Below are 53,991 nucleotides of genomic sequence, written 5' to 3'. Positions count from 1 at the left end.
TGTGGAGGCGCGACCCGGAGTCGAACCGAGGTCGACGGATTTGCAATCCGCAGCATAGCCATTCTGCCATCGCGCCGCAATTCATTTAATGAATTGGAGCGACATATCGGGTTCGAACCGATGACCTATACCTTGGCAAGGTATCGCTCTACCAACTGAGCTAATGTCGCTTTACAGAATCAATAACAAGGTGTTGTCGTTGACTTCGAGATGCATTTTTACTGTTTTAAGCAATTCTGTCAATGAAGTTTTATAGTTTTTTCGTTGTTTTTAGTGCGTTTGTCGCATAAATAAACGCATCGAATAAATATTAACTGAACTTGGTTAAAAGCTATTCAGTATGAAAAATCTTAATTTGAAAAGACTGGGCTATTTCAGCTGAGAATATTCAAAAACTGCAATGTGATAATGGTTTGCTAATAAAAAAGCACTTCAAAGAAGTGCTTTTAATAGGTGAATTGCGCTTAGGCATTAATTAGGTTCTGTTTATGCGCTCGGTAAAGACAAAGTCGTAATACCCAGCATTTTTTGCATAACGCCCACTACCTGACAGCTATAACCAAATTCATTGTCATACCAAACATACAAAATTGCACGTTTACCTTCTGCAATTGTTGCTTGAGAGTCAACAACGCCTGCATAACGCGAGCCCACTAAATCACTAGAAACAATCTCAGTAGATTCAGTAAAATCAATTTGATTACGCAGCTCTGAAGTTAATGCCACATCTTTGAGGTATTCATTTAATTCGTCACGGTTTGTTTCACCGTTTAAATTAACACTAATGATAGCCATTGACACATTAGGTGTAGGTACACGTATCGCATTGCCTGTAAGCTTACCTTCTAGCACAGGTAACGCTTTAGATACGGCTTTAGCAGCACCAGTTTCAGTAATAACCATGTTTAATGGCGCACTACGGCCACGGCGATCAGCACTGTGATAGTTATCAATCAAGTTTTGATCGTTCGTATAAGAGTGAATAGTTTCTACATGGCCATTTTCAATACCGTACTTATCATTAACAGCTTTTAGAACCGGTGTAATAGCATTAGTAGTACAACTAGCAGCAGAAACAATGATGTCTTCTGGTAAAATGTCATTTTCATTGACACCATAAACAACATTTTTAATGGCGCCTTTAGCTGGTGCCGTTAACAGAACCTTACTGGCACCTTTACTCTTAAGGTGCAAACCAAGGCCTGCTTCATCTTTCCAAATACCGGTATTATCAACAACCAATGCATCATTTATACCGTATTGGGTATAATCAACTTCATCAGGTGAATTAGCATAGATTATTTGAATGTAAGTACCATTGGCGATTAATGCGTTGTTCTCTTCATCAACTTCAACTGAGCCATTGAAAGAACCATGCACCGAATCACGACGTAATAAGCTGGCGCGTTTTTCCAAATCGCCTTTCTTGCCACCACGAAGTACAATAGCACGAAGACATAATTTGTTGCTTTGACCGGTTTTTTCGATCATCAGGCGTGCTAATAACCGCCCTATTCGACCAAAACCGTATAACACGACATCTTTAGCGGCAACATCATCTCCAAAATTTATGCCCGCTTCTAAAGCGTGAGTCATATAAGATTGAATTTGTGATGCATCAGAGTGTTCACGCCAGTAATTAATGGCAAGCTTGCCAATATCGACTTTACAATGCTTAACTGACAACTTACTTAACGCTTCTACAAATGGGAAACTTTCGCGTAAACGTAACTTATCGCCAATGTGACGACGAACTAAGCGATGCGCTTTAATAATTTCTATTGTTGATGCGTTTAAAAGTGGTTTACCAAAAATTAAGACTTCAACGCCTTGATTACGGTATAATTTCCCAAGTAAAGGCTGCATAGCCTCAGCCATTTCGAAACGTTCTTGCCAACTTTGTAGGTGTTTATCAGCGCTCATTAAAAAGATCCTTTATCTCATATTTCGGCTTTGTCGCAGAAAGAATTGAGTAACAGAAAGAAAAGACCAATAATCAGATTATTGTAGGGTTATCCCTTATTAGTCGCCGTCATTGTAATGAAATTTGACGCATTTCACCAGTAAGAAATTTTTACTAAACCTGTAATTTTATTAGAAAAAATCACCATGCGGAGCCAGCTTTGAACAAAAGTTTAGTAATAATTACATCATTTTCTTTATTCGCTGCATTATTCGGCCTTTTCGGTTGTGATGTTGGTCGAAATAGTGCCGCCATATGTAAAAAAAATCCTGAACTTTGTGCCGATTTACACCAAGATAGTTGGTGTTTAGTAGAAAAAGGCGACTTAATTCGCAGTCGTTACCAATTAAAGCAGATAGAAACCCCTTCAGGAAAGTTACTCTATGAGCAACTCATCAAGCTTGAGTCTTATAGTAAATGCATCGAACTTGCTGCCGGGGTTAAACATGTTATTAATACTCACCGTACTGAAGATCGAGAACGTGCTTATGCTATTAGTACCCAAAACTTAGCCCAATTAAGAGAATCTACTCAAGATAACCCAGATCTTTATTTGGCTTACTACCGCTGGACCACTTTTAATGATGGTGATTCACGAGATGCTGTCATCGCCGCAGAACAATCTGGTGAAGTTAATGAAGTTTTCATGTTGTCCCACATTGCCAGTTATTATTTAAAAATAAATACCAGCCAATCAAAAGCACTGTATTTATCACTTTTAGCTAACTCAAACGCAGAAACTTTGGATCCAGACTGGCTTTTAGGTTTAGCGAGCATTTATCGACGTGAACAAAATTCACAAAATGAATACTTGTTTACCAAAGCCAATTTGTTGATGAGTGATTATGTGGCTTCTGAGCAGAGGCTTTTAGCCTTAATTGGCAATAATAAAACCTTGGCAGCCCAATTAGACCTCGATGCGCAAATGTTAGTTAATCAACTTTCCTTAGGTCAATTCGATATCAGCCAATTTAAAACGCGAATTGATTAAAAAACTAGCGCGTTATTAACTACAATGAACACATTATATTTTTCACTTATTTGTTGACGACTTACAAAAAAACACAAAAAGTGTGTGATATATTGAATTCTGTAAATAAAATACAGACATTTGACGCTTAAATTGCCATTTTTCGGCTTTTTTACTTGACGAAAATCGTTAATTTGGTAATTTTACTACCACATGATTTACGAAACAGATTTTATAATCACTTGAGGGATATGCAATGACTATCCGTGTAGCAATTAACGGCTATGGCCGTATCGGTAGAAATGTTTTACGTGCGCTTTATGAAAGCGAAAAGGATTACCCAATTGAAATCGTTGCACTCAACGATTTAGGTGATGCTTCAATTAATGCTCACCTTACCAAGTATGATTCAGTTCATGGTCGTTTTAATGCTAAAGTTGATCATGATGATGAAGCTATCTACGTTAATGGCGATAAAATCCTAACTTTCCAAGAACGTGACCCTTCTAAATTGCCTTGGGCAGAGTTGAATGTTGATGTTGTGTATGAATGTACTGGTATTTTCACTTCTAAAGAAGCGGTACAGCCACATTTAACAGCGGGCGCGAAGAAAGTTATTATTTCAGCACCAGGTAAAAATGTTGACGCTACAGTTGTTTATGGCGTAAACAATGACGTACTAACTGCTGACATGACTGTGATTTCAAATGCTTCATGTACAACCAACTGTTTAGCGCCTTTTGCGAAACCGTTGAATGACTCTGTTGGTATTGAATCAGGTTTAATGACTACTATTCATGCTTACACCAATGATCAACGCTTATCAGATGTTTACCACACTGATTTACGTCGTGCTCGTGCAGCAGCAATGTCTATGATCCCAACTCAAACTGGGGCAGCTGCTGCTGTAGGTTTAGTGGTTCCTGAGCTTCAAGGTAAGTTTGACGGTTTAGCTGTACGTGTACCGACAGTCAACGTATCTCTTGTAGATCTCACTTTCCAAGCGTCTCGTGACACCACAGTTGAAGAAATTAACCAGATAGTGGCAGATGCAGCAAAAACTTCACCATTGAATGAAGCGCTTGCTATTAATGTTGAACCTTTAGTCTCTATCGACTTCAACCATAATGCATTTTCTTCTAACTTTGACGCGACTCAAACACGTGTTAATGGTCGACTTGTCAAAGTAATGGCTTGGTATGATAACGAATGGGGTTTCAGTAACCGCATGTTAGATAATACTGTTGCATTAATGACAGCTAAATAATTCATAGCAGTCATTTGACTAATATGAAAAAGCCCTGCAATTGCAGGGCTTTTTATTGTCTGTCATTTAGCTTAGTAATACTAAGCTAAATCTTACAAACTTAATTAGGCGTTGCCTTTTACTTTCATATTAAGGGTTTGAGCAAAATTTAGCATTCTATTAAGTGGCACTAACGCATCATCACGTAAAGCGTCATCAACAAACACTTCATGGGTTGTTTTATCGACACTACTGAGCGATGCTTCAATCGCTTGAAGACCATTCATAGCCATCCAAGGACAATGGGCACAGCTTTTACAAGTGGCGCCATTACCGCCTGTTGGCGCTTCAATAAGTGTCTTACCCGGTGCAGCTTGTTGCATTTTATAAAAAATGCCGCGATCGGTTGCTACAATGAATTGCTGATTGTCCATAGTTTGTGCAGCTTTAATTAACTGACTAGTTGAACCTACAGCATCAGCTAACGCTACCACATTTGCTGGTGATTCTGGGTGAACTAGCACAGCAGCATCTGGATATTGTATTTTTAATTCACGTAAGGCTTTTGCTTTAAATTCGTCATGAACAATACAATCACCTTGCCACATCAGCATATCGGCGCCAGTTTCTTTAGCGATATAACTGCCTAAATGTCTATCTGGGCCCCAGATGATTTTCTTGCCTTCACTATCTAAGTGTTCAACGATTTCAAGGGCGATACTTGATGTAACAACCCAATCTGCACGCGCTTTAACAGCGGCAGAGGTGTTAGCGTAGACCACAACGGTATGATCTGGATGAGCATCGCAAAATGCCGAAAACTGCTCAATAGGACAACCAATATCAAGTGAACAGGTGGCATCTAAAGTAGGCATTAGAATGGTTTTTTCAGGGCTAAGAATTTTAGCCGTTTCGCCCATAAATTTAACGCCAGCAACAATTAACGTTTTAGCAGGATGATCACGACCAAAGCGTGCCATTTCTAAAGAATCAGATACGCATCCACCTGTCTCTTCTGCTAAGGCTTGAATTTCAGGATCAGTATAGTAATGTGCAACAAGAACCGCATTTTGTGCTTTTAAAAGCTGTTTAATTTTTTGTTTATAATCAGCCTTTTCGGCTTCATTTAATACAGCGGGTTTTGCGGGAAAAGGATATTCGATTGAAGCGATATTCGGTGCCGAAGTGATCATTTTGATTCCGAGAAGTTACAACGTTTGAGTATTATACAAAATCGGCCCATAAAATTAAAGGACGCTTTCGCGTCCTTTCGTGTAACTGGGTAACCTATTTTGAAGGTGAAGGAATTAGCGCATGGCTAATAACATCTCTTGAGGTTGTTCCAGATAGAGCTTCCATAAATTACAAAAACGGGCAATGGTGCCACCATCAATTATGCGATGATCGCCAGACCAACTAACTTGCATTATTTTACGCGCTTCAACTTCACCGTTTTCATTAAAGCGCGGTAGAGTTTGCAGTTTACCTAACGCTACAATGGCTACTTCAGGTTTATTGATGATTGGCGTTGCCACTGTGCCACCGAGTGCACCAATATTAGAAATAGAAATCGTGCCACCTTTAAGATCTGCAGGTGAAACGCGGCCACTACGAGCAGCAGTGGTTAAACGAGTAATTTCAGCAGCAACTTCTAGAATAGATTTGTTTTGCACGTCTTTTACATTAGGTACTAACAAACCAACTTTTGAATCAACAGCCATACCTATGTTATGAGAAGCTTTATACGTCAGCTCAGTACACTCGGAATTGACCTGGCTATTCAGCACAGGGAATTCATTGATGGCTAACGACATTGCTTTCATGAAAAATGGCATCATTGTTAGCTTAACTTCATCAGTAGAGTAGCGTTGCTTCATTTCGGCGCGCAAGGCAACTAGATCTGTTAAGTCAAACTCTTCACAATAGGTAAAATGCGGAATGGTCGAAACAGACTCCACCATCATTTTCGCCATAACCGCTTTAACACCTTTGATAGGTGCGACTTTATCAGTAGCGCTTGACACGGTCGTCGCTGGCGTAACTGCTGGGGCTTGGTTATTGACCACAGGAGTAGAAACTGTCGTAGATTTAGGCGTCGCTGCAGTTAAGTGGCTTTCAATATCTTCTTTATAGACACGGCCACTTTTGCCTGTTCCTTTCACATCAGCAATATTGATATCTAAGCTGCGGGCTAAACGTCGCACTGCAGGACTGGCTAATGCTTTGCCTTGTATAACAGGCTCAGGTGAAACATCTAAAGCCACTTGGGTTGCTGGAGCATCATCTACAAGGGTATTTGCTACTGAGGTAGATTCAACTTCGATGGCAAATAAAGGTTCATGTACTTTTGCAAGCTGGCCTTTTCGATAATGAAGTTTAACAATAGTGCCATTTTTTATTGCTGGAATTTGAACCAAAGCTTTGTCTGTCATCACATCAGCAATAGGTTGATCTTCAACCACGCTATCGCCTTCTTCGACTAACCACTCAACCAGTTCACACTCTACAATACCTTCACCAATATCTGGCAATAAAAACTCTTCAATCGCTTTACCTGTAACAGGGGCTTGTGGCGTATTTTGAATCGAGGCATTGCTAGGTGTATGGCTTGAATCATTTTTTACTTCCGCCGCTGTCGAAATGACAAAAGGTTCGGCAGCAGTTGCATCCATATCTACGGCATAAAGTGGTGCATGTACTTTAGCAATATCGCCTTTGGCATAATACAGCTTAGTAATTACGCCACCATGTGGTGCAGGAATTTGCACTAAAGCTTTATCGGTCATGACATCAGCGATGGGTTGATCTTCAACGACTAAGTCGCCTTCTTTAACCATCCAATCGACAAGCTCACATTCAACAACACCTTCACCAATATCCGGCAAAATAAAATCTTTAATCATATCTTGCTCCTAGAAATTAACTGATGCTTTAATGGCTTCGAATGTTTTAAGCTCATCTGGCATGTATTCTTTTTCAAGAATAAGCGGGTATGGTGTATCTAAACCACATACTCGGCTAATGGGTGATTCAAGGCTTAAGAAACATTCCTGCTGAATTGTTGCTGCAATTTCACCAGCAAAGCCACCTGTTAACGGCGCTTCATGGTTTATTAATAACCGACCCGTTTTCTTAACTGAAGCAGCAACGGTTTCTATGTCCCATGGTGCCAGAGTGCGCAAATCGATAATTTCAGATGAAATACCCTCTTTTTCAGCCATAAGCGCTGCTTTTTCAAGGATCTCCATTTGCGCGCCCCAACCTAGTAATGTGATATCAGTTCCTGATTTAACCACTTCTGCTTTACCTAGCTCGATTTCATAATCGCCAGCGGGCACTTCGCCAACTGAAGCACGATAAAGACGCTTAGGCTCAAAGAAAATAATTGGATTAGGGTCACGTATAGAAGCAAGTAACAGCCCTTTTGCTTGCTCTGGGTTACGTGGAATGACAACTTTTAAACCAGGCGTTTGGGTAAAGTACGCTTCTGGAGATTGCGAGTGATAATGGCCGCCTGCAATACCGCCACCATAAGGGGTTCTAAAAGTCAGTCCGCCAACATCAAATTGATTACCACTGCGATATCTGAATTTTGCTGATTCATTAACGATTTGGTCAAATGCAGGGAAGATATAATCAGCGAATTGGATCTCTGCCACAGCAGTCATGCCATTTGAGGCTAAGCCATTAGCAAAGCCAGCAATACCCTGCTCGGTTAACGGTGTATTGAAACAACGATCACGGCCGAATTTTTCTTGTAGTCCAGATGTCGCTCGAAAAACACCACCAAAGTGTCCAACATCTTCACCAAATACCACCATTCTTTCATCCGCGGTCATCGCAATTGATAACGCATCATTAATGGCGTGTAACATGTTCATTTCAGCCACGATTAAATTCTCCCTGCACTTTTAGGATACGACTTAGGATATTTTTTAATATGTTGTTTTAAATCAGCTAATTGTTTCTCTAAAGCAGGTGTTGGTTTATCTAATACATCTGTGATTAACAAGTCGATATGCGGTAAAGCCACTTTTTCTGCCACTTTAACGGCATTAAGTACTTCTTCTCGGTATTGTTCATAAGCTGCAGCATCATCTTTTTCATTTAACCAATCTTTATTGATCATCCAAAGTTTAAAGCGCTTAACAGGATCATGTTGCTCCCACTTAGCTTCTTCTTCTTTTGAACGATAACCCGATGGGTCATCTGAAGATGAATGTGCACCTAAACGGTACGTCATCGCTTCGATGAGTACTGGCGCATTATGTTCTAACGCATGAGCTCGAGCTTGTTGAGTTGCTGCGAGTACCGCAAGCATATCGTTACCATCAACACGAATAGTGTGCATACCATAACCAACACCACGACTGGCAATGCCATTACCTGCAAATTGCTCTTCAGTTGGCGTTGAAATCGCGTAACCATTGTTACGACAGAAAAAGATCGTTGGTGACTTTAAAACTGCAGCCATATTTAGGCCTGCGTGAAAGTCACCTTCTGATGCTGCACCTTCGCCAAAATAACAAATAGCAACGTTACGTTTGCCTTGTAATTTAAAAGCATGTGCAACACCGGTAGCTTGTGGTATTTGAGTCGCTAGTGGTGATGAAATTGTCTGGTAATTTAATTCTTTACTACCGTAATGAATTGGCATCTGTCTGCCTTTACCTAAATCTTTTTCATTACTGAACATTTGATTCATAAATTGTTCAGTGGTAAAGCCACGATATCTAAGTGATGCATGCTCTCGGTATTGCGCCAATATGACATCACCGTCATCAAGTGCAGCAGTACTGCCAATGATAGAGGCTTCTTCGCCAGTACAAGTCATATAAAAACTAATACGACCTTGCCTTTGAGCACTTAACATACGTTCATCTAATACTCGGGTAAAAACACAAGTATCATGTATACGTTCAGCCAAGGCTTTATCAATAACGGGCATGACGGCATTTTCGTAAGTTGTGCCATCAGCTTGTAGAATTTTTAAAATAGGAATGTGCAATGAAGCTTTGTCTAAGAAGCTGACACGATGCACTGTTTCATTAGTCAGTGTTGCGTTGCTCATATTGTGCTCTTGTTATTTGTAGCCTTAAAAATAAAGCGTAATTTATTATATGCGAACGAACATTACGTTAACGTAAACTTACTATCAACTAATGTTCATTCCACTTAGTGAATATCCTGTCATATATAATGTATATTTAGCTTTACAACTTATTGAATTTCTTCATTAGGTGCTGGCACTAAACATAATACTGTACGTTGGCCCACAGGTACATTTTCATTAGGAAAAACGATAGCTTCGTATGGATAAATGACCTTAATCTCAGTGTCACCTTCCGTTGCTAATACATGATTTTGCTTGAACCCAGAAAAATTTACCGTTGTCTTATCAAAGGTGAATTTGAAATCATCAAACTGCTTGTTAATGGAACGAGACACTTTATATAAGTGAAGTTTGTCTTTATCAAAAGGAGCTAGTTCAACTTGTTGTTGAGTTATCAACTGCAAAAGCATCTTTTTAGTATTGGCAAATTTTAACATATCATTCTCGCCAAAAGGCATCACTTTACCCAGTTCGACTGTAAATGCATCGGCTTTGAATTGTTCTGATGAATAATAGCTAAAAGTAGTGGTAGGTTCATGATGGAATAAAATGGTGTCAACATCACAACCCGCTAAAAACATAATTTGATCAGCACTAAAGCTACGTCCAGGCCTGTAAGGATAAATCGCAAATTTCTCATGTTTAGACGGCTTTATCGCGGTGTGTAAGTCGTAATGTATTCGTTGTGAGCTATTATTTTGAAGATAAAAATTAGCTACATATTCCTCTAATTTTTTTGCTCTAACTCTTTCTTTATTTGATAAACCTAAACCGGAAGAATGTGCTCCACTGAACAAACGATTCATATTCTCTTCTACAAAGCGTGTTTGGCTGAGTATGGAATCTGGATTGCCAATTATAAACAGGACTCTTTGTTTTGTAACGATTGTTTCTTTTAATAAATTATTTATGAGTTCGTTACAGATTTCAATAGGTGCTGTTTCGTTACCATGTATGGCACAAGATAAAACAATGTCTTTAGTCGACCCTTGAGCTGGATTAAAACAAATAATCCCGTTATCTAAAATCGTAACTGTTGTTTTATTTGACAATTCAAAGCGCTGTTCTGGCACCTTGTTATTAATGTTAGTTAACGTAAATGCTAAAAAATCTTTGTCATCCATTAATTGTTGAAACACGCTGACTCCTTGATGCGGCTTTAAATATTGAATGGTTTCAAACGGTAGTCGGATTCTATCACATTTAGGGGAAGCTAACGTTAAGTAACATTTAACAGAGTGTAAATCTTTGCTTGCATTATTTATTAGAATAAATATACTTTTAGCCATCTAGACTTCTTTACGGGTATCGTATGACTATAGCAACTTTTGGTGCAGGCTGTTTTTGGGGCGTTGAATATTTTTTTAAACAAATAAATGGTGTAGTTGCAGCACAATGCGGTTATATGGGGGGAAATGACAAATTTCATACCTACGAGCAAGTGAAAGCGGGCGTAACGGGCCATGCAGAAGTGGTACAGGTTGAGTTTGACGAACATATCGTTAGCTATGAAGAGTTGTTGACCGTTTTTTGGCAAAACCACAATCCAACCACTCTAAATATGCAAGGTGGTGATATTGGCAGCCAATATCGAAGCACTATTTTTTTCCACAGCCAAGAACAAAAATTATTAGCAGAGCAATCTAAATTGTTGCTAATTCAAAGTGGTAAATGGGGATTACGACAAATTGTAACTGAAATTGTACCGGTTCAAACCTTTCATCCTGCGGAAGAATATCACCAAAACTATCTAGAAAAGAATGGCTTACCAAGTTGTCATATTAGTTATTAGCATGTAAAAGTCTAATGCGATAACTCCTTGGTGTCTTTTGTGTACGGTATCGATTGCCTCAATCTATATCTTGGAGCAATCGCTACTTTACCCCACCCTGTAAATTCCCTACAATCCATGCAAATTGCTTAAAGCATGTAATGGAGAAATAAAAAAATGAGTCAAGCTCGTCATATTAACCTGTTAATTTTAGGTTCTGGCCCTGCTGGTTATACTGCTGCAGTTTACGCAGCACGTGCAAATTTGAAGCCTGTCATGATCACTGGGATGCAACAAGGTGGTCAACTGACTACGACTACTGAAGTTGAAAACTGGCCAGGCGATGCTAATGGCTTAACCGGTCCAGCATTAATGGCAAGAATGCAAGAACATGCTGAAAAGTTTGATACTGAAATTATCTTTGATCATATTAATGAAGTTGATTTTAGCCAGCGCCCTTACCGATTAAAAGGAGACAATGGTGAGTTTACTTGTGACGCATTAATCATTGCAACTGGTGCATCTGCCAAATATTTAGGCCTTCCATCTGAAGAAGCATTTATGGGCCGTGGTGTATCAGCCTGTGCTACCTGTGATGGTTTCTTTTATCGTAACCAAAAAGTGGCTGTAGTTGGTGGTGGTAACACTGCTGTTGAAGAAGCGCTTTATTTAAGTAATATTGCTTCTGAGGTGCATTTAATCCACCGTCGTGATTCTTTCCGATCAGAAAAGATCCTGATCAACCGTCTGATGGATAAAGTTGCTAATGGCAATATCATCCTACACTTAGATCAAACTCTTGATGAAGTCGTCGGTGACAACATGGGTGTTACCGGTCTTAAAATGAAAAGCACTAAAGATGAGTCAATTTCAGATTTAGAGGTTGCTGGCGTTTTCATTGCGATTGGTCATAGCCCAAACACCGGTATTTTTGACGGTCAACTTGATATGAACTACGGTTACATTACCGTCAACAGTGGCCTTCAAGGTAACGCAACTCAGACAAGTGTTGAAGGCATTTATGCTTGTGGTGACGTAATGGATCAACATTATCGTCAAGCTATTACTTCAGCAGGATCAGGTTGTATGGCTGCGTTAGATGCCGAGCGTTACTTAGACGCACAAAAGTAGAATCGTCACTTTGTAATCTACTAGTTTACACATAGTGAGCTAGTAGCGACAAGCCATCCATTATTGTGATGGCTTTTTTATTGTTTGTATTTTATCGATGTGAATAACACAGGTGAAGGCTGTTGTTTATACAGTTGACCAGTTTTTGTTTAACACTATTACTGCACATTACTCATTTTTTAATGGTTAACTTTCAAACTGTATATTACAACTTCAGTTTTGCCATTAACATCTGAATGAAACTGCTGACAGATAAATTCCATTCCTATTTTCTTTATAATTTTAATTGAACCTAAATTATCCTTATCCGCTATTGCTGTAAAACGTTCAATAATTGGTTGTTCCTCTACCAATAATTTAATCACTGCTTTGGCGCTTTCTGTCGCATAACCTTTCCCCCAAGCTGATTGTTTGAATCGCCAACCAATTTCAAGATTATTAAATTCAGGGGTCTCACTGAAAAAGCCCATGGGCCTAATCAATATCCAACCAACAAAGTTATCACGACGATCAACAGTATCTAGTTCTCGCTTTTCAAACACCTTCCAAAAGCCCCACCCTTTGGATGGCGTTAAATAACTTGCCAAACGTGGTATAGAAATATGTTCTATATCAGATTTTGAGGTAGGTTTTCCGCCGTTTATATATTTCATCACATCGGGATTTTGATCTAGAGCGTAAAGTAAATCGGCATCATCAAGCGTCATAATAGCAATTGATAATCTGTCTGTTGCTAACTGGGTTTTCATAACACCTACTTCCAATAAGTCAAACACAATGGCAAGATTCTAAATTTTAGATATAAAAAAAGGAACCCTAAGGTTCCTTTTTTAAAGAATAATAACTAATTACTTAGCTAAAGCTTCTTTTGCTTTTTCAACTAAAATTGTGAAAACAACTTTGTCGAATACAGCGATGTCAGCCAAAATTTTACGATCGATTTCGATCGAAGCTTTTTTAAGACCGTTAATGAAACGGCTATAAGAAAGACCATTTTGACGAGATGCCGCATTGATACGTGCAATCCAAAGTTGACGGAATTGACGTTTCTTTTGACGACGGTCACGGTAAGCATATTGACCAGCTTTAGTTACTGCTTGAACAGCAACACGGAAAGTACGAGAGCGAGCTCCGTAATAACCTTTGGCTAATTTAAGTACTTTCTTGTGACGAGCACGAGCGGTTACACCACGCTTAACTCTAGGCATTGTTCATATCTCCTTTAATTAAGCGTATGGTAGTTGACGTGCAATTGCTGGCACATCAGACTTAGCTACTAAACATTTAGCACGTAAGTGACGTTTACGCTTAGTGCTCTTCTTTGTCAAAATATGACGTAAGTGTGCCTGTTTGCGCTTGAAACCATTAGCGGTTTTTCTGAAGCGTTTTTGGACACCCTTATCTGTTTTCATTTTAGGCATTGCTAAAACTCCGCATTGGGACATTAATAAAACGTAAGGCGAGCAAAACCCTCAAAAAGGATTTTGCTACTTTTTAATTGGTTGCCCTACTATTTCTTTTTAGGTGCTAGGACCATAACTGCTTGTCGACCTTCCATTTTCGGGAAAGATTCAACAACAGCATATGTTTCCAAATCTGCTTTGATACGGTTCAAAAGATCCATGCCTAAGCTTTGGTGTGCCATTTCGCGACCACGGAAACGCAGCGTAATTTTCGCTTTGTCCCCATCTTCTAGAAAACGAATCAGGTTGCGTAGTTTTACCTGATAGTCGTTTTCATCAGTGCCAGGACGGAATTTAATTTCCTTCAGCTGGACCTGTTTCTGCTTCTTCTTTTGTTCTTTTTGAGCTTTCGCTTTATCAAAAAGGAACTTACCGTAGTCCATAATGCGACAGACCGGAGGCTCAGCGTTAGGACTAATTTCAACCAGGTCTACACCTGCTTCATCAGCTAATTCTTGAGCCTGTGAAATACTTACGATTCCAACAGATTCGCCTTCGATATCCGATAGACGAACTTCTGGTACGCCAGTGATTTCTTCGTTAATACGATTAGGGGCTGGCTGTCGCCCTGCTGCTCTCTTGATCTTTATGACCTATTCCTCCAACAAAATTAGACTACGGCTCGAAATTTGTTTTTGTATCTTGGCAATAAAATCATTGATTTTAATCTTGCCTAAATCGATACCGTCACGTGTTCGTACCGCAACTTCCTTATTTTCTATCTCTTGATCACCAACGACCAATAAATAAGGTACACGCTTTAACGTATGTTCACGTATTTTAAAGCCTATTTTCTCATTCCTCAAGTCTTTAGATGCTCGAATGCCACTTTCTTTGAAAGTTTTAACAATTTCATCTACATAATCAGACTGTTTATCAGTAATGTTCATAACAATTACTTGCACTGGTGCAAGCCATGTCGGGAATTTACCTGCATACTCTTCAATTAGAATACCGAGGAAGCGCTCAAGTGAGCCTAAAATAGCTCTGTGAATCATAACCGGTGTTTGACGAGTGTTATCTTCAGCAACATAGGTAGCACCTAAACGTGAAGGTAACGCATAATCAAGTTGCACTGTACCACATTGCCACGCACGATCTAAGCAATCATGCAAAGTAAATTCGATTTTTGGGCCATAGAACGCACCTTCACCAGGTAAAATATCAAATTCGATATCATTAGCCTTAAGTGCTTTCTTTAATGCTTCTTCAGCACGATCCCACATATCGTCATCACCAATACGTTTTTCTGGACGAGTTGATAATTTAACGACGATATTTTCAAATCCAAACGTACCGTATGTGTCATACACCATTTGAATACATTCACTGACTTGTTCTTGAACTTGGTCATCGGTACAGAATACGTGTGCGTCATCTTGAGTAAAGCCACGAACGCGCATTAGGCCATGTAAAGAACCTGATGGTTCGTTACGATGACAACAACCAAACTCAGCCATTTTTAATGGCAAATCACGGTAAGACTTCAACCCTTGGTTAAAGATCTGTACGTGTCCCGGACAGTTCATAGGCTTAATCGCATATTCACGGTTTTCACTGTTCGTTGTGAACATCGCATCAGCGTATTTGTCCCAATGGCCAGAGCGTTCCCACAAGTTACGATCCATCATTAATGGACCTTTAACTTCTTGGTAAGTGTATTGCCCTAGTTTTTGACGAATAAACTTCTCAAGCTCTAAATATAAGCTCCAACCATCATTGTGCCAAAACACCATTCCTGGCGCTTCTTCTTGCATATGATAAAGGTCTAACTGTTTACCAATTTTACGGTGGTCACGTTTAGCCGCTTCTTCAAGACGGTTTAAATGTACTTTAAGAGCTTTTTTGTCTGCCCAAGCAGTACCGTAAACACGTTGTAGCATTTTATTGTCAGAGTTACCGCGCCAGTATGCACCAGCAACACTCATTAACTTAAAGTTTTGACAGAACTTCATGTTAGGTACATGAGGTCCACGACACATATCAATATATTCTTCGTGATGGTAAAGCGCTGGGGTTGCATCTTTGCTGATATTTTCATCTAAGATTGCAATTTTGTATTCTTCACCACGAGCTTCGAACGTATCACGGGCTTCTTGCCAAGAAACCACTTTCTTAACAACGCTATAATTTGTTTTAGCTAATGCTTGCATACGTTTTTCTAACGCATCGATATCTTCTTGAGTAAGCTTGTGATCTAAATCGATATCGTAGTAAAAGCCATTATCAATAACTGGACCGATTGCCATTTTAGTTTCAGGCCACATTTGCTTAATAGCATGACCTAATAAGTGCGCACAAGAATGGCGAAGGATTTCAACACCCTCTTCATTTTTAGCCGTAATGATTGAAAGTTCTGAATCTGTGGTAATTAAATCACAAGCATCAACGAGTTCACCGTTCACACGACCAGCAATACACGCTTTAGCTAAACCAGGACCGATGTCGGCAGCGACATCTAAAGTAGAAACAGAATCGGCAAACTCACGTTTGCTGCCATCAGGCAAAGTAATAATAGGCATTTCATTTCCTTATCCAGTGGTGACCCACACGTAGGGCCACTTGGTAATTAATATATAAAAGAAATGCCACCGAACATCAGACATTACAGGAGTCTGAGTCATAAGTGGCATGAATACGCATTGTATGTGAAAAGGCCTTTTGCAAGCAAGCTAACTCAGTCGCAAAATTGAATAAAACACCATCACAACAGCTTTTTACCCTTCTTGGATGACTCGATTAACTTTTAATAGCCAATGCAGCTGCTACCTCAACTGACAACTTTGGCATTACGCGAGTTTTACTAATGTTTACTATACTTAATTCCAAGCTCAATCCTGCTTGCTGCTAAACGGTTAAAGGTTTTTTAGTTTTGCAAATGCTTTAATGTTAAATACTGGGGGAAGTTATGAATTTAGTCAGCCGAGTAATAAGTTGTCCACATTGCGGCCATAATCAACATGTTCATATTGATACTAGTTGTGGAGATCAAGAGTATTATGATGATTGTCGAGTGTGCTGCAATCCAATCCATATGCGATTGCAAGTAAACGATTCAAATAGAACCATTCAATTATTTATAGATTCTGATGATGAACAGTTCTATTAACAGTTGAACATGTAAAAACCTGCTTTAATAGGCTTAGAATGTGTCATCAATCTAAGCCTTTGTAGGCTATTTTAGTAATGATTTTTTAGCTAAAATTCTTTCTACTGTATCGACTATAACTTGAGTTTGACTATCGATTTCGATATTGATTTTGTCACCCAGTTTGCAGTCACTCAAATTAGTTAATTTGAGCGTTTCTGGGATCAAATGTAACTTGAACTGGTCTTGATCAATCTCTCCTACCGTTAAACTGCATCCATTGACGCCTATAAAACCTTTATAGAAGATATAATCCATCCATTTAGCCGGTACTGTTAATGTTAAATTGTAATGCTCATCGGTATGACTTATGTGGGTAATTGTTGCCATGGTATGAACATGACCTGACAAAATGTGGCCACCTATCTCTTTTCCGAAGGTCAAAGAACGTTCAATATTGATTTTGTCACCCGGTTCAATAAAATTTAAGTTTGTTAGCTGTAAGGTCTCTTCCATTACATCAAAATAAACTCTATTATTCACCAGCTTTGTGACCGTTAAACAAACACCGTTATTTGCCACACTCGCACCAGTTTCTAAACCATGCTGTAGCTCTTCTGGAATATTAACTTCAAATGTTTTTAAACCACTCTGTGCTTTAATTGTAATAACATCACACGTCGCTTGTACGATACCAGTAAACATATTTGTGCTCTTTAGTTGAAGGTTTTTAAATGAATAACACAGGCTTTCAGGCCAAAAAATTAATCCAACTGGCAATGCCAGTATTAATTGCTCAAGTTACCCAAACAATGATGGGATTTATCGATACTGTTATGGCCGGTAGAGTCAGCGCTGTCGATATGGCTGCAGTCGCGATTGGTACCAGCTTATGGTTACCTGCTTTATTGTTTGTGCAAGGGCTACTGTTGGCATTTACACCAGTGTTTGCCCATCATCACGGCGCTAATAATCCAAAAGCAATCCAACCCTTGATGTCGCAAGCATTCTATATTGCCATAATTGGCAGTGTTGGTGTGTTGTTGTTCCTCTCATTTGCTAAAACTATTTTTACCATGATGGCTTTAGAACCTGAATTAGCCGAGTTAAGTGCAGGCTATTTACATGGTTTTATGTGGGGTGTACCTGCATTTATTTTGTACCAAATACTACGGGGCTGCTCTGAAGGCATCTCTTATACATTACCGACGATGGTTATTGGCTTTGTCGGTCTTGCGGTTAATATCCCTGCAAACTATATCTTTATCTATGGTCATTTCGGGGTCCCTGCGATGGGCGGTGCTGGTTGTGGTATTGCAACTGCATTAGTGTTCTGGGCTATGTTATTTGCCATGATGATATACATGCAACTACACAAGAAATTTGCTGAGATAGCGCCATTTTCGACATTAAATAAGCCAAATTGGAAAACCATTTGGGAAATGATGAAGCATGGCACCCCTATTGCTATGGCTTTATTTTTTGAAGTCAGTCTATTTGCAGTTATAGCTTTATTGCTCGCCCCCCTTGGTGCTAACGTTGTTGCAGGCCATCAAATTGCCCTAAACTTCTCATCTATTGTATTTATGTTGCCATTATCAATCGGTATTGCCGTTTCGATTAGAGTGGGTTATTACCTAGGGCAAGATAAATTAGAAATATCAAAACTGGTGACAAAAATCGGGCTAATCATTGCATTCTCATTAGCAGTGGTAACGGCAATCATTACTGTATCGTTCAAAACTGAAATAGCCCTCCTTTACAATAATAACCCTGAAGTCGTTGCGCTAGCGGGTAGCTTAATGTTCCTTGCAGCTTTATACCAATTATCTGATTCTATCCAAGTTGTGGCTGCTGGCGCTCTTCGCGGTTATAAAGACACTAAGAGTGCCTTTTATATTACTTTAGTGTCTTACTGGGCCATTGGCATGACACTTGGCTATATACTTGCGCGTACAGATATCATTGTACCTGCGATGGGCGCACATGGCTTTTGGATAGGCTTAATCGCGGGCTTAACCAGTGCTGCAGTGTTATTTGCATTACGACTTATTTATATTCAAAAGAATGCTAATTTCAAAGCAGTATTGGAAGATAGAAGTTAATTTTAACTAGTCGTTATAAAATTTGAACGAGATGAGCATGCTGATAATGTTTAAAAAAAACACGCCTACGCTGCTATATGACTCAATTTGCACAGCAAATCGCCACTCGTTCATATTTTTGATTTTTTTGCTTGCATCAAAACGCGTATCCCGTAATATATCGCTCGTCCCAACGATGAAGTCTTTTATCAACGTTGAACGATACAACTGTAGCTCAGCTGGTTAGAGCACCACCTTGACATGGTGGGGGTCGGTGGTTCGAATCCACTCAGTTGTACCATATTATTTGAAAGACACGTTACAACTGTAGCTCAGTTGGTTAGAGCACTACCTTGACATGGTAGGGGTCGGTGGTTCGAATCCACTCAGTTGTACCAATTTCAAATCATAATAATTCAGCCAGCTTATGCTGGTTTTTTTATGTTCAAAATTCCTAAGATTTACAAAATATCATCAACTACTTTTAAATATCATAAAAACCACTCAGTGATTGTTCAAAGAGTGGCTGTTTTGTAATTTATATAAAGGCTTATAAATAATTCACAAAAGCTTTTAACTTCATATCTCTATCAATGAGTAACGGATAATCAGTTCGCCCTGCCATTGGCCAACCGTTGCGCCAAGTTTGCTTGTCACTTACCCCCCAAAACGTAATTCGACCTATGCTGTCGCTATGTTTTTTATAGAGAGCAAACAAGTTTTGATAGCGTGATGCCAATTGCTGCTCTACTGCAATGGGTAAACCTGCAGCGTACGGGTTATATTGTTGTTGCAGTGCGACATCTAATGAGACGTCGGCGCCTGCTGCTAAGTTTTCAGGAAATGGTAACACTGAAATATCAAGCTCTGTGACCATGACATCAACACCTGCTGCAGCAAACGCGACAATTGAATCTTCAACTTCGGTGAAGTCTGGGTAATCAAGAGAGTAATGGGCTTGCATACCTACACCATCAATTTGAATGCCCTTTTGTTTCAGTCGCTTGATTAACGCAATAGCACCTGCTCTTTTTTCAGGCTTAAACATATTGTAATCGTTGTAATACAGTTTGGCATTAGGTGCAGCTTGGTGTGCATAGATAAAGGCTTGCTCTATGAAGTCATCGCCGATAATTTGCTGCCACTTTGATTCACGTAAACTGCCATCTTCATTAAGTGCTTCATTTACTACATCCCAAGCAAATATTTGATCAGCATAACGACCAGCGACAGTTTTAATATGTGTTTCCATAACCTTTAATAGTTGTTCACGTTTTAAAGGATTTCCCGCATCATCTTCAAATACCCAGTCAGGCGTTTGCGAGTGCCAAACGAGAGTATGACCTACAAGTTGTTGATTATTTTGCTCAGCAAAGCTAACTAATGCATCAGCAACATCAAATTGATATTCGTTTGGTAATGGGTTCACCGACTCCCATTTCATCGAATTTTCAGGCGTGAAGGTATTGAAGTGTTTAGCCGCTAACAATAGCTCAGGATCGGTAGGGTTCAATACTTGAGATTTACTGATTGCTGTACCAATTTTAAAGTTTTCAGCAAATTGATTTTTTAAAATAATATCTTGAGTCAATGTTGCTGTTGCTTCAGGTTTTGTTTGCTGAGTGACACCTTGGTCATTATTACAGCCTGATAGCGCTAAAACTACCGTGGCACAACCTGCAATTAAAGGTTTATTGAATTTATTAATTATTTTCATCACTTTCCATGTCCAGCTATTTGTGAGTAATCTGGCCGAATATTAATGCATTACATCGACCAAACAAGGTTAATAGTTGCCGTTTAAACGAATCTAATTAGTGACTGATAGTCGCTAATCCGAATAAATATTGGCTTTAATTACAGGCTCTCAATTAAGCCTGCAACTTAATAGCCTGCTAATACCAAGGTAAGAAATGTCTAACTGATGAGTAAAGATTTCAGTTGCTCTCGCCATTTTGTAAATCAAGTCCAAAGCACTCATTATGATTATTCCTATACTGCTAGGGTTATAATGAGAAACTATCAAATAGTCCTTTGGACAACAAGCTAATCTAAAATAGACTATTTTGCTGCTTATTAAAACATTTATGTAACATAGATTTTATATTTACTGACGATTTAACTTCAGCATCAAACGAATGATTACAGTCGTTATCACCATTAGCCGTTAAAGCCAGAGCCAAATGGCTATAAAGTTTATCTACCGCTAAGATCGGGAGTTTGAAGTAATAAATAACAACAATGTCTATCTGCGGCGCTCAGCATTCAGCTTGAAATCAAATGTTTAGTTAAACAGTGCCTTGAATGCAGGCTTAGGTTGGTGTTTTCTATCCCATAGCAGCGGATAATTGGTGCGGTTCGGAATTGGATAGTCATTTTTCCACGACATTCCATCATGTAATCCCCAAAAGGTGACTCTGTCGATCTTTTCACGCTTTGCTTTGAATATATCAAATAGCTCTGTATATCGTGCTGCTAATTTTGCTTCAATGTCAGCGGGTAAATGATCTGAATATGGATCTAAGTAAGTTTTAAATTCTTGCTCCTGAAACTGCGGGTGCATAAAGCCTTGCCCAATAACTTGCCCTTCTTTGGTAAATGGCAACACATCAATATCGAGTTCAGTGATCATCACCTTCAGCCCCAATGCTGCGTATACATCAATTGCCTCTTCGATGAGATGACCTTTGGGAAAGTTAAGTCCCCAATGCGCTTGAATTCCGACGCCATCAATTTTTATCCCTTCACTTTGGAGCATCTTGATCATACGTACAATACCGTCACGCTTAGCCGGTTTCCAGGCATTGAAATCGTTATAATAAAGCTCGATATTAGGCGCGTACTTGGCGGCAAAGGTAAAAGCGGCTTTTGCCATTTCGTCACCACTTCCAATAACATTAGTCCACACGGTTTGACGATAGTTACCATCATCACCAATGACTTCGTTGAGCACATCCCAAGCATCCACTTTGCCCAGATACCTGCCTGCAACTAGCTTAATATGTTGCTCCATTCGATCAATTTGCTGTTCTGGAGAGTTTGCTTCACCATTCTTTTGCTTAAAAAACCAATCAGGCGTTTGGTTATGCCACACCAGCGTGTGTCCTACGACGAACATATTGTTGTTTTTTCCAAAATCAATAAATTGATCCGCTGCCGTAAAGTTGAATTGATCGGGAAGTGGGTTAACGATTTCTGCCTTCATGGCATTTTCAATGGTGATGGTATTAAATTGTTTGGAAATAATGCCAGCGCTATGAGGATCCTGTCCTGAGACAATTTCATCATTCACTGCTACCCCAATTTTAAAATCATTTTTAAAGTGTTGTTTTAAAGCTTCATTTTCAATGAGACCGTTCTGTATCTCAGCTTCAGTGGCAACGCCATGGCTTGAATACAACATTGAAAAAAATATTGGCATCACAGCTAGTTTTAAAACTGATAACTTTAATATTGCGAGGCTAGATACGCCTAAGCATGTCGTTAACGCTTGTTCCCCTACGCCTACTTTCCTTGTATTTAGTTTCATCCTGTCATCCATTGTATAAATAGTGTTAGCTATCTTATGAGGATTTTAATGTAATAGTCAATTTGACCACTTGGATTTATTTTGTTAATTTATTGATACAAAAAAAGCGGCTAAGCTTTTGAGCATCAATGCATGGTAGATAAACATGACAATATTCAAAGAGACGGTTTAGATATGAATACACTAACTAATGGCAATTTAAAGCGTGTTTTTGTTTTTGGGCTGATGCTAGTCTTGGGACCAAACATAAAGGCCGCTGATCAACAAAGCAATTTGATTGCCCCCAAATCACATTCAACCATAATTGCAAACTGCCCTAAGGATATACGTCCTTTTGCAAAAGGCCTATCACCTAAATTGATCACCACTCAACTCAAATTCTTAGAAGGGCCAACTTGGTCTAGGTTGACAGGTAAATTTTATTTTTCAGAAATGGATTTTAATGGTCCTCAAACAAATGGGCCAGAAGCAGCTATTTATTCATGGAATGAGCAAGACGGTGTTGAGTTGTTTATTGAAAATAGCGGTACCAATGGACTGCTAGCTGAGAATAAACAGTTAATCAGCATGAATCATGACACCCGCTCAGTGAATACATTTTCACTAACGACCAAAGAACGAGTGTTAATGGTAAATGACTTTAACAGCGCAAAATTTAATTCTCCCAATGATCTTATTAAGCATCCTTCAGGAGAATTATTCTTTACCGATCCCGACTGGCAATTAAGCGGTAGAACGCAACAAACCCCCTTCACCGGTGTCTATAAAGTTAATGTTAAAAATGAAGTCTCTTTGCTATCAACTAAGTTCATCAAACCTAATGGAATTAGTTTATCATCTGACAACAAAATCCTATATATCGGTGATTATAGCCATCAAATATTTGCACACCAACTTACGGAGAATAATGAGTTAGGGGCATTAATTTTTAAAATCAACATTGATACACCAGATGGGATCAATGTTGATTGTGCCGGAAACATCTATGCTGCCAGTCATAATGAAGGTAAATTGTATGTCTATAACCCGCAAGGTGAATTACTTCAAAGCGTTTATATTGCCCCTAAAATTACCAACTTGGCTTTTGGTGGTAAAGATTTAAAAACCATTCTTATCACCACGGGTAATGGCTTATTTACCTTACAATCAACGATTGCAGGTATATCAACAACTCATTCAAATTAATCGACTATTCCTTTACCCGTAGCAGCCCAATATAGTCCGCCATATAGATGGTCTAAAAAAAGCTTATTTTGATAAACTGGTTTGATATGGCCCAATGAAGTATAAAACGATCGACCGCCATCAAAGTTGTGATACCAAGCAATAGGATGAAAATCACCCATGCCGCTGCCCTGCTTGGTGCCCCAATCAGCGTTAGGGTTATAACTGGTTTCATCGACAGTCAAAAGATAATTCAGTCCCGTTGAATTAGCTTCACCAAACTCATACCATTCGTCAGTCCACAGCATCTTTTCAGGCATTGATTCTAGACCAGGAAATTCACTAGACACTTTAGACAGCCAAGCTGTTTGCACTACCGGGTGTATAACGAACGTATGCCCAACGAGTTGTTGATACCAGCCCCAGTCATGTTCAGTATCCGATGCACTATGTATCCCGACAAAACCTTTTCCTGACTGAATGTAGCGTTCAAGGGCTTGCTGCTGGTCATTCGACAAAATATCACCCGTAGTAGATAGAAATACCACGACATCAACCTTGCTGAGGTACTCATCGTTAAAGTAATGACTTTCTTCATGCCAGATCAGATTGAAATAATGTTTATCTGCAAGCTTTTCAAACGCCGTGACGCCTGCTGGAATAGACTTATGATGCCAGCCAGCTGTTTTAGTAAATAATAGTACGTTGAATTGTTTAGCCGCTAAGGTTTCGAAACCTGTCGCGTGGCTGTGTTGATGGTTAAAACCAACAATGGCTATAAATACCACGAGTAAAAATTTATGCATTTGTAATATTATCCTATTTAAATTTGACGAATAAATTTGCCGTCAATCTACCGGTAATGGGATTGTCATTGATATCAAACGCCGGTTTTACCAGGCTTGAATGCAGTAGTTGCCCAGGAAAAATAATTAACCGATTCTGCTGATATGGGATCACTTTATAACATTCAAAATCTGGATGATCCTCAGTGCAGTAGCCACTATGCTGTAAAGTATTAAGTGTTGTTTGGTACTCTGCTAATCGGGCTTCATTAATAAATTCATAGCCACTACGTCTATGGCGGAAAAAAGCGGTACCGCCATGTTGATGACAAGATAAGTAATGAATACAGGCAATAAGATTAGGATGATAAGTATCAAAGTGTGGAATGGTTTGTATTAATGACAAATCAGCTTCTGCTGTGGTCAACAGTGAGTAATAGTTATCACAAGGGCTTGGCGTAAGGTGTTTAGGCAAATTAAAAATAGAATACAAGGCTTGCATCAGTGGTTTTAAGTAAGCAACCACATCAGCTTTGGACATGGCACTTCTGATCCCCGGGTATTGGGTCTGTTTATCCTGTATAAACTGACAAGCAGTAATGATCTGGTCACGAACAACCTCGATGTCCGCGACATAATCATCAATAATAACAATAGGTATTTTACTGTTACCGATATATTCAATACGAGGCTTTATGTCAGCATTAATACTAAACATAGCGCCTTAACTGATTGTAGACTTGCAGTAGTTATTTATAAAATCCACATGGTTAGGCAAGCTATTTACCCGTCTAGCGATGCTTTGTTTAATGGTACCTAAAAACTGCGCCAATTCGTCATCAGACATGTTATCGACAATAGGATGATATTGCTCAGGCATCAAGCCTTGGCCTAACATCACTTGTAGCCATGAAGCTTCACCAAACAACTCTTGATCTGTTTTATACACTTGGCCACTTTGTTTGAATAAATCTATTCTTTTTTGTAAGCTTTCAGGGATATCCATTTGCTTACAATAGCGCCAAAACTCACTGTCTTTTCGCTCTGTCACATGATAATGAAGCACAATAAAGTCACGAATATTCTCAATTTCAATTCGCATCTTTTGATTAAAATTGTCAACCACGCCACTTTCCATTGCGGTTGTTGGCAAGTTTTGCATTAATCGAACAATGCTTTGTTGGATCAAATGAATACTGGTTGATTCAAGTGGTTCAATAAATCCGCTGGATAAACCGATAGCGACACAATTCTTATTCCAATGCTTACGTCGAGTACCAGTCCGAAACTTGATAACTCGAGGCTCGTTGATCAGCTCCCCTTCAATATTTTCAAGCAGTAATGATTTAGCGTCATCATCAGACAGATATTGACTACAAAAGACTAAACCATTACCCATTCTATTTTGCAGCGGTATTTGCCATTGCCAACCACAAGGATGCGCAATAGAGCGGGTATAAGGTACCAGTGGTTTCGTTTGCTTCGTTTGCACCGCAATTGCGCTATCGCAAGGTAACCAATGACGCCAATCGTCATAACCGGTATGCAGTGTTTCTTCTATCAGCATGCCTTTAAAACCGGTGCAATCAATAAATAAGTCACCAGCAATCTGTTGACCATCAGCTAATGTTAACGATTCAATAAAACCATTTTGTTCATTTAAATTTACTTTTGAAATCGTTCCTTCAATGCGTTTAGCACCATACTTTTCAGAAAACTGACGTAGAAAGCGGGCGTAAAGTCCTGCATCGGTATGAAACGCATGATTTCTATCATGATTAGCTAGCACTGCAAATTTACCTACACGACTTGCCACGTGTTCAGGGCAGTAATCGCCTATGTCACTGGCAACCCCTTGATTAACACCTTTTAACCAAAAATGTTGAAATCCTGCAGCCCAGCAACTTTGGCCTATGTAACCAAATGAATGCATATAGTCTTGATTAACATCACGCCAGTTTTCAAAAGAAATACCTAATTTAAACGTGGCATTCGTCGCAGCCATAAATTCAGCTTCGTTGATTTTTAATAAATCATGAAAAATGTGTAAGGTCGGTATGGTTGCTTCACCGACACCTACGGTAGGAATTAAATCAGATTCAACTAAAGTGACATTAATATTCTTGCCTAATAACTTAGCAAAAGCGGCAGCAGCCATCCAACCAGCAGTACCACCGCCAGCTATAACTACGTTTGTTATTTTTTTATTCATTTCAGTAGCCTGCATGCTTGTTTAAAAGATATATAGCCATGATACGGTATCGAATTAATGATAATAAATAAACAAATTTACTGATAAAGTATTTATCATCAAAATCCCATTAATGGGTCAGTTGACTGTTTTTACGTTCAACCAGTTTTCTCATATGCGCCTGAGAAGCAATAATCATGTAAATGGCTTCAAGATACCCTGATTGATGTAATTTAATCACTTTATCAGCCGCCAAACTGGCTAGCTTATCTTCATTGATAGTATAAAAACCAATTAACTGATGCTGACTGTCATTATTTAACGTCACGTCGATAGTCACCGCTTCAAGTAAATCAAAATGAGTGAGTGCAGCAACAAATAATGCATTCGCATTGAGCCCTTGATGTAACTCCTCAAGTATATTGGCCATATTCTCCAAATATTCACTATTGCCACCAAAAGGTAAAAACAGTTCAACGCCCTGCTCATCATTGACTCTAGGTGAGTCCATATCTAAGGTAATGACTCTTTGTGGCTCAGATACCCCGTTCATTACCGAATGCTGAGTGCCAATGTAAAATGGCAATCTTTGCATTGAAAGCGGGATATAACTGGCATCCCACTTACCTTCATTTAAGAATAAGTTTTCATTATTTTTAAACCCAAACAGGGTGACTGGCGTAAACTCGCCTGTGTCAGCATTTTTTTGAAACATAATCGGGTAATGAGCCTGAACCGTTTTAAATTCAGCGACAAAAGTCGGTGAAAACCACTGGTCATCGCCATACTTAGCTGAACGTTCGGTAATAATTTTTATATTTTTATGTTCAACGTTATTTAATAATGCGTGAGTAGCCATAGATGCGTTCCTTTTGGGTTTTATTAATACCACTATGCTAATTGAGCCTTGTCATGATGATCGTCGGCGCGGTTATGAATGGGGCTTTTTTTTATAGTGAGATCTTTGTTTCTGCTTGTTTGAATAATGCTTTGCTGAATACTGTTAAGTAAACTTCGATTACAAATAGCGACTTGTTTTAATTGTTGTTGCTGCTGAGCAACCTTCTGTATTTGCGCCGAGTATTGACTTAAATCGAGTTTGTCACTCAGCTCATGTTGCTTCATGCCGTAATACACGTATTGATAACTGGCAGCAGGAAAAAGCGGATAAGCTTGGGTAATATCGTATTTACTCGGGGCTTGGTGCTGCCAAAGCGCCAATAACTTCAGTAAAGAAGTTGGCGTTGTGGTGTCATCTTTATGTTTACGCCAATACTCACTGTCTTTTCTATTTGATAAAACATAGTGCAGCTTTAAAAAATCAATTATTTGTTGCCAATGGTTGAGCATTCGTTGATTAAAACGCTCTTCAATAAGAGGCAATACTTGCACATGATGCGGAAACTGCTCAGCAATAAACATCGCTGATTGTTCGACTAAGGCTAAAGCTGACGCTTCTAGCGGCTCTATAAAGCCAGCTGACATGCCGATAGCAACACAGTTGTTATGCCAAAATTTGCTTAAATGGCCAGGATTGAAGCTAAGGTGTTTAACGCTTACGCTGTCGACTTCACCACCAATGTATTGCGTTAACGCAATCTTGGCTTCTTCATCTGATATAAACTCACTGGAATACACATAGCCAACCCCACGGCGAGATTGCAATCCAATATCCCAAATCCAACCAGCAGCCTGCGCTGTGGCAAGGGTACTTGAATTAATGGGATGGTTTTTCGATGAATAAGGCACCTGAGCCGCAACGGCACGGTCGTTAAACAAGATAGATTTTTTACAAATAAACGGAATTTTATAATGCTGTTTTATCAATAAGCCCTGTTGACCACTGCAATCGATAAATAAGTCACCATTAACAAGCGGCGACGTTAAAGAATCCGTCTGTAAACAGGTAATAAAGTCTGTTGCATCCGCATTAAGTCCTATGACGTTAGCGCTGATATGTTTGATGTTAAGTTTATCAATACAATGATTTTTTAATAATAATGCAAATTTACCCGCATCAAGATGATAACCATAATTACCGATATAGTCGTAATCTGCTGTATGGGTTAATTTAGGGGCTAAATTAAGCTGGCAAAGACTTGATTGATAACAGAATAATTGAGCGAAACTGGCTGCACCATCGTAATGACAAGCAGAGTGGTTAGTGACTGCATTCTCGGTTATCTGTTGAAAATCAGCCGCTACAGGTTGTGTGAATGGATGGTAGTAATAACTATGACTCGTCGTTGGATTGTTCCAATTAACAAACTTCGACGCTTGCTTAAAACTGGCATCGCAATGAGTTAAAAAATCTGACTCGCGAATCCCGATATGTTTCAGCGTTTCACGCATTGAAGGCCAAGTCCCCTCACCCACGCCTATCGTGGGAATATCAGCGGATTCAACTAGGGTGATATTAAACGCTAGTGACTTTTTTTTGAACTGTGCAGCAAGGATCCCTGCCGTTAACCAGCCTGCTGTACCACCGCCAACAATAACAACTTCTGTGATTTTATTATTCATTGCTCACCACAAACACAAGTAAATAAGGGTGATAGCGACTGGGGACAGCCGCTATCATTTACAGCTCGCTACTAGAACGTATAGCGAACCCCTAATCCATATCGCGCACCTGTTTGTGTTGTTTCAAACACTAATTGGCTTTGACGACCATGCTTACGAACCACTTCTTCAGTAATGTTTATCCCTTCAGCAAAGACGGTAAGTCCTTCAACTGCTGGAATGTCATAACTGATACTGAAGTCAATTTGATAATATTCTTCAGTGTAGATAGGCGTGGTTAAATCGCCATTAACGCGTTTATCTGACAAGAACTCATCACGCCAGTTATAAGCAATACGCGCCTGCACACCGTAGTTATCGTAAAATAACACTAAGTTTGCAGTATCACTTAAGCCCACTAATGCTTCAGTATCTTCAAGTGAACTATCATCATATTGTAAATCTGAGTCTACCATGGTGTAGTTTACAATACCGCCGAAACCCGTTTCACCAAATAAGTGTTGTACATTAAACTCAATGCCATCGATGGTATGTTCTGTGTCACCATTAATAGGCACATTTAAGTCAAATACGACTTCATCATCTGTTAATGGGTCGCCAGCAATCGTACCGCCATCTAACAAGCCATCATCATCAAAATTTGGTGTTACGTTTGGATCATCTGCATAATTTTCAAAAATATAAGTACGAATTTGCTCATTTGATGCGTTAGCACCTAAAGCTGCCACTGCCGCATTAAATTTATCACCACTCAAAGGGTTAGATAGATTGAAAATATTAGACTGTGTAGAGCCATAGCTAATCCAGTTAGACACGTCCTTTCTGAAATAACCCAAAGAAGCATAACTACCCGCATCGTAATACCACTCTGCAGACAAGTCATAGTTAATTGACTCTAATGGTTCTAAGCCAGGATTCCCTGAACTGCCAGAGTACCCACTTAAATTACCACCCGTATTAATGGTCGTTCCACCTAACAGCGAGTTATAACCCGCACGTGAAATTGTTTTACCTACTGCTGCGCGAACGCGTACATCTTCGGTCACATCTAAGTTAAAGTTAATGTTTGGTAAGAAAATATCGTAGTCAGCACTTTGCTTTAGAGTTTCAATACCTGTTTGCCCCGTGATAGAGGTGGATGTGTCTTCGTTCCATTCAACGCGGCTATAACCCGGCGCCGAAGCTGTCGAGACTACATCAGTTTGTTCATAACGTAGACCGACATGTACGCTATATGGCATATCAAACATTTCACCTAAGAAATTAGCTTGAATGTATGCTGCGGTGGTTTCTTCTTCAGTAAAGCGGTTGGTATCAGCATCCCAATTCGTCGAAGCACAGAATTGGCCTTCTCCATTAGGACCTGCAGCAGCGCCAGAGGCGGCCTTACAATCACCATATAGACCATCAACATTAGCGATAGGATCGGCATATTCTGCAGCACTGATGATCTCATCAAAGTCAGCAAAGAAAATACGATTAAATAAATCGTAATCACTTTGGGTTGGAGTACCTTCAAAATCACCAGCGGTACCTGTATCATCAAATTTATCTAGGATGGTATCTTCAGTCCAATTAATATCCTCGAAGTCACCTTCTTCACCGACGCCACCCCAATCTGGGCGTTGCACTTGAGTATGACGATAGCGGTTATTCACAGTGTTAAGCGAAACACCAAAATCAATACTTAAATCACTGTTAAAATGGTATTTACCATCTAATTGAGTTTGATCAATTTCTGACGTGTATTTGTCATTGGCAAACCAACTTCCTGATAAACGCATGGTACTAGGGTTAAAGTTTTCGATATCGCCTACAGCAATGCCCGGTAAACTGCCCGTTAAATCAAGGCCGGTACGGCTACGCGTATATGACGGTAATTGCACGTTGTTACGAGTACCGTGACGTGGATCCGACGCTTTCATGTTGGCTTTAGAGCTATGATGATCTAGCGTTAACACTAAATCTTCTGTTACCTGCCAATCAAGGTTTAAGCCAATTGAATCAGTAACCTCTTCACGACCCCAAGCACCTACAGTTAATGAAGTATCTTTTAAATCACCAGGGCTGTTGATGTCATAAATTTCAGAATAAATTAATGGCACAGCATTGGGCTCACCCGTCCAAACCGATTCACTGCGATCGCCAGCATAGTTAAACCAAACTGAAGCATCAGTATGTTGTTCTTCAATAGTATTTCTAAAAGTGGTGTAATCAAGGGTTGCGGTAAAGTTTTCAATTGGACGATATTGTAATGTTAATTGGCCATTGATACGTTCGCGTTGACGTTCTTCCATGACATAGCGTGGCTGTTGTGGGTTTGAGTAAATACCCATAGTTGGACGATTAGTTCCGCCTTCAGCACCTGCTGGTACGCCGCCCCAACCTGTGTTGCTAGCGTCACTGGCACGATAGCCTTGATCGGCTAAAAACTGTTTCATACCACTTTCACGTTCTTGATAACTACCTGAAATAGCAATACCAAAAGTATCATCAGCAAAAGTTTGTGAATATAAACCGCTAAACTCAGGAGTAATCCCACCTGTTTCAGTCGAAGCATCATCTACAGCTTTACCTGAAAGACTGGCTGTTAGACCGGGTGCATCTAGTGGTTTATAAGTACTTAAATTAATCGTTGCACCAATACCACCAGTAGTAATGCTGGCATCAGAGGTTTTATAAACTTCAACACCGGATACACTTTCGGCAGCGACATTGGCAAAATCAAACGTACGACTACCTGTAGTATTAGGTAACTGTCGTCCATTTAAGGTGATAAGATTTTGTGCCGAGCCAAAACCACGCACAGTCACAGTACTACCTTCACCGTTAGAACGGTCAATAGAAACACCAGTAATACGTTGCAGTGACTCCGCTAAGTTAGTATCCGGAAATTTACCAATATCTTCTGCAGAAATGGCATCAACAACACCTTCGGCTTCGCGTTTTAGATCCATTGAACGGATTAAACTGCCACGAATACCTGTCACTTGAATCACTTCGACGTCATCAGCTGCTTCTGCAGCATAACTGCTATGTGTCGCAGACATTGAACTTAATGCTGCTAGAATTGAAGTGGCTATTATCTTTTTATTAAACATCTCATTCTCCCCTCGCTTCGTTATTGCCAAAATGGCAATGACTCCTTTTTCAATTAATTACTCCCCAGAAGTAACTAACCGTTTGATTTAAAAACCAATAAAGAGTACTAACAAAGACTGCAATCGATTCGTATGTTATTAAATCGTTAAATTCAATATAAAGCTATAGTTTGTCGATTCTCTGCTCATTATTGCGTATTTAAATTTGTAAACTTTTCGTTAATCTTTACCTGTATTATTTAAATCTACTGGTCAAATTGACCATAACTTATTTAGGCAAATAAAAATGCTGCTATCCAGCTTTATACAAAGCATTACTCATATGCTGTTACGGTTATTATTTGACCGTCTGAATCATGGTGTAATTGTGTTTTTTTCACACAACGTAAATGTGTTTGACCCGAAGATAAACTGGCATCATGGTAGAATAAAAACCACTTTCCTTGATGCTCCACAATTGAATGATGGTTAGTCCAACCTAAAACGGGATTTAATATCACACCTTGATATACAAATGGCCCATAAGGATTATCACCAATACCATAAGCAATATTATGGGTATCTCCAGTAGAGTATGAAAAATAATATTTCCCATTATGTTTATGTACCCAAGACGCTTCAAAGAAACGACGTTGGTTATCTGCTGTGGTGATTGGATGACCCTTTTCATCGACAATAACGATGTCTTGAACCTCTTCGGCTAAAGACAACATATCATCTGATAACTTTGCCATTTTGGCTGGCAATGCAGCTTGCTCATCTTCAGGGTAAATGTCTTGCTGACTAAACTGGCCTTCATGCCAATTTTGTAATTGCCCGCCCCATAAACCACCAAAATATAAGTAATAACTGCCATCATCATCTTCAAAAACAGCCGGGTCTATACTAAATGAACCTTCAATATAATTATCTTCAGCAACAAACGGTCCTGCTGGTGAATGGCTTGTTGCAACGCCAATTCTAAAAATACCTTGTAAATCACGAGCCGGAAAATAAAAATAATAAGCGCCATTTTTATGAGCAGCATCTGGCGCCCACATTTGCTTACTGGCCCACTTAACATTTTCTACACTCAGAGCAACACCATGATCAATCACGTCATTAGTATCATTATCAATAGATAAAACATGATAATCTTTCATGGCAAAATGATCGCCATCGTCATTAATTTGAGTATCAGTTTCTATATCATGTGAAGGATAGATATATATTTTATCCTCAAACACATGAGCAGAAGGATCGGCTGTATATATATGAGATACTAATGGTTCATCCTTCTGTTTAAAAGAATGAGCATTTTCAATATCCAATTGCTGCTTCCTTTCAGCATCACTTACTTCTTTATTAATCATGGTTTCCCTTTTCTATTTAACCTTAGCACCCAATACAACACCAAGATTTCAACGAATACTTTTAAATTAACAATTTTCAATAATTAAAAGTAACTAGCTGCATTTTGTTTCAAGTAGATTTAATTGAATTTTTTTAACTTCCATTTCTGTTAAACGATATTTACTAATGACAAATAAACAGATGATGGTGCACGCAATAGGTATTCCGGCAAAGGCCAATAAAATGCCTGACAATGTATGTTCAGTTTGTACTTCATTAGGGACATAGTCATACGCAGACAATATCCAACCAGCTAATGCGCCACCAATAGCAAACCCAAATTTAATGGCTAACAAATGCCCTGAAAAAGTGATAGCCGTTAAACGTTTACCCATTTTCTCAACGCCGTAATCAACAGTGTCAGCAACCATTGAAAACATAATGGGCGTTATGATCATATGGGCAAAGTTGGCGATGAAGTAAGCAATAAAGATAAGTGCTATTTGGTCACTGCCTATGACATAAAATAATGAATGTGAAATTATCACTACCACTAATGCCACCTGAAACAGGATCTTTTTCTCAATAAACTTAGACAGGAAATTAGTCGATATCGCACCAAGTACTGAACCCACTGCTGCCAATGTTAAAAAATTCGATAGCAGCGATTCATCACCGATGTAATATTTAATATAATGCGGTGCAACAGATGCTCGAATACCGATAAGAATTAACGTCGCTAGACTAATAATGGCAATGACTAACCATTGATCATTTTTAAATAACTGAAAGAAATCTTTAAAAATACTCTGAGTCGAGCGTTTACTCGCATCCGTGTTAGTGAGTGTTTCTTTGGTCATTGCAAAACACATTAAGAAACAGATAGCGGCTAATGTCCCCATGAAAATCATTGCTAATGGATAACCTACAGCATCATTCCCTTGACCAAAATATTCGACTAACCTTGGTATTGCCCAAACAATAACCACCAGCGCAGCCATCGCCATGGCAAATCTAAAAGATTGTAAAGAGGTCCTTTCTTTAGGATCTGAAGCCATCACCCCACCTAAAGCACCATATGGAATGTTAATTGCCGTGTAACATGTCATTAGCAGCCCATAAGTCACGTAGGCATAAATCAACTTACCCGTACTATCAAAATCAGGGGTGATAAACGCTAAGCAGGCTAAAACGCCATAAGGTACTGCTAACATTAGAATGTATGGACGGTATGAGCCCCAACGAGTACGAGTTCTATCTGCTAGACCGCCCATGATAGGGTCAGTTAATCCGTCAAAAAGCCTAACCGATAACAATAAGGTTCCGGCTGCTGCAGCTGAGAGACCATAAACATCGGTATAGAAAATCAACATAAAGTTGGCGACCATTTGAAACACGATGTTACTTGCAGTGTCTCCTAGGCCATAGCCAAGCTTTTCTTTAATGGTGAGTTTCTTATTCGTCTTTTCCATTACCATTACATTCCAATTAAAGGTTATAGTCACAAACACTATATCAATTAATTAACATTGTAAACAGCTTTAGGCAATTATTAACAGGATGTAAAAAAAGACAGCGATTGCTGTCTTTGATGGGGTAGCAAAACTTATGTTTTAGTATTCAAAGGTATAACCGAATTGCGTCAGCTTTTCATAAACATCAATGTCAAAACGGTACAATGCGGCAGCGCGATGTGCCACATTACGTTGTTTTTCTTTGCAATCTATCAATAAATCCATCTTTAAAATTTTTCGACGAAAGTTAGGTTTGTCTAAGGTTAAACCCAATATAGATTCATACAATTCTTGCAGTTGTAATAAAGTGAACTTCTCAGGTAATAGACTGAAACCTAAGGGTTCATGTCTTACTTTGTATTTTAAATGATTTAAGCAGCTGGCGAGAATGTTGCCATGATCAAACATTAATTTAGGGACTTGTCTCACATCAAACCATTCACACTCAATAGCATTGGCACCATGAGCTAAATCAGTGTCATCAAAACGCACTAATGAATAAAAAGCAATGGTAATAATACGTCTGGCAGGATAACGGTCAACATCACCAAATGCACCTAGCTGATCTAAGTACAAGTTTTCGACACCCGTGGTATTTTTAACGACGCGAGATGCCGCCGTTTCAAGATTCTCATTACTGCGTACCCAGTGTCCAACGAGCCCCCACTGGTTAGTTGCAAGCCCTTGATTGTATTTAACGAGCAATACTTTTAGCTTACCTTCATGCAGGGTAAAAATAAGATTATCAACGGTTAAGTTACTAATACAATCAGCTGGAATCGTTTCTTCATTAATAACTTCGTTTATAAAGTTCACGGGGGGTATCCAAATAATAGAGCAAGTAATGTGATACAACTTGAGGGGATGTAGCAGTCAATAGCTAGCTAAACACCCTATTCTAAAGTCATACACAACAGAAATTTATAAAACACTTTACTCATCAAAATCATAATTGTAAATGACTGATACAATTTCAATTTATACTTTGAGAGACTGAAAAGTTAAATGTTGAGCGCATAAACACCCAAGTGTAAACGTGTGTTTATGCCTCCAAATTTTTGATGTGAGTATTGTTAAAACCAGTTTATTAACACTTTTAGTCGTTTACGTGTTCGCTTTACTCGACTCTCTTTGGATAATAGTAAAGTCTAGAATGTTGCGTAGTTGAGTGCCTTTTAGATCAGAAAAGTCTTTATTTTTATTAGCGGTAAATAAACTCACCGCTAACTTGGCCATGTCATTGATAGGTTGCCTAACCGTAGTGATGTTTGGCCATACAATCGTAGCAAGCGTTGTATCATCAAAACCGACAACAGATAAGTCATTAGGGACATTCAGCCCTTGGTTTTGGGCAATTGATATGACTGCGGCAGCCATATCATCATTAGCTGCAAAGATAGCGCTAGGTTTATCAGTTAACGACAACATTTTCTTCGCAGCTAACATTCCAGATTGATAGCTAAAGCAACCTTGCTCTATGTATTCCGGTGGGGTATTTATTCTATTTGAACGCAGTGCATCTAAATAACCTTGATAGCGTAAACGACTAACCCCTTGCTTCGGATCACCAATAATATGGCCAATTTTATGATGACCTTGTTTTATTAGTGTTTCCGTTAAATCAAAAGCGGCTTGATAGTCGTCCATACAAATATAGGGTGAAACAGTTAATTGACTATCCGGCGCGACTCTTACAAACGGAACATTAGCCCGTTGTAAACAATCAATTATTTCCTTTTGGTCACAAACCGGAGGCAGTAAAATTATTCCATCCACTTTGGTTTCGTTAATCAGATCATTTACTGATTGCAGTGTTATATCAAGGTTATTGTCTGCTTCATCTACCACGAGGTGAAACCCTTTAGCACGACAGTTTTTCAATGCACTTAACAAAAACTGGCTAATATAGGCATCACTTGGATTGTCATATATTAACCCGAGTAAATAGGATTTATTACTGGCTAATCGACGTGCAGATTCATTAGGTCGATAGTGTAACTGCTTAGCCACAGCTAGCACTTTACTGCGAGTATTATCACTGACGTTAGGATCTTGGTTTAAAACCCGCGATACTGTCATCATTGAGACACCAGCTGCTAATGCGACATCCTGTATGCGTGCTTTTTTTACCTTACCCATAACTTGCCTACTCATCATTATCAGGTCAAAAATATAAACAGCTACTCACGTACTTCATAAATATATCGTTAATATTAAAAAACTTAATGATACAGAAACACTAACCTTAAGCCTTAAATAAGCGCCTTAACCTTGGCTAACTGTACTTGAAACAATAAGCTATGTTGATGGGTAACCACTGCACTTTCAGCCTTGCCCTGCTTAATCAGTCGGCATGCTTCATCTGCCTCAAAGTGATAACCTAATGATTGTCTATCATCACTAAAACTTTCGATTAAATCATCAAGATGAAATAAATGACATTCTTTCGCTCTAAATGCATCAGGGATCAAGATGTAACCCTTATCGCCAATAAGATAAGCATTATTACCCAATCGACATTGAAATGAGGTTGCAAGACTGACCATCACATCATCGCTTTTGCCAATAATGATGACATCATCTTCCACACCTGTTTCGCAGACATGTGCTTGAACATAGAGATTATCGATATCAGACTGTAGGAAGTAATCTGCAATTGCCAAGGGATAAATTCCCATATCCAATAAACAACCACCCGCCAATTCAGCATTATATTCTCGGCCATCTGGGTTAAACGGCACGGGATAACCAAAATCAACTTTAATGTGCTTAAGCTTGCCAATTCGGCCATCATTTAACCATTGCTTAGCTTGTTGCATCGCAGGTAAAAAGTAAGTCCATAAGGCTTCCATCAGCAGCAAGCCTTTATCTTGGGCTAAGGTGACCAAAATTTGGCATTGCTCTGTTGAAACTGTCATCGGTTTTTCGCACAGTACATGCTTTCCAGCAGTCAACGCATCGAAGGCTTGTTGAAAGTGAAAATTATGTGGGGTGCCGATATACACAATATCAACCTTTGGATCATCAAATAATGCTTGGTAGCCTTGATACGCTTTTTCAACCTGGTATTGCTTGGCAAATTCATCGGCATCAGTTTGCTTTCTGGCTGCTACCGCATATAAATGGCTATTCTCAGAAAAGACTAAGTCCTGACAAAATAAAGCTGCAATCCTTCCTGCGCTAACAATCCCCCAATTTAGCTTGGCCATACTTTACTCCCTTTATATTCATCAAATTGCCTTATCAAAAGCGATTTATCGCGCTGTAAAACCTGCGCTATCTGCTATTAACTCGATTAACAGCCAACCAAAGTTAACATTAATGAAACAAAATACACTTGATAGATTTAAAACTCAATGATAATGTTAGCGCTAACAAAAAATAGAAACTCATAACAACGGATAGAATTATGTACCTTGGAATAGACTTAGGAACCTCTTGTGTGAAGGTCATTATCTTAGACAATAATGATCAGTTGTTAGCACAAGCCAGTTCAGCACTGACAATATCTCGTCCCCACGACCAATGGTCAGAACAAGATCCAAATCATTGGTGGCAAGCTACCTGTTCAGCGATGGCAGAGCTTAAAACCCAAAAGCCTGAATTACTCAAAGCGATTAAGTCTATTGGTTTGTCAGGTCAAATGCATGGGGCGACTTTACTAGATAGCGACAACCAAGTTATTCGTCCGGCGATATTATGGAATGATGGTCGAAGCGAAATTCAATGTAAAACCTTAGAAGAAAATGAACCCAACTCGCGTAATATTACCGGTAACATTGCGATGCCAGGCTTTACTGCACCAAAGTTGTTATGGGTAAAAGAGCATGAACCTGAAAACTTTAACAAAGTATCCAAGGTATTATTACCTAAAGATTTTTTACGTTTCAAAATGACTGGGGATTTTGCATCAGACATGTCTGACTCCGCAGGTACCCTGTGGTTAGATGTCAAGAATCGTTGCTGGTCTGAAGCGATGCTAACGGCAACTTCTTTAAGCATTGAACATATGCCGCAGCTATTTGAAGGCACAGATATAACAGGCAAGTTAAGCCCGAATATTGCCAGTTTATGGGGCATGGAATCTGTGCCTGTTGTTGCTGGCGCGGGTGACAATGCCGCTGGCGCAATTGGTATCGGCGTGATTAAGCCAAACCAAGCATTTTTATCTCTAGGCACGTCTGGCGTTTATTTTGTTGCAAATGAGCAATATTTACCTAATCCAGATAACGCTGCCCATACTTTTTGTCACTGTTTGAGTGATACCTGGCATCAAATGTCGGTGGTATTAAGCGCGGCAAGTTGTTTGAGTTGGGTGACAAAACTAACAGGTTATGGCAATGAATCAGCCCTACTAGAACAAATCGCTAAATGTGATTTTAGTCAGCCAAACTCAGTGTTGTTTTTACCTTACCTTTCTGGTGAACGAACCCCGCACAATAACCCGAATGCCAAAGGCGTTTTCTTTGGTTTAGACCATAACACCACTGCTGCCAGCCTTGGCCGCGCAGTATTAGAAGGTGTGGCATTTGCTTTTGCTGATGGTCAACAGGTGTTACTAGATGCGGGTGCAACCATTGATGAAATTACGGTTATTGGCGGTGGTTCAAAAAGTCGATTATGGGGAGATATTCTTGCTAGCGTATTGAACCGTTCACTTTCATACCGTGAAGGCGGTGTAGTCGGACCGGCATATGGCGCAGCAAGGTTAGCAAGAATTGCTGTAGAACAGAGTCCTCTTGAATCAATCTGCACCAGTGGCAAGCTTGAACACCTGGTATTACCTAACCCTGAAATGCAAGTTTATTACGCCGATCAATATCAAAAATTTAAAGCCTTATACCAAGCAACCAAACATCTATTTTAATAATTAAACCCTTAAATAGTATTAAATTAACTAAAAGAAACGGAGTCAACATGAGCGAACAATTTTTTAATAATATCGAAAAAATCAAATACGAAGGCGAAGCCAGTAAAAACCCTTTAGCATTTCGTTACTACGACGAAAATCGTGTCGTTCTTGGTAAAACAATGAAACAACATTTGCGTTTTGCCGCTTGTTACTGGCATAACTTCTGTTCAACGGGTTTTGATATTTTTGGTGAAGGTACCTTCGATCGCCCTTGGATCCAACCTGTAGGTGATCAACTGGCTCTAGCTGAACAAAAAGCCAAGGTTGCATTCGAATTTTTTGAAAAGCTTGGTGTACCCTATTTTTGCTTTCACGACACCGATATTGCTCCTGAAGGCGCAACGTTAAAAGAAAGCCATGCTAACGTAAACCACATTGCAGACATTCTAGAAAAAGAAATGCAGCGTACTGGCGTTAAATTACTTTGGGGTACAGCTAATCTGTTCTCAAATAAACGTTTTTGTGCAGGTGGTGCTACGAATCCAAACCCTGAAGTGTTTGCCTATGGCGCAGCTCAAGTAAAACACGCAATGGAAGTGACTAACCGTTTAGGTGGCGAAAACTACGTGTTATGGGGCGGCCGTGAAGGTTATGATTCGCTACTGAATACTAACTTAAAGCAAGAAAGCGAACAGTACGCACGCTTTTTAAAAATGGTAGTAGAACATAAACATAAAATTGGTTTTAAAGGCACTTTGTTAATCGAGCCTAAGCCTCAAGAACCGACTAAACATCAATACGATTATGACACTGCAACCGTCGCAGGCTTCTTACACAAGCACGGTTTACAAGATGAAATTAAAGTAAATATTGAAGCTAACCACGCAACCTTGGCTGGACACAGCTTCCATCATGAAGTAGCTGTAGCATGTGCTGAAGGCATTATGGGCAGTATCGATGCTAACCGTGGTGATATGCAAAATGGTTGGGACACAGACCAATACCCTAACGATGTTGCTGAATGTACCTTAGTGATGTACGAAATTTTAAAATCAGGTGGTTTTACAACCGGCGGATTAAATTTCGATACAAAACTTCGTCGTCAATCGTGTGAAAATGATGATTTATTCCATGGTCACATTGGTGGTATGGATACCATGGCTAAATCACTACTTAATGCAGCACAACTTATTGAAGATGCACCGTTATCTTCATTTGTAGAGCAACGTTATGCAGGCTGGAATAAAGGACTTGGTAAAGATATTTTTGATGGTCAACATAGCTTAGAAAGCTTAGCTAAGGTAGTCCATGAGCAGAATATCAATCCAACATCGGTTTCTGGACGCCAAGAATTACTTGAAAATGTGGTTAATCGCTATATTTAAAATTGATTTCTAATAAACCTCTTTGCTTGTGGTTTAAATGAATGTATAGAAAATAGGCCATCTTATTTTAAGATGGCCTATTTTTTTAACGCTGATTTATTAAGATGTTAAATCGCTAATGCTTTTCTTGATAATCAAAATAGTTAAACTCAGCGGCAATATTTGCGCCGGTTAAATCTTGGCAACACATCCCAATAAATGCACCAGTAAAATTAGCGCCTTCACCCTTTCCTGCTTCATCAGAAATAACACTGTAATCTAATTCGCAAATAGGTAACCACACATCCTTCTCAACCGAATAACTAAAGGTCAGCAGCTCATTATCAACTTCAGCCCTAAGGCTCACAGTCTCGCTGCTAATTGGCAGCCGTTTTTGATAAATGGGAAAATCAGCTTTTAAAGATTCATCACCCAAACAGCTCATAACATCGATATGCACACCTTTTTCATCATCATATGAAACATACAAATAATGAAACTTATGCGCATTGTAATAGCAAATTAACCCTGCTTGTTGCTGAAAGCTCATTGGTTTAAAGCGTAATTGAGTTTGTGCCACAAAAGATAAATGCTGTTGTCTTCTCGCGATAAGTGCCTGTTTAAAGGTACTACCTACAGAATGTTTACCATACAAAGTCAACGCGCCAGGCTTATCCGTTAAACTATAAAAACATTCAGGATTTGGGATTCTCAACCATTGATAATGGCAGGGTAATATCGAGGTTGAAAAGTCATCATAATGTGAGAAATCTCTTTTGGGTGTAACGGTTAAGCCTATAGGATTAACCTCACCATACACTTCACCCGATGCCAGCCTAAACCAAGCATCATCATGTAATATTAATGCTTGAATACCGGTTTCTCGCCCTAACGGGCTGCGCTTAACACCATCATCTAGTTTTAGCGGCCTAGAGAGCAGATGGGTTAAATACCATTGCCCTTCTTGAGTTTGAACTAAACCTCCATGACCTGTTCGCTGTAAGGGTTTATCGAGATGATCTTTAGACGTCAATAGATGTACATTGGGATCAATCTCATAAGGACCCGCGATATGCTTTGAACGCGCAAACGTGCAAGCATGTTCATAACTGGTGCCACCTTCTGCCGTTAATAAATAATAATAATCATTTATCTTATACAAGTGTGGGCCTTCTGTAAGGCGATGAGGGCTACCAGCAAATATATTAACTGCTGTGCCAATTAACTTTTGCTGTTTGTGGCAATATTGCTGCAATACTATCCCTGCAAAGGGATGTTTATTTGGTCGATGATCCCACAGCATATTAACTAACCATTTACTGCCATCGTCATCATGAAATAATGATGGGTCAAAACCACTGCTATTTAAATAAACCGGGTTACTCCATTCACCATCAATGGTGCTACACGTCGTTAGATAATTAGGGGTATCTTTAAAATTTCCATCAAATCGTTTTACATTGGTATAAATGAGATAGAACAAACCTTCCGCATAACTCAAACAAGGCGCCCAGATACCACAGGAGTCAGGACAACCTGTCATATCCAGTAGTGCAGCCCGATTTAATGGCCTACTCACTAATGTCCAATTAACCAAATCCACAGAATGGAAAATTTGAACTCCGGGATACCATTCAAATGTCGACACGGCAATGTAATAGTCATCGCCTACTCTGACAATACTGGGGTCGGGATGAAACCCTGGTAAAATTGGGTTTATTTGTTGACTCATAAGCAACCTGTTTTGTAACGACAAAGTTAAAAAGTGAGTTGTTTTATATCACACAACAGTTGTTATCGCTAACATTAGAGGTGGAGTTATTGCTAAAAAAGCTTATTTTTCAATGTTCATTCACCAAAAAACTGACATATTAATTGCTTTTATATCAACTAAATAATTACTGTTTAATAGACTCTACTGAATGATACATGTGTCATATAACGGATAGGTTTAGGGCTAAATTTTGTTGGCGTGTATGTCGGACTTTTGCTGATATTTAAGAAAATGGAAATTGTTAGTATTGATGAAAAAGTGCCGACAACAGACTAGCTTTTAAAGGCATTCTTTCTGTTTGAATTGATCGTAGAAATGATTGTTTAAGTAATCGTTTAACTGATTGTTGCTGTGATTATTTAAGGGGGATTTACTTAACCAAGATGTGTGATAAACGCCTTCATTTTCACATAAAGGCGCTTTCAACTCATGCTGCGAGACATTAAGACTAACGTTACGCTTTATCATAACCATTAGGATTAGCTGATTGCCAGCGCCAGGTATCAACCATCATTTGATCTAAACTGCGCTTTGCTTGCCAATTCAATTGTTGATTAGCTTTTTGGGCATTGGCCCAAAATGCAGCTAAATCCCCTGCGCGTCTTGGACTAACTTCATAAGGGATAGGTTTTTCAACCGCCTTTTCAAACGCTGAAACAATATCAAATACCGATACGCCATTACCTGTACCTAAGTTAAATGCCTCAACCCCCGTAAAGCTGGTATTATTGTCTAACCAGTTCATCGCTGCAACATGCCCTTCAGCCAAATCCATTACATGCAGATAGTCACGTTCACAGGTACCATCTTTTGTTGGATAATCAGCGCCAAAAATACTCAGCTTGTCACGTTTGCCCACCATAACTTGAGCAACATAAGGCAGTAGATTGTTAGGAATACCTTTAGGCGACTCACCAATTTGGCCGCTTTCATGGGCACCAATAGGATTAAAGTAACGCAATGAAACTCCTCTAAAATTGCTGTTTGATACCGCAAAATCTGCCATCACCCGTTCGACCATTACTTTAGTTGCCCCATAAGGGCTTGAAGGTGTACCTAACTTCATGGTCTCAACATAAGGCACATCATTTTCTTCGCCATAAACGGTCGCAGATGAGCTAAAGATAAAGTTATGAACATTATGTTCGGCCATGGCTTCCAATAAACACACAGAGCCGTGAACATTATTTTGATAGTACTCAAGTGGAATTTGCGCTGATTCACCGACCGCTTTAAGGGCCGCAAAATGAATAACCGTTTGAATGTCGTATTGATTAAACACCGCGGTTAAGGCCTGTTTATCCCGAATGTCACCTTCAACAAAACTAACAGATTTCCCAGTTAATGCTTCTACCCGCTTAATTGACTCTATATTTGAATTAAACAAATTATCAAAAACAACGACATTACAATTGTTTTCTAGCAGTGATAACACTGTATGTGAGCCAATATAACCTGCACCACCGGTAACTAATACGTTCATTACTGTTCCTTGTGTGAAAGATAAAAATGAGCATTTATAATCAGTGATTTTGAACCTTAGCACTCAAAATTACTATTAAAAATTAGCTTCATGAGCGTAAATCAGCACAATATGTTAATGAATGTGGTTTTATTACCTATTTTTTTCCTTACCAGCCTCACATTTAAACCCAGTGTATACATTTACAACCTTGCCAATACTTATGTGACAAGCTCGTTTAACGTTATGAATCACTATCAAAAAATGGGATTTTTTATGCACAATTGTCGCTATAGGTAATAAGTAAACTGTCAGTCTCGAAACATTTGAAACATTAAATTACACATTGTTACCACTTACAGTTAACAGTTTTATTAACATCTCCATATAATGTCGATAACTCATTTGCACACAAGCGCGAAAGGTTTGTGTTATCTCTTCAAAAAGGATGTCCCGTGGCGACCACAATGCAAAAAGTATTTCCTTTCTTAATTATAGGTTCTGGCATTGCCATAACAGCGGCGTTAGTTGCCATGAAGCAACCACCCGAAGAAAAACCACCAGTAGACACGACCCCGCTTGTATCAGTACAAAGCATTGAATATAAGCCAATGACATTTACGGTTAGCTCTTATGGGGTTGTTAACCCTAAGTATCAAACTGAATTAGTGGCACAAGTGAATGGTGAAATCACCTACCTTGCAGAAGCCTTTGTAAAAGGAGGCTTCGTCAAAAAAGGCCAGATACTCGCCAAAATAGATCCAAGTGATTACGAATCAGCATTACTTGATGCACAAGCTGAACTGGCATCAGCTAAATCAAACCTAGTGCTAGAAAAAGCCACTGCAGCAGTAGCCGAACGTGAATGGGCTGAGATTACCGATAGTAAACCTAGCGATTTAAGTTTACGTAAACCTCAATTAGCCAAAGAAATCGCTAAGTTGAAAAGTGCTGAAGCCGGCTTACATCGTGCCCAACGTAATTTAGAACGTTCAGTGATTAAAGCACCTTATGATTCGTTAATCGCCAGTCGTAATATTGGCTTAGGCACTTATGTTGGCAATGGCGCATCAATTGGCACCTTGTATAACACTGAAATTGCTGAAGTACGTTTGCCACTTGCAGATAAAGAAATGCAATATCTAGACAGAAAAGGCGCTAATGCTGAAGTAAGTTTGGTGGGTAACTTCGCCGGTGAAAAACAGCAATGGCAAGGCACGATTGTCCGTAGCGAAGGTGTGATTGATAGTAAGAGTCGTATGACTTATTTAGTCGCTGAAATAAATGACCCTTATGCACTTAAAGGTAACCATAAAGAATTACGCTTTGGCACCTATGTCACAGCACATATTGGTGGCACACAAGCTGGCAGCGTTGCAATTATTCCCCGCCACCTGATTGTAAACGGTTTAGTTGCGGTCATGGATGCAGAAATGAAACTGCGTTATTTACCCGTTAATATTATTCGCCAAGACGGCAGTAACGTGATTATTTCAAGTGGTTTAGAAGATGGGATGAATATTATTACCTCGGCACTTGATTACCCTATTGAAGGCATGTCAGTAAAGTTACCTGAAGATAAGATTCTCCAGCAAGATGCTATTGAAGGTGACGACATTATTAAATCAGCAATCGCCATCAAAGATAAGGAATAATCATGGAAGACACCCATAAAGGTTTGATTGCTTGGTTTGCCCGCAACAGTGTGGCGGCAAACTTATTAATGATCATCATATTACTTGGTGGCTTACTGACAGCAAACACCATACGTAAGCAATTCTTCCCTGCAGTTGAAATTAACTGGATTGAGTTCAGCGCCGTTTATCCGGGCGCTGCGCCCCAAGAAGTTGAAGAAGGCATTACGGTCAAAATAGAGCAAGCTTTAGAGACTGTTCAGGGCTTGCAGCGGGTTATTACCTATTCTAATCGTAACCAAGCCTCTGGTTATTTCAGAATTGAAGACTCATACGATCCGCAAATTGTATTGGATGAAGTTAAATCAGAAATTGACTCAGTATCAACATTCCCAGCAGGCATGGAGTTTCCGAAAGTTGAGCGCATAAAAATACGCCAAGAAGTGATGTATTTAAGTTTATATGGCGACTTATCTCAACGACAACTCAAAGACTTAGGCGAAAAAATTCATCAAGAAATCATGCAACTGCCTAATGTAAATATTTCAGAATTCTATGGCGGACTTAATTACGAAATCAGTGTCGAAGTCAGTAAAGACAGACTCAGAGAATTTGGTCTTAGTTTTAACGATGTTGCAGAAGGTGTACGTGGTTATTCCCGTAATATGTCAGCGGGACAAATTAAAGCTGAAAATGGCTACATTAACTTACGAGTAGAAAACCAAGCGTATGTCGGATATGAGTTTGAAGATTTACCCTTATTAACCTTGGATGACGGTACTAACTTATTACTGGGAGACGTTGCGACGGTCAACGATGGCTTTGAAGAAGGCATTCAATATTCTAAATTCAATGGCCAAAATGCTGTCACCTTTTTTGTTGGCGCCGCTAAAAACCAAAGTATCACCGATGTTGCCGATACTTTAAAAAAATACGTTACTGACAAACAGGCTATTTTACCAGACGGTGTGACCTTAGAGCCTTGGGTTGATATGACCTACTACCTTGAAGGTCGTTTAGATTTAATGCTCGATAGCATGAAAACAGGCGCATTATTAGTCTTTATCATGCTGGCGTTATTTCTGCGAGTGCGGTTAGCGTTTTGGGTAATGATGGGCTTACCCGTGTGTTTCTTAGGTACGCTATTATTTATGCCAATGGGCTTTATTGATGTCACCATCAATGTCATCAGTTTATTCGCCTTCATACTGGTATTGGGTATTGTGGTCGATGATGCCATTGTTATGGGAGAAAGCGCCCATACTGAATGTGAAGAAAACGGTCAAAATATCGATAGTGTTATTCGCGGGGTTAAACGGGTCGCCATGCCGGCAACCTTTGGGGTATTAACCACCATTGCAGCGTTTTTACCGATCACCTTAGATGACGGCCCTTCATCAGCCTTTGGTCAAGCCATTGGGTTTGTGGTTATTTTGTGCTTAATCTTTTCATTAGTGGAATCAAAGTTAATTTTACCGTCACATTTAGCGCATATGAAAAAACCTAAAGTTGTGCAACCGGGTTCTAAAAATCCGTTAGATTGGTTAAGAAATATCGTTAACTTTATTCAAGGTAAAATTGAAACAAACCTAGCGAATTTTATTGCTAATGTTTACCGCCCTAGTCTAACTGCTGCAGTAAAATACCGTTATTCAGTTATTGCGACCTTTGTGATGTTAATTGTTATTTGCGCAGCCCTTTATATAAGCGGCTTAGTACGCTTTATTGGGCAACCTAAAATCCCCCATGATTTTCCTCGTATCACCTTGGAAATGAATGTCGATGCCGCAGAAACCGCAACCCTTAATGCCGCCCATGCCATTGAATCTGCCCTGCGTACTGTTGAGAAAGAGCTTGAATCTCAATATGGTCAAGGCATGATTGCAGAGTTACAAGTTGAGCTTCAAGGTCGTACAAAAGCAGAAGTGAGGACAAAACTGGTCGACCCGGAATTAAGACCCATTAATACCTTTGAAGTGGCTGAATTATGGCGCCAAGCGATGCCAAATATCCCAGGAGTTAAATCTTTCACCATACAAGATAGTTTATTTGGTGGCGGCATGGATGATGGTGATATTAGTTTCCGACTAGAGGGTAACGATGAAGCGCAATTAATTGCTGCATCGAAGGAGTTAAAAGAAAAGTTAGGTACTTTAAAAGGGGTGAGTGACATTAATGACAGTCGTCAATCCTCTGCCAAAGAAGTGCAATTTGACTTAAAACCTTTAGCCCACAGTTTAGGCCTAACCCTGGCCAATATTGCTTCACAAGTCGGTAATAGCTTTTACGGACTTGAAGCACAGCGGATTATCCGTAACGGCGAAGAAATCAAGGTGATGCTTCGCTACCCAGAAGAGCAACGTAACTCTATCGCCCTCGTTCAGGAGGTGTTGATTAAAACGCCTCAAGGTGCTGAATTACCCCTGTCTGAAGTCGCTAATATAAACGTAGTTCAAGGCGTGAGTAGTATTCGCCGCGAAAATGGTAACCGAACCATTAATGTATGGGCCTCGGTTGATGCTGAACAAGCTGAGCCATTTAAACTCGCCAAAGATATTCGTGATAATTTCATTCCGCAATTATTGGCAAAATACCCTCGAGTGAAAAGTGAGGTTTCTGGCAGTATTCAGGAGCAACTTGATAGTGCCGATACCCAAATGCGTGATTTTATTATCTCTATGTTGGTGATTTACAGCTTATTAGCGATACCGCTTAAGTCATACGTGCAACCCTTTATGATCATGTCGGTGATCCCATTTGGCGTGATTGGCTCAATGCTTGGCCATATCATTTTAGGTATTGATTTAAGTGCCCTTTCTGTATTCGGGATTATTGCCGCTGCAGGTGTGGTGGTCAATGACTCACTAGTGATGGTGGATTATGTGAATAATTCCCGAAAACAAGGGGTTAAACTCAATGATGCGGTAATTAACGCTGGTTGCAGACGTTTTAGAGCGATTATGTTGACCTCTTTAACGACCTTTATTGGTCTAGTGCCAATCATGACTGAAACCAGTATGCAGGCACAAATGGTGATACCAATGGCCGTATCACTGGCGTTTGGGGTGTTGTTCGCAACAGTGGTAACACTGTGTTTAATCCCTTGTCTTTATATAGCAATTGAAGATACGCGGATTTTCTTGAGAGGTTCTTGGAGACATTATTTTCCATTAACAGCTGAAGAGCATAAAGCAGAGTTAGCCAGTCAAGCAGTAAAATAATCGGTTAACAATGTGACCAATTTAAAAGCGAAACAGGATGTTTCGCTTTTTTATTGTTTTAATTTCAGTTAATTGCATTGATAATTAACTAAAACACTTGTTAACTAATCAGCCTGCAAAATATGACACATCATAGGATTGTCATCAACACTAACTATGATGGCTAAATTAGATAATAAAAAGAGTTCAAAGTAATTTTTGTCTTCGACTAAATACAATAATAAAGGAAGCAATAATGCGTCAATGGTTAGCATCCAACAGCCTTGCAAGGTTAAAACAACTTAGTAGCAGTATTACTATCGCATTGGTTTTTTTAAGCCATAATATCATGGCAGATGAAACATCATCATTAGGGTCAAATCAGCCCCATAATGTCAATGATAAGCCCTATGTGTTACTTATCTCTATTGATGGTTATAGGCATGATTACAATAAAGTTCATCAGCCTAAGTTTCTTAATAACTTTGCCAGCAATGCCGCAACAATAACGCAATTAACGCCGTCATTTCCAACAGTCACCTTCCCTAACCATTTGACACTGGTTACCGGTCTCTATCCCAGTAATCATGGCATTGTTGCTAATCGTTTCTACAACCCCACATTAGGGCGCCATTACGCTTTAAGCGACCATGATGCCGTCACCGATGGCCGTTTTTACACTGGCGTTCCACTTTGGTCTTTAGCTGCCCAGCAAGGAATGAAATCAGCTACGTATTTCTGGCCCGGCTCAGAAGCTGAAATAGCGGGTTTTAGACCCACTTATTGGAAACGATATGACGGTAGAGTCGCAAATGAAACCCGTGTCGAGCAAGTTATTGAATGGCTTAAATTACCTGAAACGCAGCGGCCGCAATTTGTGACATTATACTTTTCAGATGTCGATAGCGCAGGTCATCATCACGGGCCGTTATCGCAGCAAACCCATGATGCTGTCAATTACATTGATAAGGTCATTGCTAGCTTAATCGAGCAAGTGAATGCGCTACCTTATGCGGTTAATATTATCATCACATCAGATCATGGTATGGCACAGGTTGCTGATTTTGAGCGTATCTACACAGACAAACTGTTTGCCGATGATGAGGCATTAAAATCTCGATTTAGTTTTATTAATGACGCCGCTTTTTCATTAGTGCGCGCCCATGGCAATAATAAAGACCAAGATTTAATTGCCCTTGAGAAACTAGTTGCTGCGACCGATGGCTTAGCATTTTATAGAAAGGAGTCGATACCTAAGCACCTTGAGTATGACTTTAATCCCGCCATTGGTGATGCGATTTTGGTCACCCATGATCATTACATTACCAGCAGTGATGCAAAACCTGGCGTTAAGGGTAAACATGGCTACTACGCTGAAGTGATGCCGGAAATGAATACTATATTGTTCGCCCAAGGGCCTGCCTTTAATCAGCAGGAAACCATTGGCCAAGCAAAAAACATCCACCTATATCCACTTATAGCCCATATCCTTAAACTGCCAATTACTGAGCCAATTGATGGCAAACTTGACGTGCTGTCTCCTTTATTAAAGCAATAAAAAAACGGGCAATATCTAATCGATATTGCCCGCTTCTTAAAAACATTCTTTTAGCCCTGTTCTGCCAAAGTAATTTGATGATAAAGGGCGTCTTTCATTACTACACGCTGCTGCTTTAACTCATGGATGGATTCGTCTGCGATGGGCGAGTCTCGCATCTCAAGATCCCTAATTTGTTTATCTAACGCATCGTATTTTTTCATTATTTCAGCAAAATCGACATTGCTGCTAATAAGCGAAGTAATCGTATCTATGTGATCTGGAAATTCGTTTCTGAGGGAATGATTTTCACCTAGCATAAAAGCCTCTTATATCCTGTCTTCAATGAGTTAAACGTATCTATGTGTACTTACGCGGTAACGCTAGTCGTTCTCTTATTAAAATGTAGAGCAATTGATATAAAAAACAAGTTACGCCATTTAAATTAACGCTACATTTATCACAAAATAATACTTTGCCATAGAGTTGTAAGATCAAACCTCAATTCGATTATCAAGCCTTTAAGCTGCGTGCAACGTCCAGTCAAAAGTGAAAATGATTAACGAATCATAAATTGTCACACGCTAAGTGTTGGCTAATTGTTAATTTAACTTTACTATGACAATTAATTAGCCTTATCCGTAAATTTAATATGAAATTCAAGCCACTATTTAGTATTAGCTTACTAAGCTTAAGCACCTTTTTTAGTTTTAGCATTTTATTTACGAGTGCTATTGCTTATACCGCTGAGTTTAGTGGCAGCCAAACCTGTGTTGAATGCCACCAGCAACAATACAGCGATTGGCAAGGATCTCATCATGATATGTCTATGGGTCAGGCTACTGCAGATATCGTTCTAGCAAACTTTACCGATCAACAATTTGACTACCAAGGTGAAGTCTCACGCTTTTTTATGAGAGGAAGTGAGTACTGGGTCAATATTAAAGGCCCAGATGGCAAGTTTAACGACTATAAAATTAGCTATACCTTTGGTTATGAACCGTTACAACAATACATGGTTGAATTTGAAAACGGTGCGATACAATTAATCCCTTTTGCGTGGGATAGTCGTAGTAAAGATGAAGGCGGACAACGCTGGTTTTATTTGTATCCTGAAATGGATCCTTACGACGAGTTCTTTTGGACCAATAAAGGCCAAAACTGGAACTACATGTGCGCTGATTGTCACTCAACCAATGTCAAAAAAAACTATAACGTAACAGACAATAGCTTTGACAGTAGTTGGTCAGAAATCAACGTGGCCTGTGAAGCCTGTCACGGCCCCGCCAGTGAGCATATCAAATGGACAAAAAATCAAACACAGCCGCTGGCCCAATATGGTTTTAATCGCGATTTAACCCCTAAAGTAGGCGCTTGGGAGTTTAAGCAAGGTAAAAAAATTCTCCAGCCGAACAAAATCAAGCCTTCTGCGCAGTTAGCAACTTGCGGCCAATGTCATAGCCGCCGTTCACAGCTTACAGATAGCAATGATAAGGCACATGACCATATCGATAATTTTTACGACAAATACATCCTCAGCGAAATTGCGCCTAACTTATATTATCCCGATGGCCAAATTTATGATGAAGTATTTGTATTAGGCTCTTTTAAGCAATCTAAAATGCATATGGCAGGCGTAGTCTGTAGTGACTGTCACAATCCCCATAGCAATAAATTAACAGCCCCTATTGAATCAATTTGTTTTCAATGTCATATCCCCAGTGAATATAGTGCAGCTAAACACAGTCAGCATCAACAAGGGAGTGAAGCGGCGCAATGTGTTAGCTGCCATATGCCAAAAACCACCTACATGGAAGTTGACCCCCGCGCTGATCATAGTTTTAAAGTACCAAGGCCTGATTTATCAATCACAATGGGAACGCCTAATGTCTGTAGTCAGTGTCATAGTGATAAATCAGCTACTTGGGCGGCTGAAGCTGTCGCTAAACAATTTCCGCATTCTACGGTTCGTCAGCAACCAAATTATGCAGAAGCTTTCTATCAAGCGGCGACTAATGACCCAAATAGTGGTGAGCTTTTAACGAAAATAGCTTTAAACCCGTTGCAACCGACAATTATTCGCGCCTCTGCGTTCTCAAGAATGGGTAATTCTCCTAGTCAGCAAAGCTATAGTGCGATTGAGAGTTCAGTTAAAGATACTGATCCACAAATACGATTATCGGCGATTGCGGGCTCTGAAGGGTTTGAATTTGTCGTTCGCTGGCGGTTAATTGCGGCTCTTTTAACAGATAAGGCTTACGCCGTGAGAACTGAAGCTGCTAGCGCCTTAGTGCCTTACTGGCTAAATATGACGCCTAGCCAGCAGCAACGACTAGAGCCAGCATTAACTGAATATATCCAGATACAAAAATATAATGCCGATAGAGGCTTTGCATGGTTAAACAGCGGTAATGTTTACCTGGCTAAAGGGCAATTCGATAAGGCAGAACAAGCCTATAAACAAGCCATAGTAATTGAGCCAATACTGGCTAATAGTTATATAAACCTGGCAGATTTATATCGGCAATTAGGTAAAGAACAAGCCTCTATAGCTATATTAAAACAAGGCATATCTCATCAGCCCAAAGCCACAGCTTTACGCTATAGCGCAGGGCTTGCCTATTATCGTCAGCAGCAGTTATCTCAAGCAATTGACTATTTTAAACAAGCAACTGAGGTAGAGCCTAATGACCCACAAAACTGGATGGTATTAGGCCTTGCACAAGAAAAAGTCAATCCGGTTGAGATGATGAAGTCTTTAACTAAAGCCTATGATGTTAGTCGTGATCCACAGCGCTTATACACATTATGTCAATTTAAAATTAAATATCGCGATCCAAGTACTAATGCATGTTTAGCGAAATTATCAACCTTAGTACCGCCACAGGTATTGAAACAATTGACTGGCAGTTAACTTAAATAATTATGATGAAATGCGCGTTGAATTTGAGATAAGTCAGCACGATTTTACTGGTTTTAAACAGCCATAAAGTTAGAAATTGAAATTCACTTTTGCTGTAAATAAAATCAACATCAGACAAGTACGTCCAATAGCTTCTACTTTCATAGTGACTTCTATTTAGCAGCTATCAATCCCCGCAAAAAACTTCAAGACTCAACAGCTCACTATTTGTTCAAATAGCGAAACACTCTATTTTTATATGTGTTCAATAAGTGAACAATGATTGATGTGTATCAAT

General features: G+C 39.4%; 41 protein-coding genes and 4 tRNA genes. 15 read left to right on the top strand and 30 right to left on the bottom strand.

Translation table 11 applies throughout. From position 1 onward, the window contains the following. Positions 1-2: 2 nt before the first annotated feature. The 3 genes from Q4557_RS12415 to Q4557_RS12405 form a co-directional block, all read right to left on the bottom strand. A tRNA-Cys gene (locus tag Q4557_RS12415) sits at positions 3-76 on the bottom strand. 18 nt (positions 77-94) lie between these two features. Continuing rightward, positions 95-170: transfer RNA gene (locus tag Q4557_RS12410), tRNA-Gly, on the bottom strand. Between the two features lie 316 nt (positions 171-486). Beyond that, entirely contained in the window at positions 487-1,923 is a 1,437-nt protein-coding gene (locus Q4557_RS12405; protein ID WP_076540871.1) for a glyceraldehyde-3-phosphate dehydrogenase, read from the bottom strand. A gap of 200 nt (positions 1,924-2,123) precedes the next feature. Here Q4557_RS12405 and Q4557_RS12400 point away from each other — a divergent pair, with 200 nt between their 5' ends. Continuing rightward, a complete protein-coding gene (locus Q4557_RS12400) occupies positions 2,124-2,954 on the top strand; it encodes a DUF2989 domain-containing protein (RefSeq protein WP_102519548.1) in 831 nt (276 codons plus the stop codon). A gap of 235 nt (positions 2,955-3,189) precedes the next feature. Further along, entirely contained in the window at positions 3,190-4,200 is a 1,011-nt protein-coding gene (gene gap, locus Q4557_RS12395) for a type I glyceraldehyde-3-phosphate dehydrogenase (protein ID WP_102435407.1), read from the top strand. Between the two features lie 104 nt (positions 4,201-4,304). On the opposite strand, the gene nadA is transcribed toward gap, so the two are convergent. From nadA to astE, 5 genes are all read right to left on the bottom strand, one after another. Further along, positions 4,305-5,372: a quinolinate synthase NadA gene (gene nadA / locus Q4557_RS12390; RefSeq protein ID WP_303413054.1), complete on the bottom strand. Its 1,068-nt coding sequence runs from the start codon at positions 5,370-5,372 to the stop codon at positions 4,305-4,307. Positions 5,373-5,486: 114 nt separating this feature from the next. Further along, positions 5,487-7,082: a dihydrolipoyllysine-residue acetyltransferase gene (locus tag Q4557_RS12385; protein ID WP_303413052.1), complete on the bottom strand. Its 1,596-nt coding sequence runs from the start codon at positions 7,080-7,082 to the stop codon at positions 5,487-5,489. Between the two features lie 9 nt (positions 7,083-7,091). After that, positions 7,092-8,069, bottom strand: coding sequence for an alpha-ketoacid dehydrogenase subunit beta (locus Q4557_RS12380; RefSeq protein WP_102435413.1), 978 nt, complete (start codon positions 8,067-8,069; stop codon positions 7,092-7,094). Between the two features lie 2 nt (positions 8,070-8,071). Beyond that, positions 8,072-9,250: a thiamine pyrophosphate-dependent dehydrogenase E1 component subunit alpha gene (locus Q4557_RS12375; RefSeq protein ID WP_102435415.1), complete on the bottom strand. Its 1,179-nt coding sequence runs from the start codon at positions 9,248-9,250 to the stop codon at positions 8,072-8,074. A 149-nt stretch (positions 9,251-9,399) separates the two neighbouring features. Then, positions 9,400-10,431 (bottom strand): succinylglutamate desuccinylase, encoded by a 1,032-nt coding sequence (gene astE / locus Q4557_RS12370; RefSeq protein WP_303413062.1) that lies wholly within the window; start codon positions 10,429-10,431, stop codon positions 9,400-9,402. A gap of 173 nt (positions 10,432-10,604) precedes the next feature. Here astE and msrA point away from each other — a divergent pair, with 173 nt between their 5' ends. Both msrA and trxB read left to right on the top strand, forming a co-directional pair. Then, on the top strand, positions 10,605-11,084 hold the full coding sequence (gene msrA, locus Q4557_RS12365; protein ID WP_303413050.1) for a peptide-methionine (S)-S-oxide reductase MsrA: 480 nt from the start codon (positions 10,605-10,607) through the stop codon (positions 11,082-11,084). A 156-nt stretch (positions 11,085-11,240) separates the two neighbouring features. Next, on the top strand, positions 11,241-12,194 hold the full coding sequence (gene trxB, locus Q4557_RS12360; RefSeq protein ID WP_102435419.1) for a thioredoxin-disulfide reductase: 954 nt from the start codon (positions 11,241-11,243) through the stop codon (positions 12,192-12,194). Positions 12,195-12,373: 179 nt separating this feature from the next. On the opposite strand, the gene Q4557_RS12355 is transcribed toward trxB, so the two are convergent. The 5 genes from Q4557_RS12355 to thrS form a co-directional block, all read right to left on the bottom strand. Further along, entirely contained in the window at positions 12,374-12,943 is a 570-nt protein-coding gene (locus Q4557_RS12355; protein ID WP_303413046.1) for a GNAT family N-acetyltransferase, read from the bottom strand. A 99-nt stretch (positions 12,944-13,042) separates the two neighbouring features. Then, entirely contained in the window at positions 13,043-13,402 is a 360-nt protein-coding gene (gene rplT, locus Q4557_RS12350; RefSeq protein WP_076540889.1) for a 50S ribosomal protein L20, read from the bottom strand. An 18-nt stretch (positions 13,403-13,420) separates the two neighbouring features. Further along, the gene (rpmI, locus tag Q4557_RS12345) at positions 13,421-13,615 is read right to left on the bottom strand and encodes a 50S ribosomal protein L35 (protein ID WP_055023949.1); all 195 of its coding nucleotides are present in this window, start codon (positions 13,613-13,615) and stop codon (positions 13,421-13,423) included. Positions 13,616-13,704: 89 nt separating this feature from the next. Next, a complete protein-coding gene (gene infC / locus Q4557_RS12340) occupies positions 13,705-14,247 on the bottom strand; it encodes a translation initiation factor IF-3 (protein WP_076540890.1) in 543 nt (180 codons plus the stop codon). Between the two features lie 3 nt (positions 14,248-14,250). Then, positions 14,251-16,179 (bottom strand): threonine--tRNA ligase, encoded by a 1,929-nt coding sequence (gene thrS, locus Q4557_RS12335; protein WP_102435423.1) that lies wholly within the window; start codon positions 16,177-16,179, stop codon positions 14,251-14,253. Between the two features lie 386 nt (positions 16,180-16,565). Between thrS and Q4557_RS12330 the strand changes: the two genes are divergently transcribed. Beyond that, positions 16,566-16,766 (top strand): CPXCG motif-containing cysteine-rich protein, encoded by a 201-nt coding sequence (locus Q4557_RS12330; protein WP_102435425.1) that lies wholly within the window; start codon positions 16,566-16,568, stop codon positions 16,764-16,766. 66 nt (positions 16,767-16,832) lie between these two features. Here Q4557_RS12330 and Q4557_RS12325 read toward each other — a convergent pair whose 3' ends face one another. Continuing rightward, positions 16,833-17,450 (bottom strand): riboflavin synthase subunit alpha, encoded by a 618-nt coding sequence (locus tag Q4557_RS12325; protein WP_102476776.1) that lies wholly within the window; start codon positions 17,448-17,450, stop codon positions 16,833-16,835. Positions 17,451-17,479: 29 nt separating this feature from the next. Here Q4557_RS12325 and Q4557_RS12320 point away from each other — a divergent pair, with 29 nt between their 5' ends. The 3 genes from Q4557_RS12320 (at position 17,480) to Q4557_RS12310 (ending at position 19,227) form a co-directional block, all read left to right on the top strand. Continuing rightward, positions 17,480-18,850 (top strand): MATE family efflux transporter, encoded by a 1,371-nt coding sequence (locus Q4557_RS12320; RefSeq protein WP_102435429.1) that lies wholly within the window; start codon positions 17,480-17,482, stop codon positions 18,848-18,850. Positions 18,851-19,053: 203 nt separating this feature from the next. Then, positions 19,054-19,130 (top strand) — tRNA-Val (locus Q4557_RS12315). Between the two features lie 20 nt (positions 19,131-19,150). Next, a tRNA-Val gene (locus Q4557_RS12310) sits at positions 19,151-19,227 on the top strand. A 152-nt stretch (positions 19,228-19,379) separates the two neighbouring features. Here the strand turns inward: Q4557_RS12310 and Q4557_RS12305 are convergent. Further along, positions 19,380-20,546 (bottom strand): endo-1,4-beta-xylanase, encoded by a 1,167-nt coding sequence (locus Q4557_RS12305; protein WP_303413034.1) that lies wholly within the window; start codon positions 20,544-20,546, stop codon positions 19,380-19,382. 567 nt (positions 20,547-21,113) lie between these two features. Next, complete coding sequence (locus Q4557_RS12300) at positions 21,114-22,358, bottom strand: endo-1,4-beta-xylanase (protein WP_303413032.1); 1,245 nt, start codon at positions 22,356-22,358, stop codon at positions 21,114-21,116. Between the two features lie 132 nt (positions 22,359-22,490). Here Q4557_RS12300 and Q4557_RS12295 point away from each other — a divergent pair, with 132 nt between their 5' ends. Further along, positions 22,491-23,543 (top strand): SMP-30/gluconolactonase/LRE family protein, encoded by a 1,053-nt coding sequence (locus Q4557_RS12295; protein ID WP_303413030.1) that lies wholly within the window; start codon positions 22,491-22,493, stop codon positions 23,541-23,543. Here the strand turns inward: Q4557_RS12295 and Q4557_RS12290 are convergent. The 11 genes from Q4557_RS12290 to Q4557_RS12240 form a co-directional block, all read right to left on the bottom strand. Next, entirely contained in the window at positions 23,540-24,328 is a 789-nt protein-coding gene (locus Q4557_RS12290) for a ThuA domain-containing protein (RefSeq protein ID WP_303413028.1), read from the bottom strand. The two genes, Q4557_RS12295 and Q4557_RS12290, sit on opposite strands and share 4 nt — an antisense overlap. A gap of 13 nt (positions 24,329-24,341) precedes the next feature. Further along, the gene (locus tag Q4557_RS12285; protein ID WP_303413026.1) at positions 24,342-25,025 is read right to left on the bottom strand and encodes a DUF6445 family protein; all 684 of its coding nucleotides are present in this window, start codon (positions 25,023-25,025) and stop codon (positions 24,342-24,344) included. A gap of 6 nt (positions 25,026-25,031) precedes the next feature. After that, a complete protein-coding gene (locus Q4557_RS12280) occupies positions 25,032-26,519 on the bottom strand; it encodes a tryptophan halogenase family protein (RefSeq protein ID WP_303413024.1) in 1,488 nt (495 codons plus the stop codon). Positions 26,520-26,628: 109 nt separating this feature from the next. Beyond that, positions 26,629-27,357 (bottom strand): SapC family protein, encoded by a 729-nt coding sequence (locus Q4557_RS12275; protein ID WP_102435441.1) that lies wholly within the window; start codon positions 27,355-27,357, stop codon positions 26,629-26,631. Positions 27,358-27,389: 32 nt separating this feature from the next. Continuing rightward, positions 27,390-29,021, bottom strand: a complete 1,632-nt coding sequence (locus tag Q4557_RS12270; RefSeq protein WP_303413022.1) for a tryptophan halogenase family protein — start codon at positions 29,019-29,021, stop codon at positions 27,390-27,392. Positions 29,022-29,092: 71 nt separating this feature from the next. Continuing rightward, on the bottom strand, positions 29,093-32,122 hold the full coding sequence (locus tag Q4557_RS12265; protein ID WP_303413020.1) for a TonB-dependent receptor: 3,030 nt from the start codon (positions 32,120-32,122) through the stop codon (positions 29,093-29,095). 314 nt (positions 32,123-32,436) lie between these two features. Further along, entirely contained in the window at positions 32,437-33,474 is a 1,038-nt protein-coding gene (locus tag Q4557_RS12260) for a glycoside hydrolase family 43 protein (RefSeq protein WP_303413018.1), read from the bottom strand. Positions 33,475-33,567: 93 nt separating this feature from the next. Then, entirely contained in the window at positions 33,568-34,926 is a 1,359-nt protein-coding gene (locus tag Q4557_RS12255) for an MFS transporter (protein WP_102435449.1), read from the bottom strand. Between the two features lie 141 nt (positions 34,927-35,067). After that, complete coding sequence (locus Q4557_RS12250) at positions 35,068-35,784, bottom strand: NUDIX domain-containing protein (protein ID WP_102435451.1); 717 nt, start codon at positions 35,782-35,784, stop codon at positions 35,068-35,070. 288 nt (positions 35,785-36,072) lie between these two features. Continuing rightward, the gene (locus tag Q4557_RS12245) at positions 36,073-37,107 is read right to left on the bottom strand and encodes a LacI family DNA-binding transcriptional regulator (RefSeq protein WP_102435453.1); all 1,035 of its coding nucleotides are present in this window, start codon (positions 37,105-37,107) and stop codon (positions 36,073-36,075) included. 113 nt (positions 37,108-37,220) lie between these two features. After that, complete coding sequence (locus Q4557_RS12240; protein WP_102435454.1) at positions 37,221-38,177, bottom strand: Gfo/Idh/MocA family protein; 957 nt, start codon at positions 38,175-38,177, stop codon at positions 37,221-37,223. Positions 38,178-38,377: 200 nt separating this feature from the next. Here Q4557_RS12240 and xylB point away from each other — a divergent pair, with 200 nt between their 5' ends. Both xylB and xylA read left to right on the top strand, forming a co-directional pair. Continuing rightward, positions 38,378-39,835 carry a xylulokinase gene (gene xylB / locus Q4557_RS12235; RefSeq protein WP_303413013.1) on the top strand — a complete coding sequence of 486 codons (1,458 nt, stop codon included), beginning with the start codon at positions 38,378-38,380 and terminating at the stop codon, positions 39,833-39,835. Positions 39,836-39,885: 50 nt separating this feature from the next. After that, a complete protein-coding gene (gene xylA / locus Q4557_RS12230; RefSeq protein WP_102435458.1) occupies positions 39,886-41,205 on the top strand; it encodes a xylose isomerase in 1,320 nt (439 codons plus the stop codon). A gap of 115 nt (positions 41,206-41,320) precedes the next feature. Here the strand turns inward: xylA and Q4557_RS12225 are convergent, their stop codons facing one another. Then, entirely contained in the window at positions 41,321-42,916 is a 1,596-nt protein-coding gene (locus Q4557_RS12225) for a glycoside hydrolase family 43 protein (protein ID WP_102476767.1), read from the bottom strand. A 496-nt stretch (positions 42,917-43,412) separates the two neighbouring features. Continuing rightward, positions 43,413-44,441, bottom strand: a complete 1,029-nt coding sequence (galE, locus tag Q4557_RS12220; protein WP_303413010.1) for a UDP-glucose 4-epimerase GalE — start codon at positions 44,439-44,441, stop codon at positions 43,413-43,415. Positions 44,442-44,875: 434 nt separating this feature from the next. Here galE and Q4557_RS12215 point away from each other — a divergent pair, with 434 nt between their 5' ends. From Q4557_RS12215 to Q4557_RS12205, 3 genes are all read left to right on the top strand, one after another. Beyond that, positions 44,876-46,075, top strand: coding sequence for an efflux RND transporter periplasmic adaptor subunit (locus tag Q4557_RS12215; protein WP_102435464.1), 1,200 nt, complete (start codon positions 44,876-44,878; stop codon positions 46,073-46,075). A gap of 2 nt (positions 46,076-46,077) precedes the next feature. Beyond that, complete coding sequence (locus Q4557_RS12210) at positions 46,078-49,275, top strand: efflux RND transporter permease subunit (RefSeq protein WP_303413007.1); 3,198 nt, start codon at positions 46,078-46,080, stop codon at positions 49,273-49,275. A 235-nt stretch (positions 49,276-49,510) separates the two neighbouring features. Continuing rightward, positions 49,511-50,812, top strand: a complete 1,302-nt coding sequence (locus Q4557_RS12205; RefSeq protein ID WP_303413005.1) for an ectonucleotide pyrophosphatase/phosphodiesterase — start codon at positions 49,511-49,513, stop codon at positions 50,810-50,812. Positions 50,813-50,862: 50 nt separating this feature from the next. Here Q4557_RS12205 and Q4557_RS12200 read toward each other — a convergent pair whose 3' ends face one another. Then, on the bottom strand, positions 50,863-51,111 hold the full coding sequence (locus tag Q4557_RS12200; RefSeq protein ID WP_102476762.1) for a YdcH family protein: 249 nt from the start codon (positions 51,109-51,111) through the stop codon (positions 50,863-50,865). A 332-nt stretch (positions 51,112-51,443) separates the two neighbouring features. On the opposite strand from Q4557_RS12200, the gene Q4557_RS12195 reads away from it, so the two are divergent. Continuing rightward, positions 51,444-53,705, top strand: coding sequence for a tetratricopeptide repeat protein (locus tag Q4557_RS12195; protein ID WP_303413002.1), 2,262 nt, complete (start codon positions 51,444-51,446; stop codon positions 53,703-53,705). Positions 53,706-53,991 lie beyond the last annotated feature (286 nt).

The sequence above is a fragment of the Shewanella sp. 5_MG-2023 genome, assembly GCF_030547465.1.
Lineage (GTDB): Bacteria > Pseudomonadota > Gammaproteobacteria > Enterobacterales > Shewanellaceae > Shewanella.
The sequence above is the reverse complement of the archived record's forward strand: the minus strand, read 5'-3'. Positions and strand labels throughout refer to the sequence as shown.

Coding starts and splice junctions, on each gene's coding strand:
- Q4557_RS12265 (WP_303413020.1), bottom strand. CDS start 32,122: ATGTTTAATAAAAAGATAATAGCCACTTCAATTCTAGCAGCATTAAGT.
- Q4557_RS12280 (WP_303413024.1), bottom strand. CDS start 26,519: ATGAATAAAAAAATAACAAACGTAGTTATAGCTGGCGGTGGTACTGCT.
- xylB (WP_303413013.1), top strand. CDS start 38,378: ATGTACCTTGGAATAGACTTAGGAACCTCTTGTGTGAAGGTCATTATC.
- Q4557_RS12260 (WP_303413018.1), bottom strand. CDS start 33,474: ATGATTAATAAAGAAGTAAGTGATGCTGAAAGGAAGCAGCAATTGGAT.
- Q4557_RS12405 (WP_076540871.1), bottom strand. CDS start 1,923: ATGAGCGCTGATAAACACCTACAAAGTTGGCAAGAACGTTTCGAAATG.
- Q4557_RS12385 (WP_303413052.1), bottom strand. CDS start 7,082: ATGATTAAAGATTTTATTTTGCCGGATATTGGTGAAGGTGTTGTTGAA.
- galE (WP_303413010.1), bottom strand. CDS start 44,441: ATGAACGTATTAGTTACCGGTGGTGCAGGTTATATTGGCTCACATACA.
- Q4557_RS12205 (WP_303413005.1), top strand. CDS start 49,511: ATGCGTCAATGGTTAGCATCCAACAGCCTTGCAAGGTTAAAACAACTT.
- Q4557_RS12320 (WP_102435429.1), top strand. CDS start 17,480: ATGAATAACACAGGCTTTCAGGCCAAAAAATTAATCCAACTGGCAATG.
- nadA (WP_303413054.1), bottom strand. CDS start 5,372: ATGATCACTTCGGCACCGAATATCGCTTCAATCGAATATCCTTTTCCC.
- Q4557_RS12330 (WP_102435425.1), top strand. CDS start 16,566: ATGAATTTAGTCAGCCGAGTAATAAGTTGTCCACATTGCGGCCATAAT.
- thrS (WP_102435423.1), bottom strand. CDS start 16,179: ATGCCTATTATTACTTTGCCTGATGGCAGCAAACGTGAGTTTGCCGAT.
- Q4557_RS12255 (WP_102435449.1), bottom strand. CDS start 34,926: ATGGAAAAGACGAATAAGAAACTCACCATTAAAGAAAAGCTTGGCTAT.
- Q4557_RS12295 (WP_303413030.1), top strand. CDS start 22,491: ATGGTAGATAAACATGACAATATTCAAAGAGACGGTTTAGATATGAAT.
- Q4557_RS12285 (WP_303413026.1), bottom strand. CDS start 25,025: ATGTTTAGTATTAATGCTGACATAAAGCCTCGTATTGAATATATCGGT.
- rplT (WP_076540889.1), bottom strand. CDS start 13,402: ATGCCTAGAGTTAAGCGTGGTGTAACCGCTCGTGCTCGTCACAAGAAA.
- Q4557_RS12240 (WP_102435454.1), bottom strand. CDS start 38,177: ATGGCCAAGCTAAATTGGGGGATTGTTAGCGCAGGAAGGATTGCAGCT.
- Q4557_RS12375 (WP_102435415.1), bottom strand. CDS start 9,250: ATGAGCAACGCAACACTGACTAATGAAACAGTGCATCGTGTCAGCTTC.
- Q4557_RS12245 (WP_102435453.1), bottom strand. CDS start 37,107: ATGGGTAAGGTAAAAAAAGCACGCATACAGGATGTCGCATTAGCAGCT.
- Q4557_RS12200 (WP_102476762.1), bottom strand. CDS start 51,111: ATGCTAGGTGAAAATCATTCCCTCAGAAACGAATTTCCAGATCACATA.
- Q4557_RS12195 (WP_303413002.1), top strand. CDS start 51,444: ATGAAATTCAAGCCACTATTTAGTATTAGCTTACTAAGCTTAAGCACC.
- gap (WP_102435407.1), top strand. CDS start 3,190: ATGACTATCCGTGTAGCAATTAACGGCTATGGCCGTATCGGTAGAAAT.
- Q4557_RS12290 (WP_303413028.1), bottom strand. CDS start 24,328: ATGCATAAATTTTTACTCGTGGTATTTATAGCCATTGTTGGTTTTAAC.
- Q4557_RS12210 (WP_303413007.1), top strand. CDS start 46,078: ATGGAAGACACCCATAAAGGTTTGATTGCTTGGTTTGCCCGCAACAGT.
- Q4557_RS12355 (WP_303413046.1), bottom strand. CDS start 12,943: ATGAAAACCCAGTTAGCAACAGACAGATTATCAATTGCTATTATGACG.
- Q4557_RS12270 (WP_303413022.1), bottom strand. CDS start 29,021: ATGAATAATAAAATCACAGAAGTTGTTATTGTTGGCGGTGGTACAGCA.
- msrA (WP_303413050.1), top strand. CDS start 10,605: ATGACTATAGCAACTTTTGGTGCAGGCTGTTTTTGGGGCGTTGAATAT.
- rpmI (WP_055023949.1), bottom strand. CDS start 13,615: ATGCCTAAAATGAAAACAGATAAGGGTGTCCAAAAACGCTTCAGAAAA.
- trxB (WP_102435419.1), top strand. CDS start 11,241: ATGAGTCAAGCTCGTCATATTAACCTGTTAATTTTAGGTTCTGGCCCT.
- Q4557_RS12225 (WP_102476767.1), bottom strand. CDS start 42,916: ATGAGTCAACAAATAAACCCAATTTTACCAGGGTTTCATCCCGACCCC.
- xylA (WP_102435458.1), top strand. CDS start 39,886: ATGAGCGAACAATTTTTTAATAATATCGAAAAAATCAAATACGAAGGC.
- Q4557_RS12305 (WP_303413034.1), bottom strand. CDS start 20,546: ATGAAAATAATTAATAAATTCAATAAACCTTTAATTGCAGGTTGTGCC.
- Q4557_RS12325 (WP_102476776.1), bottom strand. CDS start 17,450: ATGTTTACTGGTATCGTACAAGCGACGTGTGATGTTATTACAATTAAA.
- Q4557_RS12275 (WP_102435441.1), bottom strand. CDS start 27,357: ATGGCTACTCACGCATTATTAAATAACGTTGAACATAAAAATATAAAA.
- Q4557_RS12300 (WP_303413032.1), bottom strand. CDS start 22,358: ATGAAACTAAATACAAGGAAAGTAGGCGTAGGGGAACAAGCGTTAACG.